Source organism: Methanolobus sp. (assembly GCF_016278365.1).
Lineage (GTDB): Archaea > Halobacteriota > Methanosarcinia > Methanosarcinales > Methanosarcinaceae > Methanolobus.
This window is the reverse complement of the sequence record NZ_JADQBZ010000003.1, coordinates 1-57671: the sequence shown is the minus strand read 5'-3', so window position 1 is coordinate 57671 and position 57671 is coordinate 1. Positions and strand designations below refer to the sequence as shown.

Annotated in this window: 60 protein-coding genes, 1 tRNA gene and 2 pseudogenes (1 of these 63 running past the window's edge); 30 read left to right on the top strand and 33 right to left on the bottom strand. The window is 41.0% G+C overall.

Translation table 11 applies throughout. The annotated features are described in order from the left end of the window. A protein-coding gene (locus QZZ22_RS02410) for an SEC-C domain-containing protein (protein WP_292462326.1) crosses the window boundary here: on the top strand, positions 1 to 1799 show its 3' portion. The gene continues 154 nt to the left of window position 1, outside the view; the window shows 1799 of its 1953 coding nt (coding positions 155-1953); the start codon falls outside the window, past its left edge; it ends in the stop codon at positions 1797 to 1799. Between the two features lie 121 nt (positions 1800 to 1920). Next, a pseudogene (locus QZZ22_RS02405) lies at positions 1921 to 2049 on the top strand (transposase); the annotation flags it as partial. 35 nt (positions 2050 to 2084) lie between these two features. Here QZZ22_RS02405 and QZZ22_RS02400 read toward each other — a convergent pair. Beyond that, positions 2085 to 2228: pseudogene (locus QZZ22_RS02400) on the bottom strand (IS256 family transposase); the annotation flags it as partial. Positions 2229 to 2756: 528 nt separating this feature from the next. Further along, positions 2757 to 4292 (bottom strand): DUF2254 family protein, encoded by a 1536-nt coding sequence (locus QZZ22_RS02395; protein WP_292462324.1) that lies wholly within the window; start codon positions 4290 to 4292, stop codon positions 2757 to 2759. Between the two features lie 275 nt (positions 4293 to 4567). On the opposite strand from QZZ22_RS02395, the gene QZZ22_RS02390 reads away from it, so the two are divergent. The 6 genes from QZZ22_RS02390 (at position 4568) to QZZ22_RS02365 (ending at position 9855) form a co-directional block, all read left to right on the top strand. Beyond that, a complete protein-coding gene (locus QZZ22_RS02390) occupies positions 4568 to 5353 on the top strand; it encodes a hypothetical protein (protein WP_292462321.1) in 786 nt (261 codons plus the stop codon). Between the two features lie 137 nt (positions 5354 to 5490). Then, positions 5491 to 5625, top strand: a complete 135-nt coding sequence (locus tag QZZ22_RS02385) for a CRISPR-associated endonuclease Cas1 (RefSeq protein ID WP_292462319.1) — start codon at positions 5491 to 5493, stop codon at positions 5623 to 5625. 34 nt (positions 5626 to 5659) lie between these two features. Then, on the top strand, positions 5660 to 6067 hold the full coding sequence (locus QZZ22_RS02380; protein ID WP_292462316.1) for a CRISPR-associated protein Cas1: 408 nt from the start codon (positions 5660 to 5662) through the stop codon (positions 6065 to 6067). Positions 6068 to 6126: 59 nt separating this feature from the next. Further along, complete coding sequence (locus QZZ22_RS02375) at positions 6127 to 7428, top strand: PIN domain-containing protein (protein WP_292462314.1); 1302 nt, start codon at positions 6127 to 6129, stop codon at positions 7426 to 7428. Positions 7429 to 7920: 492 nt separating this feature from the next. Continuing rightward, entirely contained in the window at positions 7921 to 9240 is a 1320-nt protein-coding gene (locus QZZ22_RS02370; protein ID WP_292462312.1) for a hypothetical protein, read from the top strand. 288 nt (positions 9241 to 9528) lie between these two features. After that, positions 9529 to 9855, top strand: a complete 327-nt coding sequence (locus QZZ22_RS02365; RefSeq protein ID WP_292462310.1) for a putative dsRNA-binding protein — start codon at positions 9529 to 9531, stop codon at positions 9853 to 9855. A gap of 167 nt (positions 9856 to 10022) precedes the next feature. On the opposite strand, the gene QZZ22_RS02360 is transcribed toward QZZ22_RS02365, so the two are convergent. After that, the gene (locus tag QZZ22_RS02360; protein ID WP_292462309.1) at positions 10023 to 10994 is read right to left on the bottom strand and encodes a hypothetical protein; all 972 of its coding nucleotides are present in this window, start codon (positions 10992 to 10994) and stop codon (positions 10023 to 10025) included. Positions 10995 to 12322: 1328 nt separating this feature from the next. Between QZZ22_RS02360 and QZZ22_RS02355 the strand changes: the two genes are divergently transcribed. Then, on the top strand, positions 12323 to 12601 hold the full coding sequence (locus QZZ22_RS02355; RefSeq protein WP_292462307.1) for a hypothetical protein: 279 nt from the start codon (positions 12323 to 12325) through the stop codon (positions 12599 to 12601). Between the two features lie 641 nt (positions 12602 to 13242). On the opposite strand, the gene QZZ22_RS02350 is transcribed toward QZZ22_RS02355, so the two are convergent. Then, a complete protein-coding gene (locus QZZ22_RS02350) occupies positions 13243 to 14628 on the bottom strand; it encodes a hypothetical protein (RefSeq protein WP_292462305.1) in 1386 nt (461 codons plus the stop codon). Positions 14629 to 16519: 1891 nt separating this feature from the next. Here QZZ22_RS02350 and QZZ22_RS02345 point away from each other — a divergent pair. Both QZZ22_RS02345 and QZZ22_RS02340 read left to right on the top strand, forming a co-directional pair. After that, a complete protein-coding gene (locus QZZ22_RS02345; protein WP_292462303.1) occupies positions 16520 to 16747 on the top strand; it encodes a DUF1059 domain-containing protein in 228 nt (75 codons plus the stop codon). Positions 16748 to 17080: 333 nt separating this feature from the next. After that, the gene (locus QZZ22_RS02340) at positions 17081 to 17590 is read left to right on the top strand and encodes a type 1 glutamine amidotransferase domain-containing protein (protein WP_292462301.1); all 510 of its coding nucleotides are present in this window, start codon (positions 17081 to 17083) and stop codon (positions 17588 to 17590) included. Between the two features lie 83 nt (positions 17591 to 17673). Here QZZ22_RS02340 and QZZ22_RS02335 read toward each other — a convergent pair whose 3' ends face one another. Beyond that, positions 17674 to 18543 (bottom strand): GNAT family N-acetyltransferase, encoded by an 870-nt coding sequence (locus QZZ22_RS02335; RefSeq protein ID WP_292462299.1) that lies wholly within the window; start codon positions 18541 to 18543, stop codon positions 17674 to 17676. A 215-nt stretch (positions 18544 to 18758) separates the two neighbouring features. Here QZZ22_RS02335 and QZZ22_RS02330 point away from each other — a divergent pair, with 215 nt between their 5' ends. Continuing rightward, positions 18759 to 18977: a hypothetical protein gene (locus QZZ22_RS02330; RefSeq protein WP_292462297.1), complete on the top strand. Its 219-nt coding sequence runs from the start codon at positions 18759 to 18761 to the stop codon at positions 18975 to 18977. A 39-nt stretch (positions 18978 to 19016) separates the two neighbouring features. Here QZZ22_RS02330 and QZZ22_RS02325 read toward each other — a convergent pair whose 3' ends face one another. From QZZ22_RS02325 to QZZ22_RS02310, 4 genes are all read right to left on the bottom strand, one after another. Further along, positions 19017 to 19505 carry a hypothetical protein gene (locus QZZ22_RS02325; protein ID WP_292462295.1) on the bottom strand — a complete coding sequence of 163 codons (489 nt, stop codon included), beginning with the start codon at positions 19503 to 19505 and terminating at the stop codon, positions 19017 to 19019. A gap of 61 nt (positions 19506 to 19566) precedes the next feature. Further along, positions 19567 to 19887, bottom strand: a complete 321-nt coding sequence (locus tag QZZ22_RS02320) for a multidrug efflux SMR transporter (protein ID WP_292462293.1) — start codon at positions 19885 to 19887, stop codon at positions 19567 to 19569. Between the two features lie 122 nt (positions 19888 to 20009). Next, on the bottom strand, positions 20010 to 21374 hold the full coding sequence (locus tag QZZ22_RS02315) for a hypothetical protein (protein ID WP_292462291.1): 1365 nt from the start codon (positions 21372 to 21374) through the stop codon (positions 20010 to 20012). 76 nt (positions 21375 to 21450) lie between these two features. After that, the gene (locus QZZ22_RS02310; protein WP_292462289.1) at positions 21451 to 23478 is read right to left on the bottom strand and encodes a cation:proton antiporter; all 2028 of its coding nucleotides are present in this window, start codon (positions 23476 to 23478) and stop codon (positions 21451 to 21453) included. 560 nt (positions 23479 to 24038) lie between these two features. Here QZZ22_RS02310 and QZZ22_RS02305 point away from each other — a divergent pair. Beyond that, a complete protein-coding gene (locus QZZ22_RS02305) occupies positions 24039 to 24797 on the top strand; it encodes an ion transporter (RefSeq protein WP_292462288.1) in 759 nt (252 codons plus the stop codon). 58 nt (positions 24798 to 24855) lie between these two features. Here QZZ22_RS02305 and QZZ22_RS02300 read toward each other — a convergent pair whose 3' ends face one another. After that, a complete protein-coding gene (locus QZZ22_RS02300; RefSeq protein ID WP_292462285.1) occupies positions 24856 to 25563 on the bottom strand; it encodes a YetF domain-containing protein in 708 nt (235 codons plus the stop codon). Positions 25564 to 25734: 171 nt separating this feature from the next. On the opposite strand from QZZ22_RS02300, the gene QZZ22_RS02295 reads away from it, so the two are divergent. The 3 genes from QZZ22_RS02295 to QZZ22_RS02285 all read left to right on the top strand — a co-directional run bounded on the left by QZZ22_RS02295 (position 25735) and on the right by QZZ22_RS02285 (position 26746). Next, entirely contained in the window at positions 25735 to 25995 is a 261-nt protein-coding gene (locus QZZ22_RS02295) for a DUF2795 domain-containing protein (protein WP_292462284.1), read from the top strand. A gap of 205 nt (positions 25996 to 26200) precedes the next feature. Beyond that, positions 26201 to 26461 carry a DUF2795 domain-containing protein gene (locus tag QZZ22_RS02290; RefSeq protein WP_292462282.1) on the top strand — a complete coding sequence of 87 codons (261 nt, stop codon included), beginning with the start codon at positions 26201 to 26203 and terminating at the stop codon, positions 26459 to 26461. A 15-nt stretch (positions 26462 to 26476) separates the two neighbouring features. Beyond that, entirely contained in the window at positions 26477 to 26746 is a 270-nt protein-coding gene (locus tag QZZ22_RS02285) for a DUF2795 domain-containing protein (RefSeq protein ID WP_342765072.1), read from the top strand. Positions 26747 to 26964: 218 nt separating this feature from the next. Here QZZ22_RS02285 and fpoO read toward each other — a convergent pair whose 3' ends face one another. The 17 genes from fpoO to QZZ22_RS02200 form a co-directional block, all read right to left on the bottom strand. Continuing rightward, the gene (gene fpoO, locus QZZ22_RS02280; protein WP_292462280.1) at positions 26965 to 27348 is read right to left on the bottom strand and encodes a F420H2 dehydrogenase subunit FpoO; all 384 of its coding nucleotides are present in this window, start codon (positions 27346 to 27348) and stop codon (positions 26965 to 26967) included. Further along, positions 27349 to 28800: a F(420)H(2) dehydrogenase subunit N gene (gene fpoN, locus QZZ22_RS02275; protein ID WP_292462277.1), complete on the bottom strand. Its 1452-nt coding sequence runs from the start codon at positions 28798 to 28800 to the stop codon at positions 27349 to 27351. Between the two features lie 3 nt (positions 28801 to 28803). Continuing rightward, positions 28804 to 30285 (bottom strand): F(420)H(2) dehydrogenase subunit M, encoded by a 1482-nt coding sequence (gene fpoM / locus QZZ22_RS02270; RefSeq protein ID WP_292462275.1) that lies wholly within the window; start codon positions 30283 to 30285, stop codon positions 28804 to 28806. After that, complete coding sequence (fpoL, locus tag QZZ22_RS02265; RefSeq protein WP_292462273.1) at positions 30285 to 32297, bottom strand: F420H2 dehydrogenase subunit FpoL; 2013 nt, start codon at positions 32295 to 32297, stop codon at positions 30285 to 30287. Before fpoL ends, fpoM begins: the two co-directional genes overlap by 1 nt. Before the next feature lie 4 nt (positions 32298 to 32301). Then, positions 32302 to 32604, bottom strand: coding sequence for a F420H2 dehydrogenase subunit FpoK (fpoK, locus tag QZZ22_RS02260; RefSeq protein WP_292462271.1), 303 nt, complete (start codon positions 32602 to 32604; stop codon positions 32302 to 32304). Next, the gene (gene fpoJ, locus QZZ22_RS02255; RefSeq protein ID WP_292462270.1) at positions 32601 to 32903 is read right to left on the bottom strand and encodes a F420H2 dehydrogenase subunit FpoJ; all 303 of its coding nucleotides are present in this window, start codon (positions 32901 to 32903) and stop codon (positions 32601 to 32603) included. Before fpoJ ends, fpoK begins: the two co-directional genes overlap by 4 nt. Next, positions 32893 to 33171 (bottom strand): NADH-quinone oxidoreductase subunit J, encoded by a 279-nt coding sequence (locus tag QZZ22_RS02250; protein ID WP_292462268.1) that lies wholly within the window; start codon positions 33169 to 33171, stop codon positions 32893 to 32895. The genes fpoJ and QZZ22_RS02250 overlap by 11 nt, the downstream gene beginning before the upstream one ends. Next, a complete protein-coding gene (gene fpoI / locus QZZ22_RS02245; protein WP_292462266.1) occupies positions 33156 to 33599 on the bottom strand; it encodes a F420H2 dehydrogenase subunit FpoI in 444 nt (147 codons plus the stop codon). Before fpoI ends, QZZ22_RS02250 begins: the two co-directional genes overlap by 16 nt. 5 nt (positions 33600 to 33604) lie before the next feature. After that, a complete protein-coding gene (fpoH, locus tag QZZ22_RS02240; RefSeq protein ID WP_292462263.1) occupies positions 33605 to 34630 on the bottom strand; it encodes a F420H2 dehydrogenase subunit FpoH in 1026 nt (341 codons plus the stop codon). 5 nt (positions 34631 to 34635) lie between these two features. Continuing rightward, complete coding sequence (gene fpoD / locus QZZ22_RS02235) at positions 34636 to 35760, bottom strand: F420H2 dehydrogenase subunit FpoD (RefSeq protein WP_292462260.1); 1125 nt, start codon at positions 35758 to 35760, stop codon at positions 34636 to 34638. A gap of 9 nt (positions 35761 to 35769) precedes the next feature. Beyond that, positions 35770 to 36246: a F420H2 dehydrogenase subunit FpoC gene (gene fpoC, locus QZZ22_RS02230; protein WP_292462258.1), complete on the bottom strand. Its 477-nt coding sequence runs from the start codon at positions 36244 to 36246 to the stop codon at positions 35770 to 35772. A 9-nt stretch (positions 36247 to 36255) separates the two neighbouring features. Further along, positions 36256 to 36783 (bottom strand): F(420)H(2) dehydrogenase subunit B, encoded by a 528-nt coding sequence (fpoB, locus tag QZZ22_RS02225; protein WP_015054476.1) that lies wholly within the window; start codon positions 36781 to 36783, stop codon positions 36256 to 36258. Continuing rightward, positions 36774 to 37163, bottom strand: a complete 390-nt coding sequence (gene fpoA / locus QZZ22_RS02220) for a F420H2 dehydrogenase subunit FpoA (protein ID WP_292462253.1) — start codon at positions 37161 to 37163, stop codon at positions 36774 to 36776. Before fpoA ends, fpoB begins: the two co-directional genes overlap by 10 nt. A gap of 243 nt (positions 37164 to 37406) precedes the next feature. Continuing rightward, positions 37407 to 37820 (bottom strand): hypothetical protein, encoded by a 414-nt coding sequence (locus QZZ22_RS02215; protein WP_292462251.1) that lies wholly within the window; start codon positions 37818 to 37820, stop codon positions 37407 to 37409. 231 nt (positions 37821 to 38051) lie between these two features. Next, on the bottom strand, positions 38052 to 38558 hold the full coding sequence (locus tag QZZ22_RS02210; protein ID WP_292462250.1) for a hypothetical protein: 507 nt from the start codon (positions 38556 to 38558) through the stop codon (positions 38052 to 38054). Positions 38559 to 38572: 14 nt separating this feature from the next. Further along, a complete protein-coding gene (locus QZZ22_RS02205) occupies positions 38573 to 38998 on the bottom strand; it encodes a DUF22 domain-containing protein (protein WP_292462248.1) in 426 nt (141 codons plus the stop codon). Between the two features lie 79 nt (positions 38999 to 39077). Beyond that, entirely contained in the window at positions 39078 to 39533 is a 456-nt protein-coding gene (locus tag QZZ22_RS02200; RefSeq protein ID WP_292462246.1) for an Lrp/AsnC family transcriptional regulator, read from the bottom strand. 215 nt (positions 39534 to 39748) lie between these two features. Between QZZ22_RS02200 and QZZ22_RS02195 the strand changes: the two genes are divergently transcribed. From QZZ22_RS02195 to QZZ22_RS02160, 8 genes are all read left to right on the top strand, one after another. Next, positions 39749 to 39904 (top strand): 4Fe-4S binding protein, encoded by a 156-nt coding sequence (locus QZZ22_RS02195; protein ID WP_292462244.1) that lies wholly within the window; start codon positions 39749 to 39751, stop codon positions 39902 to 39904. A gap of 1 nt (position 39905) precedes the next feature. Continuing rightward, positions 39906 to 41189, top strand: coding sequence for an NAD(P)/FAD-dependent oxidoreductase (locus QZZ22_RS02190; protein WP_292462242.1), 1284 nt, complete (start codon positions 39906 to 39908; stop codon positions 41187 to 41189). A gap of 83 nt (positions 41190 to 41272) precedes the next feature. Then, positions 41273 to 42259 carry a 7,8-didemethyl-8-hydroxy-5-deazariboflavin synthase subunit CofG gene (gene cofG / locus QZZ22_RS02185; protein ID WP_292462240.1) on the top strand — a complete coding sequence of 329 codons (987 nt, stop codon included), beginning with the start codon at positions 41273 to 41275 and terminating at the stop codon, positions 42257 to 42259. A 78-nt stretch (positions 42260 to 42337) separates the two neighbouring features. Further along, positions 42338 to 43456, top strand: a complete 1119-nt coding sequence (gene cofH / locus QZZ22_RS02180) for a 5-amino-6-(D-ribitylamino)uracil--L-tyrosine 4-hydroxyphenyl transferase CofH (RefSeq protein WP_292462238.1) — start codon at positions 42338 to 42340, stop codon at positions 43454 to 43456. Next, on the top strand, positions 43453 to 44535 hold the full coding sequence (gene cofH, locus QZZ22_RS02175; protein ID WP_292462236.1) for a 5-amino-6-(D-ribitylamino)uracil--L-tyrosine 4-hydroxyphenyl transferase CofH: 1083 nt from the start codon (positions 43453 to 43455) through the stop codon (positions 44533 to 44535). The genes cofH (QZZ22_RS02180) and cofH (QZZ22_RS02175) overlap by 4 nt, the downstream gene beginning before the upstream one ends. Continuing rightward, complete coding sequence (gene cofC, locus QZZ22_RS02170) at positions 44532 to 45164, top strand: 2-phospho-L-lactate guanylyltransferase (protein WP_292462233.1); 633 nt, start codon at positions 44532 to 44534, stop codon at positions 45162 to 45164. Before cofH (QZZ22_RS02175) ends, cofC begins: the two co-directional genes overlap by 4 nt. A gap of 126 nt (positions 45165 to 45290) precedes the next feature. Then, positions 45291 to 45464: a 4Fe-4S binding protein gene (locus QZZ22_RS02165; protein WP_292462231.1), complete on the top strand. Its 174-nt coding sequence runs from the start codon at positions 45291 to 45293 to the stop codon at positions 45462 to 45464. Next, positions 45461 to 46675 carry an NAD(P)/FAD-dependent oxidoreductase gene (locus QZZ22_RS02160; protein WP_292462228.1) on the top strand — a complete coding sequence of 405 codons (1215 nt, stop codon included), beginning with the start codon at positions 45461 to 45463 and terminating at the stop codon, positions 46673 to 46675. The genes QZZ22_RS02165 and QZZ22_RS02160 overlap by 4 nt, the downstream gene beginning before the upstream one ends. Positions 46676 to 46727: 52 nt before the next feature. On the opposite strand, the gene QZZ22_RS02155 is transcribed toward QZZ22_RS02160, so the two are convergent. From QZZ22_RS02155 to QZZ22_RS02130, 6 genes are all read right to left on the bottom strand, one after another. Next, positions 46728 to 48161, bottom strand: coding sequence for a TrkH family potassium uptake protein (locus QZZ22_RS02155; RefSeq protein ID WP_292462226.1), 1434 nt, complete (start codon positions 48159 to 48161; stop codon positions 46728 to 46730). Between the two features lie 17 nt (positions 48162 to 48178). Then, positions 48179 to 49513 (bottom strand): Trk system potassium transporter TrkA, encoded by a 1335-nt coding sequence (gene trkA, locus QZZ22_RS02150; RefSeq protein WP_292462224.1) that lies wholly within the window; start codon positions 49511 to 49513, stop codon positions 48179 to 48181. A gap of 104 nt (positions 49514 to 49617) precedes the next feature. After that, positions 49618 to 50781: a molecular chaperone DnaJ gene (gene dnaJ, locus QZZ22_RS02145; protein ID WP_292462222.1), complete on the bottom strand. Its 1164-nt coding sequence runs from the start codon at positions 50779 to 50781 to the stop codon at positions 49618 to 49620. Between the two features lie 91 nt (positions 50782 to 50872). After that, the gene (gene dnaK / locus QZZ22_RS02140) at positions 50873 to 52726 is read right to left on the bottom strand and encodes a molecular chaperone DnaK (RefSeq protein ID WP_292462220.1); all 1854 of its coding nucleotides are present in this window, start codon (positions 52724 to 52726) and stop codon (positions 50873 to 50875) included. Positions 52727 to 52808: 82 nt separating this feature from the next. Next, positions 52809 to 53321, bottom strand: coding sequence for a nucleotide exchange factor GrpE (gene grpE, locus QZZ22_RS02135; protein WP_292462219.1), 513 nt, complete (start codon positions 53319 to 53321; stop codon positions 52809 to 52811). Between the two features lie 140 nt (positions 53322 to 53461). Then, positions 53462 to 53875, bottom strand: a complete 414-nt coding sequence (locus tag QZZ22_RS02130; RefSeq protein ID WP_292462217.1) for a heat-shock protein — start codon at positions 53873 to 53875, stop codon at positions 53462 to 53464. Between the two features lie 106 nt (positions 53876 to 53981). Here QZZ22_RS02130 and QZZ22_RS02125 point away from each other — a divergent pair, with 106 nt between their 5' ends. From QZZ22_RS02125 to QZZ22_RS02100, 6 genes are all read left to right on the top strand, one after another. After that, positions 53982 to 54902 (top strand): ATP-grasp domain-containing protein, encoded by a 921-nt coding sequence (locus QZZ22_RS02125; protein ID WP_292462215.1) that lies wholly within the window; start codon positions 53982 to 53984, stop codon positions 54900 to 54902. Continuing rightward, complete coding sequence (locus tag QZZ22_RS02120; RefSeq protein ID WP_292462214.1) at positions 54899 to 55897, top strand: hydantoinase/oxoprolinase family protein; 999 nt, start codon at positions 54899 to 54901, stop codon at positions 55895 to 55897. The genes QZZ22_RS02125 and QZZ22_RS02120 overlap by 4 nt, the downstream gene beginning before the upstream one ends. Before the next feature lie 9 nt (positions 55898 to 55906). Further along, on the top strand, positions 55907 to 56548 hold the full coding sequence (locus QZZ22_RS02115) for an amino acid kinase (RefSeq protein ID WP_342765069.1): 642 nt from the start codon (positions 55907 to 55909) through the stop codon (positions 56546 to 56548). An 89-nt stretch (positions 56549 to 56637) separates the two neighbouring features. After that, complete coding sequence (locus tag QZZ22_RS02110) at positions 56638 to 56805, top strand: zinc finger domain-containing protein (RefSeq protein ID WP_083858165.1); 168 nt, start codon at positions 56638 to 56640, stop codon at positions 56803 to 56805. Between the two features lie 10 nt (positions 56806 to 56815). Further along, positions 56816 to 57085 carry an elongation factor 1-beta gene (locus QZZ22_RS02105; protein ID WP_292462209.1) on the top strand — a complete coding sequence of 90 codons (270 nt, stop codon included), beginning with the start codon at positions 56816 to 56818 and terminating at the stop codon, positions 57083 to 57085. A gap of 38 nt (positions 57086 to 57123) precedes the next feature. Continuing rightward, positions 57124 to 57195, top strand: a tRNA-Ala gene (locus QZZ22_RS02100). Positions 57196 to 57671: the final 476 nt, after the last annotated feature.

Here is a 57671-nt window from a genome sequence, read left to right as displayed (position 1 = left end):
ATAATTTACTCTCTGAAATAGAGACATTAATTTTAGATCATTTTAATCCTTTAGATGCTTTAGGGTATGTTACAACAGAGAATTTGATTGTTAATCCAGAACAATATAGTGAATATGAATCTACTAATAGCCAATTGGAAGTTGAGATAGTTCAAAATATAATTTTAAAAAATAAATATGAATATTATCGTGAAACTTCAAATTATGAATATATTAAGAAGTTACTTGAGATTCTGGATGATTTTCATAACGCTCTACGTGATTATTTACTGTACGATAATTACTTAGATGAATCGTTAAACCCAATTGAAAAAAAAATTCTTTATAAAACAATCACCAATTTTTTGCTTATCAGGGGTGATGCGTTCCCTCTTCACTATAAGAAAATATCTTTAGAGTTATTTTCTGATTCTCGATTAGAAGGAGTTTTGAAGAAATACGGATTCACAATAGAAGAATACTTTAAAACTATTGATGAAGTCGAAAGGCAAAAAATTGCTTTTATGAAGGATAAAGCAACCAAATCGAAAGAAAGACACGATGATTTTCTTAAATTTGCAAAGGAGAATTTTGAAGAATCCGATGATCTTAAAACTCAAATTGATGAGTATATAAGTTATATCGGTGAGGAGTTACTAGAACAATACCAACAAGATGTAATGAGTATTGGTTCCAAGGAGAGCTATAAAATAATTGTCAATAATAGAATAAACGAAAATGTTCTTAATTTGTTGTCTTTAACATTTGGTTGCAATAAACATTGGACGTTACCTCTAGACGAAAGCAAAACTGATTTAAAACCAATCATATCTATAGATGGAAATTACTATTGTTTTTTGACCCCGCATCTTGTAAGAAATGTTATCCCTATTATAGAATCGCTATTTTCTGAAAAAGAGTTCAACAACTATGCTAAAATAAAAGGTAAGTATTTTGCACAAAAATCATTTGAACTGTTGAATAACATCTTTCCAACTGCTACAATTCATGAGAATCTTTATTATCCCATTAATGAAGAAGAGGAAGATAAAGATCCTGAAATTGATGGAATCGTTTCATACAATGATAATTTGCTTCTTGTAGAAATTAAAGCTAAAAAGAGACGGAGTATTGCTGGAAGGAAGGATATTTTAACAGTATCTAAAGGTGACTTCAAGAAAAATATCACTGATGCTTTTGAGCAGTCGAAAAGAGCACTTAAATATATTTCGAGCTCAGACCAAGTAGTTTTCTATGATAGCAATCGTAAAAATCAAAAAGAAATCATGAAAATCAAAAAAGGAGACTACAATCATATTTTTCTTGTCAATATCACTTTAGAATCGTTCCAAGAATATTCAACTTCTCTAAACACAGTAAAATTATGGGATTCAGAACTGTTGTGTGGCAATCATTATCCATTTGCCGTAAGCATATACGATTTGTTAATTATAACTGAAATATTAGAGAATTCAGATGACTTCATTAAATATCTGATAGAGCGAGTCAATTTGGAGCAAACTCGAGAAATCAGTTCACTCGATGAAATTGATTTTCTAGGTTATTTTTTGAATCATGGTACACTTTCAAAAACAAGTGATCTGCCTCCATCAAAATTTACACTGATACATGGATATAGTTCAGGTATTGAAAAGTACTATTCTTATCTTCAAGGTGAGATCGACCATGCCGAAAAACCGATGAGAAAAAAAAATCCGACTGAAATTATCCGTGAAAAACTAGAAACCGGAAGGTTGAGTAAAAACAATCGATGTTGGTGTGGTTCAAATAAAAAATATAAGCACTGTTGTGGTAAATAATTAAATTCAAAGCAGACTGTTAGATTTTTTGTCATTTCTTAGATTATGCTATTATTATGCTATTTATTTAGGTTGTTAGTATTTTCGGAATTTTTGAAAATCATAATCTGATTACTGTTTCAAAAGGAGAAGTAAGGTCATTGGGGCATTCTCTAATGATGAGTCGCTATTGAGACTGCAAGTCTCAATATTGATAGATATCAATGAAGAATGGATCACAGGAAACAGATATTTATCTATGGAAGAATAAGAACAAATAGAGGTATAGGGAATTTACAGCAAATGTGAGACACTGCCTTCATATTTTCCTGCACCGGATTGCTGTAAGGCCTCAACTTCCATAACATGGTTCAAGAAACAGGTTATAAGAGTCTTTACAGCATCTTCACTATCGACAAAATAATCTTCTAAAAGGTCATATAGATTCATGGTTCTGTACCTTCTTAGTTTGTCCAATTATTCTAAGAGGTACAGGACTATTGTATTTTACAGAAAATTAGTTACGCTGCCCATCTATTGCTTTCTGAATCCCTTTGTGACATCAGAAACAACCAATTTTATACCCTTTAATCCTCTCTCTGTTAAATCAACAAAATATCTTCCCGGAACATCGATTTTTCATTATCAGCTATTTTCAACCCAATATCTCTGTAACCATTTTCTCTAACGGCGGCAACAACAAGTAATGCTTTGTTTACATATCTAACGCCATCTCTTATTTTGAAATAACTGGCAACGACAAAAATATATTTATTTTATTGTTTAATTGGTTTCATAAGAAACTTCAGGAATTTATCAATATGCAAGAGATTAGGAAAAGGTACTAAGAATGTCACAAACAGAAGCAGAAGTTATGGGAGTTTCTAGGAGCAGGTTTCAGGGGATTAAGCAAAGGATAAGAGAAAATGGAGATTTGAATTTGAACACTCCGGCAGTGAAGAGGTTGGTTGATTATGCCTAGCTGGTACCTAAATCATCAATTATTGAAGAAATGTCTGTTTTATATGCCTCCTTCTTCAAAAGAGAAAGTTCTTCACTTAAAGCAACTTCTTCTTCATTCTTAAACCCTAATTTTTTATAAATATTCTTTAATTTGGAGTAAGCTTGCGGAGTTTCTTCAATTTCGTTGGCTTTTTTAAAAGCATTAATTGCGTTAGTATACATTTCCAACAAAAAAGCTGTGTCTCCCGCAAATAACCATGTATGGACAGAGTTAGGATTTAATTTAATTAATATCTCACAAGATTTATGTGCATTGGAACCTAGCTGTTGTGATATACAAAGATGACCAATTTCTAGAATCTCTTTTGAAACATCCGTAACAATATCATTCATATTGTTCTCAGAAGCGGTTATTCCTATTGTTTGTAAAGAAAGTAAACCTTCATTAATTGTTGCCTTTGCCTGATCGTTTACACTTTCTTTTTCCAAAATTTTATTTATTAAATGGCTTATGATTGTAATAATTTCTCTAGATGAGTGATAGTCAAGATGCTTTATTGCTAATTGTCCCATCCTTTCAAAGTGATTAAAAATATTTTTGTAGATTTTCTTTATTAGATAATGTTGATATTCTTTGAAGTTTGCTGCCCCAACTGATATTTTAGAATAGTCCACATCTTTAGGTGCATATCGGCAGTATTTTAAAGTATCAAAGTCATCTTCTTCAATTAAATTGACAATTTTATCTTCGAGTGTTTTAAGTGCCTTTGTAGATGTTTCATAATCATATTTCATCAAAGAACCCCGAATTATATCTACTAATGGCAAAAGAGGATCATCATCTTCTTTATCATAGTTGGTAATACCTAACAGATAACTCAACGAGTCTATTTTGTACTTGATATGAGTTATTATTTTAAACCTAGATGGTTCTAACAATATTTTGTATCCAATGGCTTTAACAAGATATTCTTCAAGGTTTTCAGATGTTATGTGTTCAGATAAGATATTAATGATGTTTTGTGGTTTCAATAAATTCATTGTACGTTTTATGTAGATAATAAGTGCAAGAAATGCAAAAAAAGCAAGAAAAAAAGTACTCCAAATACATGTTTGAATATCAAAGTTTTGTCCATAATTTAAATCATCGGTAATAATTTTTAATATTAAGGTACTATAAACCATGACCCCTAAATAAATTAGTATTAACACGTAAAAGTCAGGGTTTTTTTTAAAATTCATAAATATCTCTGTAACTCTTGGTGAAAAAGAACTTGCACTTAGTTGGACTACAACCAAACTTAATGTTATAACAACTCCAAAAATAGCCGCTTCACTTTGAATCAAAGTGCTAATCATGTAACGGGCGCTATTTGCATCGGAAAACATTAATTCAGTATTAGATGTAATTGGGATGAGTAAAATGCAAACACCTGCTAAAAGAAAGTAGCTCCCAATTTTAAAATAAAACTCGCTATTTAAAGGTATTTTGCTTTTATTATGGTTTACTTTTTTGATTGAAGACTTATCAAAGCAGGATTTTAAGTTCATATAATCTCTTTTAAAAAAGAAGTAATACTATATATTATTCTGCTGTGTATTTAAAGATATTTTCATCATGCTTGGTTAAGAAATAGGGAATATAATATCTTGTAAAATTACAGACATATATATATTCATAATTTTATTGGAAAGTTCCGTTTTTTCTTGTTAACTATATCTCCTCATAATAGTGAAGATTTATAGTTATCTCAATTTTTTGTACGCTCTTAGTTGCAGCATTAAACATAATATATTAATAACTAAAAACGCTTAAAAGAAAAGTTATGTATTCACACCTAGATGATAAAGTCAAAAGGCTTTTAGATACTTCATGGGAGATAGAAAGGAGTGCAAAAAATTATTTCTTAACGTTAGATATCTCCAACGACATAAGGTCATTTGGACCAAACAAAAAATCAGTATATTATTGGGGCATCCCAGAAGGCGTTTATTCAAATTCACAAGATATTTTAAGAAATACGTATAATTTATGGTATAATGAATCTATGAAAGTAGTTGAAAAGCATGCACCATCGAATTTAGATTGTTTTAAAGCTGAATACATTAAAATCATAGACTGCATCGGTTTATTGAGTTATATCCCTAAAGAAATAAACCCTTCTGAAAACCAAACTATATTTAAACTATTTATCAAAAGCTTAAAAATACAAATTTCTATTGTACACGATATCTCCAATGTAATTGGTGCATATGATATAGAAAGTTTTCAGCTTGAAACCGTTAAAAAAGAAAGCATTCCATCTGGTATTGTGATCAATACTAGTAACATTAACAATATATCGATTGAACAAAAAAATGAAATTATTGTTGAATTTCTTAAATCGACAATTGATGATTCAATAGAGGATATTAAATCAATTGTTCAAAATGATGACGCTGATAATAAAGAAGAAATAATCAGCATTCTCGACGAAATTCTTGATGAGGAAAAAACAGGAAAAACGTGGTTATGTTCTAAGTTCAAGGTTATTAAAAACCTTTTAAAGGATTCCTCCCAATGCATGCCAATAATCACTTTCATTATAAAGATGTTGATGAAAAATTCATAAGTTTGATTTAAATTGCACTTTTAATAATTGTTTTCATTAGTTTAGAATTGAAATTTAAGTCCCCTTCCTTTGTTTTTTTCTTCAAATGAACTCCTGAGCCTTTTTTACATCAAGAGCCTGCTCAATATGGCTATTAATTGCTTGAAACTGAATACCTGAAAGTAATTAACTATGTTGGTCTTGATTCTCATGTCAAGTTCTTGCATGAAATGAATCCAAGCAAGAACAGTTTAGCATATGATCTTCACGAGCCTTTCAGATTCCTTTTTTGATCTTGCAGTTATCAACCTGATTGAATCAGGAAAAATGAATAATAAGGACTTTATCAGGACTGAAAGTTATTCTCTCAGGCTAAAGCCTTCAGGAGCAAAGAAGGTAACTGAAGAGTTCAATAAGTGGATGAAAAAGAAAATTCCATATCAGAAGCAGTCTGTAATGTGGAGTTATGCTCTATTATTGAAGACTAGGGAGCTTGCTCAGTATCTTGTTGAAAAGAAAAAGTCTGGTGATTTCTGCAAACCTGTATATACAATTGAAAGACCGGATTCAGATGATATCAGGCAGAAAATATTAAGCATATCCTATACTGATTGGGAAAACATGGGATTTTCAAAGGGTACTCTGCATTACATGAAGAAGAACGCTGAAGCTAATATGGCGTTTACCTTGAATGCTCATGTCAAGGAAAGGTTAGAGTTGTGGGAAAGCATATGATGAGTTATTTTGTTCTCATCTAGAACAGAATATATAGGAGAAAGTTAATTATTTATTTTATGTTAACGAAATCACCAGAAAAATTTAGTGAGAGGAAAATAGAGTCTTATTACTTATTTTTAGACACTAACTTATTTTATAGCAACAAAGTTAGCTACAACATTTTTGAAATTATTTTGATGCGTGATTTGCTATATTTAAGAAACGGTTTCAATAAAGTATTTTCTGGTTACAAAGCTATCAAAATTTTGATTCCAAAACTAGTTGTTGATGAGATATATTCTATAAAAGAATATTTCATAAAAGCAGAAATTAGTAAATTTCAAAATCAAATTAAACATCTTGAAGAAACAGAATTACATAATATATTAAAAAAAATTCATGATGAAACCGTATCTCACACCCTTGAATTAGCTGGTATTAACTTCTTTTCAAAGTATGGTGTTGAAATAATCCCTTACTGCAATAATGAACATCTTCCTACAATTATAGATAAATCAATCAAAAAGGAGTTACCTTTCAAACCAAAATTTGATGATAAAAAAAACAATCGCCCAGTTGGTGATGATGGTTTCAAAGACACTGTAATTTGGTTTTCAATAATAGATTATGTCAAAACACACTGTAATCCTGATATGGATCATATTTTTTTCCTGACTACCAATCAAAAAGACTTTAAATCCGACCAAACCATCCTTGAATTCAAAGAACAGACCGGAATAGACATAGAAATAATAGACTTTAAAAGTGAGAATCCAAGAACGGGTGACATTGAATTCACACCATTTTTGAATTACATTCTTGACAAGTCACATGTTCCAATTTCTGTAAAAATAAACACAATTAATATTTCGTATTTAGAACTAGAAAATAAAGCTGAAATAAATTCAATTCTTGCTGAACCTATCTCTGTTAATCTTAATTCGATAATTAAATGTAAGGAAAAATTCTCTAATTTGGGAGATGAGAACAAAAAACGTTTGAATGAAAAAATAAAGGATATTTTATCAAAGTTTAGATTTGATATTTCTGATTTAAGCTTTAATTATTATATCCCCGAAATTGAAAATGTTTCATTTGTTCTAGTTAAATATGAAAACCAAGCGATATATGTTGATGATATAAATGTCGTTTACAATGATGGTTCGGATAAACATATGTTTGATGTTAATGCTTTTTTTGAAGTATATACTAATCCTGACCCCTATTATTGTTATCCGATGGAAATTGAAGATGTGATTGAAGATATTCAATCTGATGCATTGACAAAAGTTCGTAATTACTTAGCAGAAAAAGGCTATGGGAGTATTGAACCTGAATCGATGTATTTTGAGTGGGATGAATGTTATGAGTTAATTTGAAGACAAAAAGTTTCCAAATCTCATACTTTTTATTTCTATTTTTGAAATAATACAGAAGTATATTTTTTAAGAGCTCTGCTTTTTTACACTTTCATTTGCAAATACATATAAATTATTATTTAAAGTTCGGTTTATTGGCCTTACCTATAACCCCTTCTAATAGTGAGGGGAGTGCAATTTGAACATAATTAAGAAATCTTCACTGCGGTTAATCTAGTTAAGATTCCTTAATGAAAACAAATTTAATTCCCAAAAACAGGTTGTGTTAATGGCAATGAGGAAAAGTAAGGTTTCTATAGTGCATGATATCAATAAAAAATGGTTCTGAGAAATTCTCGAAGCGTTAAAACAAGGTAACAACAATTCTAAATGGTTTTTTAATATCGATGACAAACACATATTTTAGTAGGTGATGTTAATCTTAATTGATACTCTACATAACAAAAATATCAGGTGGTTAAATTTAACTAATGCAGCTACCATATCAAGTTTATGCTTTATGCAAAAACAGTTGATGGGCAGAAAGTAAAAGCATCTCCTTCTTTAAAAGTGAGTCAAATTAAAGTTTTTTGTCCATTTTGTGACCCATTAAATGAAAGGCCTTTGAGGCATAACTGCGGCAGTCAAAAAATTCCTTATTTCTCTCATCCACCAGGCACCTTTTGTAGCGAATATGGCAAAGAAACGGATTGGCATTTGGGATGGAAAGAGAAAGTTCACAGTGATTATTGTGAAGTTATAATTGAAAAAAATGGCATACGCCACGTAGCAGATATCAAAAATAAAGAGAATCTAGTTATTGAACTTCAACATTCAAAGATAAGCCAAATAGATATAGAGGCTAGAGAGACCTTTTATAGTGATATGGTCTGGTTGTTTGATGCTACGAATCCTGCTCCTGAAGAAAAGTTAAAAAAACCACGTAAACGCATTATCGATATTACTCTTTATCGTGTGTACGATTCAAAATCAGATATTGTTTTTTATAAATATTATTGGAAACGAGCACGTCAATGGATACTTAATACAAAAAAACCTCTGTTTTTAGATATGGGAGATAATTTCATACTTTATATTCCCAATGGATCTTTTGAAGAAGGCTATGGTTGTGAAATCACTATAGATCATTTCATAGATAAAGTGCTGAAAGGAAAAGGATTAAGGAAATTACCTCAATGCTTGTTTGAATTTGAGCAGTGGATGGAACAGATAGCCTTTGATAAAAAGAATGAAGACAAGATTATAAAAGAAATAATAAACACCGATATTGAAAATATAATTCAAAAAGATGTTGAAGAGCAAATATTCTTTAATGCGCTCCAAGATGAAATCCAATTATGCAACCAACTGTTTATATCAAAGATAATACAGCAAGAAACAATAATTCCTCTCGATTCCTTAAAAATCAAGTCAAATACTTGTGAATTAAGTAATATTGCAAATGAAAAGCAAATTATTGACCAGTTAATAAATGAGTTGGAACTAGAGAAAGGCAATATTCAATATTTAACAGATCTCAGCTTATATAATCCCGAAATTGCACATACTGCTATTATTAAAATATGTGATTTTATTGCCGATAAGCCTGTTTATATAGAAAATCCTTACCGAGTATGTGAAAAGATTAAATATAAGAGTATTAACTTCAGGCTACATATATTTGAATATTTACAGAAAAAGCATATTATCTCTTATTCTGATTACAAATGTTCCTGGTATATTTCGAATGAAGAGTTCATCAAAAACTTAAAAACATCTCCCTTACATCAATTGTTAGAACAGAAATGGGCACTTCAAAATGAATCGAAATAGCTACACTTGCTTTTAATTTGGATATGTATGCCAACTTAAAAGAACTTCACTTTCTGCTTTTTAATATGAACATTACCTGAAAGTTATAGGTAACATAAAGCCATACTCTTTGATTAGTATTCTATTCACTAGATGCATGGCTTGTGAGTTGTGTAATGATTACATGTGTTGTAAACAATACAAAGCATATAGCTGAACGAAAGTTTAGTTCCTGTAGCACGTAGACTTAACCTTAAGGAGCATATAATCCATGGAGATCTACTGAATATTGATGATGTATATGCAGATGTGATCGAAGCACTCATAGGGGCAATTTACCTTGATCAAGGAATTTCTAAATCAAAAGAGTTTGTGAATAAATTCTTTGATCTTGAAAATGCTTTGGGAGAAATGCCAGATTCAAATCCGAAAGGTAGAGTACAAGAAAAGTATGATGTAGATAACGTTAATTATTCTCTGATTGAGGAAAACGGCCCAGATCATGATAAAGAATACATTGTTGGACTCGAAAGTTATGGTTCACTTGTGTCCACGGGAAAAGGAACACAAGTTAAAAAGGCCGCAGCTGAAGCCGCTAGAAATCATCTTAAATCTTTAAAGAAGACTCCTTCATAACATCAAGAGATATTAATTTCACTTTTGTGTGATGAAAAATCATCACATTCTTTTTATGGATCGCTTATGATTCAATTTCTATGAATATTCTAAATGCCAAAGCTAATAAGTCATTTACCTTGAATTCTCATGTAAAAGAAAGGTTGGAGTTGTGGAAAAAAGTCAGTTTAAGCCAATAGCCCTATAAAAACATCATAAAAGTAACTAAGTATAAAAATCTTACCTGACAGTAGAAAATAAAGTATAATACAACACAAAACAATAACCCAAAAGAGATAAATCTGCTGTGTCTCATCATACTTTTTATCTTTCAAAGTTACTAAAGAAGCGACAACTAACAAACCGATTGCAGTGAAAGTTACTATCGGTATGTACGAAGATATATATGCACTAGATATAAAACCTGTTAGAACAAGTATAATAAGCATAACTTTAAAAGTCGAGCTATAAAACTTATTATCTTTATGTAGAGATATTTCCTTTGCAGAAAACAGGCTTAAAAAATATGCAGTTAAATTAAAAAATGATGTTGTAAACCATGATTTTTCCATGATAGTTAAAAAAACTGCAATAACAATAAACAAATAAGAATATGCATGTAATTGATAATGCTGAGTTAAATTATCTTCAATAGAAATTCCATATAGTGTATTAAAGACAGCAATTAAAAGTAGAGTCCCAAAAATATTTACATTAGCTTCGTCAATTGAAAAGCTAGATTTTACAACGATAATGAAAATAAAAAGTAAATATAATACACTGATTAAAGATGTACTAATAAATGCAATTGTAGAATTATACTGATATTTTTCTGGATAACTAGATGTCTTTTTAATGCGTGAAACTCTCAGCGACTGCAAAAATAAAACTTCGCACACCAGGATAAAAGTAAATCCGATATAGTACGCAGATTCTTTTAAGAAAATTGCAAAAGCGAAATACAAAAATAGGAAAGCAAATGAATAAATAACTATAAAATTTTCTTTCGTTGACCTATCTTCAAAATGCTCGTTTTTGATAAACTTTTTTGTAATTAGGGCTACTGACAAAAGAGAAACTACAATAATAAATATCGATTCAAATAAATCGAGTGGATAAGTATGATTCAATAAAGTTTCATCTAATAAACCTGGCACCATTCACATCAATTTCACATTTTTTAGTATTCATAGTACAGTTATGAACATATTAATACTTTTTGCAATATTTTACGACAAAACATAGAAACCATTTTTTGGAAATTTAATTATAAATATTTAATTAAAAGGGTTGTGTGTACCAAGTACAAAACATCGTACACTTTTTCTTAGTTGTATACACCCCGACAACAATGTGATGGATGTTATTTGAACTTTCTATGGGTGTCTACATTTCTTGCTCAGATAAAACTATACTATTGCTTTGATGAATGTTTTGTACAAATACTCCTTGAAGTATTTGTAAAAATTTTATTAGCATTTTTCATAGATGAATACATACTATGATTACAGTGGTCCATTTGAATCGTTCTTACTCTCCAACAGTAACCACAGTAACCTACCGTAACCTTGGAGGGTGACTGTAAATCTAGAAGTAAATATGTAGATATTTACTAAATTTTGGAGATATAATTGTTTAGAGTAACCATCGTCACTCTAAAACAGGGTAACATAGAGAAGCATCCGCAACCAGAATCACAATAAAACAATAACTAATATATTATATAATATTAGTGTATCAATAAATTATTTTATATATAATATATTATTTATTTAATTATGTTTGTTTTTTTTAAAAAAATTATCTCTCTGTTTGTCTCATATGTCCAAAAAGGGTTACGATGGTTATGGTGAGCCGCTTGTATATGTTTTAACCGTCACCCCTCAAGGTTACGGTAGGTTACGATAAAAGTTAGAAGGAGATTATTCTTAAATTTCACAGTAACCCTTAGTATATAGACAAATTGTAGAGTTATGTTGCAGTGGCAGCAGAATGAGACTTTGTCAAGTATGTGTTGCATAAGGAGACGCATAGACTAAGATGATTTGGTAACACCCAGAATCAAAATGAAAAAAATATAAATAATGAATGTCAATAAAATGATATGTCGGTTTTCACAAAAAACGGAAGGACATACTATACTACCCGGAGAGAAGCCGAGAACGTAAGGCGCAAGGGAGATAGAATATACTACAGTGAATCTGAAAAGGCGTATTATATTAGAAGAATTAAAAAGCCATTGTGGGGATGGTAAGCCATTACCACAAAAAACGACGATGTTTGGAGATTTCTTTCAAATATACAATCGATTATAAAAATATATGAAGTAGAGTTTAGAGAAGATAAGAAAGATATCACTCAAAAGGAAAATGAATTGCATATTTTAATAAGAAGTAACAGATTAGACACAATAGACGTCAAAGATCTAGAATGCTTCTGTAAATCAGAATGGAGAAATCTTATTTTCAAATTATGTAAAGATATAGAATTGGAGATAAAGAAACGAAAAACAAAAGGCGAAAGATTTTCTGACATCTTTGCTCAGATTTCTAAAATAAAAGATGATTTAATTATAGTAGATGATATAGAGTTAGAAAAATTAGAAAGTATGTACTATTCGGATGTGAGACCGTTAGTTGGAGACACAAAAGAAAGAATAGAAATTGAAAAGTACAATAATAACAGATATTATAAAGGCATTATTATTGGTTTTGTTCTTGGACTAATTGCAAGTTTTCTGGCTTCATTGATACTTAACTATATTTAACTTTGACTTGCGGCAAAGTCAGAAAAAGCTGTAAATTCACTCATTTCAAGGGAAATAGTTCATTAGTAGAATCCTCTATGAGATTGCTCAAGAAGCAACTATTACAAAAGGTAACAAGATTGAGTTCAGGTTAGAAAAGCTAACTCTATAATTTGAGGAAAAGACAAAGTTATCTATGGAACTAATTTAAATAGTGGTTCTTAGTCCTGAAGAAATTATTTAATATTCTTTACTATGCAAATAAACACTTATTAAAAGACTAAGTTTGATTTTTCTAAAATCGATGAACTGGCACACAAGAAATCTGCGTGATGGAGTGGGAAAACTCAGAGGGATTGTAAAAAGAATTGCAAAATGGGAAAGGACATAGATCAAATAGTTGATAATTATGCCGATATTACCACACCATGCTTAGATTATGAGTTTGGTAATCGTGATTTTTAACTTATAATGGGATGGGTAGGATATTATCCACGTGTAATAAGGTAAAATAAAGAAAAGAACTTAAAAAATTATAAAAAAATTGGCAAAATTTAATTTAATGTCATTTTATCTCTCAGTACATCATATAATTTATACAGTTGTTTTCCTGTTTTTGCAACAGAACTTTAAGAGCTTATAAGCATTGATATTAAAAAGAGTTAGGAGGAAGATAATGATCCCTCTTCGCTGAAATGTGTACTCTCAAGATCCATATTCACTTCTAATTCCACATTTTCTTTGTTGATGGCTTTGTATTCAGAGATGGCTTCATCGACTAATCCTACTAATGAAACAAAATTACTCATTTCAAAATCAAATCTTGGATTATATGTGAAGAGAAGCTTTTTGATAGATGTGTCTATGCTTGAAGTTTCATCTCCCATACGTTGAGTTTGATCGATTACATTGAAACCTTTCACTTTAGCGAGAAGACCACTATTTCCCTTCTTACCGTTAACGATTTGTTTCGCTCTTGTTTCACTTACACCCAAGTAATTAGCGATTTCACTGTAGCCAATATCACTACCTGAATTTTGTTCCATCATTTTAAGAACTTTTAATTCTTGACCTGTGAGATTGGTTTTCCTATTAAGGGCCACTTTTCCATAGATTTCCTTTGCTCGATTGAAATCATCTACAGTTGCAAGATAAAAATCATTAAATAATTCTCTTTGTTTTATATGGTAAAGGGCAACTGCTCGTATAATATCAAAGAATATTTTTGGATTCCTTCTATTGCTTTTGTCTACAAAATCAATACATTTGGCAAAAGGTATAGCGATTTGGTATAGTTTAGGTGTTGTGTCGTCACCGCCAATTATCTCAAAGATTTGCCTGCACACAAGAACATCCTCAGGACTCTGCATAATATCCTTGTTATTCATTTCTCCGATTAGAATATTATCGTAAACAAGTTGATCCTGCTCCAAAGTATCGTTTATATCTACAGAAATAAATCTATTCCCGAGTTGTTCATCTTCAAGACTATCCACAGATGTGAGTATCCAGCATACTCTTGGAGGAATAGATAATTCCAAAAGCTCTTGAGTCTTCAGAGTCGCATGTTTTGTTTCCCGCTGGTAGTTTGAAGTTGACCTCTTTATAGTTTCAGCTATAGGTTCACTTATTTCGATGTCATCAGAACAAATTAAGGTTCCTGCTTTTAATGTTCTGTCATAGTATAAAACTTTGGGAGAGATAGATGTCGCTTTGAGCTTAAAAGGAGGTATCAATTCACTGACGGTATCAGCTGCATCACTTTTTCCTTTACCACTTGGACCATTCAACTTAACATGGATTCCACGGGAATTCAATATGTAAGTTGACCCGATTGCACAGAAGCATATTTCTCCTGTATTTCTATCTCCAACATGGTACTTATTCCAAGTATCAAGAATATACTTGAAAGCATCTCCGGTCTCCAAGATTTGCTGTGCTTTTTGCTTTATTCTATCTGTGTTATTTTCGATTTTATCTGTAGTTTTAGTAGCTTCGAAACCTTTATATGCTTTATTATCAGTTAAATTATTTGTATTTGGAATCATTTAGTTTCACCTTTTTATTTTTAAGAGCGTTTTACTTTTCTAGAACTTAATGGATATTTATATATGAGATTTGTAGGGCTTGTAAAAAACCTCTCCATTTTAACTAACTGTGTTATTGTAGTTTAAATTTGAACGCTCTCAGAGTTATCAGTTCAGTTTGTCTCACTTAATAGGTTTGAATGGAGAAAGTCATTCAACCATGCAGATCTTGATGTTGTTCCAGAAACTTTATCGAGTTCTTGCACCACATTTTGATCTAATGTGAAAGAATATGTTTGTTTGCGAATTTGTATTTTTCTTGTCATTTTTTCACTTCTGAGTTTTTTAATTACTTTGTTATATTAGAAATCTAATATAAATATAACAATATAATATGATATATTTATAGTTTTTGTGAAAATCTTTAAATAGTTGTTGGACTATGTTATGGCAGAAGCATAGACCCTCAATTCCAACATTCGTGATAATTATAATTAATATAAGGGGACGTTAAATCCAGAGATTAAAGCCTCCGTGGGAAAATATACTCTGCTCGATGTATGGTAGTCATGAGAATGCCCATAGAAACCCCCTATAATTGATTTGACGACATTCCAGAGGGCAATGTAGAGAAATTGTATGGGTTTGGTATGAAAGGGCATAGAAGGCAATTATTAACACTCTAATTGCAAAGTTCTTCCTCTATTATTCATATTTCCCTTCAGTTTTCCCTTCTTTTTTACTGCATAGGATGTAAATCATACCATTCCACATTCTGAGCCCATGTCAAAATTATAAGTACTATTTCTGATAATGGCATTATGGGAATGTTAATAAAATTCAGAGAATTTTAATGAACAATAGAAGGTTATTAGACCGCACTTACCACCACAATCTATTGTAGGGAGAAAGAGAGCTCATGACTGCAGGGTCATCAATGGCATTCTCTTCGTCCTGCTAACCGATTGCAGATGGATCGAAATGTGCTTATAGTTAGATAAATGTTTTTAAAATTATTTATATTCATATATACTATAAGAATAAATGTATTTTTTGTTCAAAAAGCTCTGGTTTCAGGCAGATATATACAGTAAATTCAATGGCATTAGACTTTTTTCTTGAGTCTATAGTCTTTGTGTACTATAAGCTATATATATAAACGCTATATACTGAAAGTTTGAAATAAAGCAATATCTGGTTTTCCACTATCTAATGCATTGTTTGAGCCAATTTCCTCAAATCTATCTATTAGACTGTTAACGCTGTAAATCGTTATGTATAAATAACATTATGGATAAATTATAAATTGACTTATGAAAAGAAGATTGTAACCTTACTTAATTATAATTAACCCAACTTACATCCTTACTTAATTATCCACAGTAATCGGCCAAGTCTGTCTATTCTAGCTCTTAACTTTTTGTTTTTGCGTGCCATATGTTTAGATGCCTTCCAAAACCCTGCAGAAACTCCTCGAATTGCACAGGTGGTATTATCGGACAATTTCAGAGGATTGTAAAGATTGAATGATTGCAGGACAATTTAGAAATATAATTATTCATCTACATATATCAGTAGTAATAAATTTCTTATGTGCTCCATTGCATCTTGTTTAATTTCAATGCATCCCTCATAAGAGTAGAGTAGGATGGAAGGCATCTCTTGGAAGATCGAAATTCCTAAAAACTGCTTCCTCTCTTGCACTCATTACCAGTGTGGATCTCAGGTCACTTACTTTCATGGAATCCTCTTTATGGGATTGGAGCGGGAGATTATATATGTTGGTTTATACCGCAAACTCATCAAGCGTATTTACAGGGTGAGTTAATAGACAAAAGCATGTCGATCAAAACCTAGTTTTATATCTATCTACCTCCATTACTTTTAAACCTGGTAAATAGGGGGCTACATTATGAGAATAAGGCTTGTGAAATGTGGAGATATAGGCATTGCGAATTGCAATTACATGGCAATCGGCAACAATCTGGATGATGTTGAGAAGAACATGCTGGAACACATCGAAAAAGAGCACAAGGATTTGCTGGAAAGTATGACCGATGATGAAATTCACCAGCTAAGACACAGAGTATCAACCTTCCTTGGAAGGAGCTGCGGCTGCGGCAACCTGCCAAAACCCTGAATCCTCTAATACACCTTTACTGTATGTAAGAAGCAGATGCCTCCCAATTCATGCATAGCTTGTGATATGTAGCTTGAACTGCGAGGCATCCACGGAAGGGGGGTGTTTTCTCTTCAAGGCACAGCTGTACAATTTAAGTTAGGAACTATAGATATAAAAAAACCTAAGTATTATTGATACTTAAATCATTGATAAGTACTATTATTCAGCACCGACTGGATAATACCATTAAAGTAATACTGCATACTGTTCTCTTCTTCAATGTAGTCCCATACCATAAATTACATATAATCCACGCCCAGAGTATGATGCACCAACATGGGAGTAGGTGTTTTGAAAGCATTAGTATTTGGAGCAGATGGATTTGAGGATGTGGAACTTATCTATCCTTACCACCGACTGAAAGAAGAAGGAGTTGATGCGCAGATCGTATCCATGGAAAAAGGAAATATCACAGGCAAGCATGGATACTCTGTAGAGGCTGATGCAGCATTCCGGGATATAGACCCTTCAAAATTCGACCTGCTTGTAATATCAGGAGGTAAAGGGCCTGAAAAGATGAGGCTTGATGAAAGCGCACTGGAAATTACGAGACATTTCTTCAAGCAGAATAAACCTGTAGCTGCGATCTGTCATGGTCCCCAGGTGCTCATATCGGCAGGTGTTGTCAGCGGAAGGAAAGCCACAGCATGGCCAGGAGTGATCGATGACCTGAAAGCTGCCGGTGCCCGGACAGAGGACAGGGAAGTAGTCGTCGATGGCAATCTGGTGACATCGCGCAGTCCGAAAGACCTTTACGCCTTTGGCAGGGAGATGATAAAGAAAGTGAAGGAAGCCACTTGACGAGCAGTCAACCGGATTATCGCATAGGTACTTTTGTCAAGTGAAGATTTTTTAATGCTTCATATGGGCTATTATAAGGACAGTCATCCCAGTTCAAAAGTAGTTACCCCAAAAATCTTTTTTAAATCGATATCAGGCGCTTTGCCCCGGTACATGCGTATGGTCTCAAAGCAAACGGACATATCGTGCTTGTTAGCCATCATGACGGCATCTTTGTTAGGTTGTGGCACATCAAGGAATAGAGATTCATTTTCAGGTACAGTACTTCTAAGTGCAAGGAAAAGTCTCTCAGCTACGGATATATCTTCTGCGAAAAGGGGTCCTACTTTATAGCCGCTGCGACACTTCCTTAGAATCCCATAGCCCTGTAAACAGCCATCTTTAACAGAAGCAAAGGCCGATGAATCTTCCTGACCTGCCCAGCCTGCAAGAAACCCCGGACGCAGTTGTGAGAAAGCTTTGCTGTCATAAACAAGTATATCCTCAAAGGGCATATCGCTTAGAGGCAGAAGGCCTGAAGGCATCGTTTCGCCTCCCCTGCCTTCAAATCGCATGTTCCTGTAATATGGATGGAAACCGTGTTTTGAATAATATGGCTCCTGATCAAGGACGCCATCAAGCCCCATCACTTGTCCTTCCAGCCTTGCCATAGCAACGCTCCAGAGGCTTGAACCGATGCCTTTTCCGCGATGTTCAGGTTTTACGATAAACAGGCCGACGAATCCGAACAAGCAGTTGTAGGATACTGCCGATACGCAGCCAACTGGCTCTCCATTAAGCTCAGCAATAAAGAAACCTTCAGGGTCGGCGTGGTAAAAACATTCCCCATCATGAATTCCGGGATTCCATCCTTCCTTCTCTGCCAGTCCCATGACAAACTTCATCTCCTCTGGCCTCGCAGCCTTTATACGCAGTCCTGGGAAGTTTTTAGTTTCACACTTTTTTACATTCACAATAACACTTCGCCTGAGATAAATGACTTAAAAATACTCAATTGTAATATTACAGTTATAATATAAATAGCGATTATCACAGCTACTTCTATAATACTTTCAACACGCTTTCTAGAGGTATATATGCACAGACATACATTTGCACACTATAGCAACTTGTTCATGCACATATTCCACACTAAATTGGCACCCAACCGGATAAGGAGAGTATTTCAATGGAAGACAATATACACAACCGATGCCATGAAAACATCAGAATAGCAAACCGATGTCAGGGGCTACTTAAGCCAGGTGAGATGAAAGACCAATCCGACATGCAGAAAATCAGGCATATTACCACGAAGATGAATGGCATCCTCAAGAAACAGGCTGTTGGTGACAGCATTTTCAAATATGCTGGTTGCAGGTCCTACCAAGGTATGGAGTACGCTTGATTCTGTTGCGAACTTTCAGAGAGGGACACAACAGGCATATCACTTATTATGCTTTTTCATTTGTTCTACTTTGTTGTAGATGAACTTAATCAGTTCTTCGAAACTTGTAATTTGTTGTTGATAGTTTTCAAAAATAGCAAGTCTCTTTCGTTCTTCTTCAGTAGAAACTTCTTTTATGTACCTGTTTATAAGAGGGGCTATCTTATTTCTGGCAATATTTAGCTCGGCCTCGTATCCGTTCTTTATCTGAAGGGTGAATGCATCCAGGAGATTCTTTTCCATCCGGAAATATATCTTTCTTGAACCGGGCTTCTGTATCCTTTTTATTCCCCAGAAGTTCTCGATATTCTTCATCTTGAGGCTTATGGAGGCAAGGCTGTAGCCCGTTCTTTCGGCAAGCTCTTCCATACTGATATCATACGGCTCAAAATTGAGTATTGAAAGTATCGCCGCCGTGAGGTCGTCCACACCATATCCTTTGAATATCTCGATTCCTATATCTGTTATCTGTGACTCGATGTCGTTCACTTTAACAAAGCCTCCTGAATATCATTCCGGTGTTGGGAGCCTGTATGTCCAGCTTGTACCTTTAGTTCACAGAGAGTATCTTGAGACCGATTATCCCTGCAGCTATCATGACGATGCACAATATACGGAGCACATCTGCAGATTCATTAAAAAGGTATATTCCAAGTATGGTTGTGCCTATAATACCAATTCCTGTCCAGACAGCATATCCGGTACCTATAGGAAGCACCCGCAATGATCTTTCCAGCAGGAGCATGCTGATGACCAGGCACATTACCATAAACACCGTCGGATAAAATCGGGTCATTCCTTCACTGTATTTCATGCCGACCGCCCAACCGGTCTCAAACATTCCTGCAACTACAAGATATATCCATTCCATGTCTGATCCTTGTTTTAGTATTTTTAATAAATATTAAAAGCTATAACTCAATGGCAATATTTATTCCTTACGGCACTTGTATTCGAAAAAAAGGAGAAGTCCAGAAAGCACAAGCAAGCCTGTTATCTGTTATTCAGGTTGTCCGCAAATACATTTGCCTGCAGGTGCTCTTCAGACTCTTTAATGGAATTATTATTAGCAGAGATCTCCTCGAACCTGCGTGCGAGACGATAAGAGATATCAGAAAGATAAGCAGCACCCCATGTAGCTGCCAGGATAGCTCCCAGTAAATTGAAAGACATGTCAATCATCGTATCGTTGATTCCATGCTGAACCAGCACAGCCTTGTATCCAAGTTCTGCAGCTAGCTCATCCGTCAGGAATTCCATTATTTCCCAGATAACTCCGGTAGCAAGCACGAACAGGAGAATGAAAAGAAACAGCATCTTAGACGGAATATAGATCTCATCGGTATAGATGTCGATAGCCCTTATAAGTGCATACCCGGCAGCAGCTATTACACTAGCTGAAAGGGCGTGGGTAATATTATCCCATCGGGCGACGTTCTCATAGAATGCAAAAGTTCCAAGGGCATCCATGAAAATAGCAAGGGTGATCCACAAAGTCAGTCCGGGGTCAAGAGGAATATTGTACTTACGAGTGATGAAAGAAGGCACAAATGTGATAGCAATACCTGCTATTGCATTCAAGGCAGTGGGCAAGTCCCGAATGTAGAGTGCTACGATTAGTAAAATGAACAAACCTGCCTGCATCACCCTTGTTGCAAATTTTTGCTTACTACCAGAAATGCCAAGCAGCCTGCGGAGAGGGGCAGGTGGTCTGGAAACCGGATATTCAGGAGTCTTCAATAATCCCTGTGGGGGAAGTTTTACATTGCCTGCAGACCCGGGTGACCTTAGATAGAAGCCGAAAATAGCCCCTGCGACAATACCTGTCACAGTGGCATACATGAACTCATGCATCACCGCGGCATTAATAGCCTCCTGTGATCGACCGTCAAGCAGGAATGTAGTCCCGAAGTTGATATCCATCAACCAGTGCAACAGATGCCAGAGGCCTGACATTGAAAGTGTTATTGCAGCCACCAAGAGTATAGCGAACTTGTAATGCATACGCACAGAAGTGAACCAACTCATCTCAGCTACCAGCAGCAGTGCGATGGTCGCAACTGAGAGATAGACAGGTATGCTTGTGAAAAAGAGATGATAAGCAGTCGTGCTTCCTACAAGTGGCATGATCGCCAGTATTATGAGGTACCAGGAAGGCATAATAGAGGCTTTACGCAGCAGTAGCGCCGGAGATGTTATAATCAATATGACAGAAAAGGAGAGGATGGACCATGTGAACCTGCCGTTCATTAGATTCACTATACCCGTCAGGAAAAGCAATAACACCAGTATCCAGCCAATAAGTGCATTAATGGAAGTGTCTTTTAAAAGCTTGCTAAGTTTATTTATCCGTTCCATAGCATGTACAATATACTATAGTCTATCCAACATAATTAAGCGTTCCATACAAAAAATACTCATTTAATTCTTCAATTCAAAAGAACTCCATATCATCTGCTCTTTCTTCAGTGGGTGGGTAGGCCATGAGCAAGTTTCCTTCAAAGAAAGAGGAAATCCGCTTTGGTAGTGTCTGTAGCACCGGATGCCAGCCGGGAGTATCTCTTCGGGCATTGGCACTGATAATCAGCTCATCCCTGGACCATTCTCTTGAATGTAGCATGTTGATGAGATCGCTCCAGCTACTAAGACTTTCAAACCTGATGGCAATGTCAGGACTTACTCTTTTGAATATCTTCTCATATATTACGACATCATCTCTTACTACCAATGCTTTTACTGGTGCAGATGTACCTTCAGATACCCTCCTCACTGCATCCACTATTGGATAGAATCCGGCATTGTGGTCGATACCGGTCGGTATTATCATAGTTATCTCTTTTGTATTACAGAGAGGATGCCTTATCAGCGAGACGAGCACCAATTTTTCAGTTCCCCGGAGGAACTGGTCGATAATCGAACCTATCACGCTTTCCTTGGGAGCATGTACGCCATCCCATCCCATCACAACAGTAGATATCCTGTTCTCAAGAACCGCCCTCATTATCCCGGAAGCGATGTTGTAATTGAGGCGTACATGAGTAAGGACCGGCACTTGGGCGCAGGCTGCATAGGTTGTAGTTTCCCGCAGCATTCTTTCAGCCTCTGCAACCTTTTTTTCAGAGTTGCCATCATCGCGTTTTACAACTGAAATTACATGCAATGGCTCATCAGATTTCCTGTCCCGGATCATCAGGGCCAGGTCCAGTAATAGCTGTTTATAGGCAGAGTGTATTGAAAAGGACACCAGCACACGAGGTGCTGCTTCGGCAAGACCATATGTTGCTTGTTCTGCAAGGGAAACCCTCGCTCCATACTTTTCAACGATGTGAGGACTTATTATCGCGATGACAAGAATCATCATTACTACGGCATTTATCATATCATGTCCAAAAAGCCCTGCTTCAAAACCGATAAGAACAATTGCAAGCGCTGCAGCCGCCTGGCCTACTGACAGTCCGAACATGCTCATCACCTGATCATTACCATAACCATAGATCCTGCCGGTTATCCATGCAGCTGCCAGTTTTGTGATGAGCACAAGGCCGATCAGCCACAGTGCCATCATGAGATGGTTCCCTCCTTCTATAAATGCACGTGCATTCACCAGCATGCCCACTGACAGCAGGAAAAAAGGTATGAAGAGCGCATTCCCGACAAACTCGATCCTGTTCATGAGAGGACTGCTGTTTGGGATCAGACGGTTGAGCAAAAGTCCGGCAAAAAATGCGCCGATGATAGGTTCCACACCCGCCACCTCGGCAAAATATGCAATCACAAAGGCAACAGCCAGCACGAAGAGGAACTCGAAGTAACTCTCTTCTGTGAGCTTACTGAAGAACCACCTGGCAATGCGTGGCACAATGAACCAGGAACCTGCAAAGAACAGGCCAAGCCCGGCTCCCAGCTCTATCCAGAAAGACATGTCCAGATTGCCTTCCATAGAAGACACCACCACCGCAAGGACCATGAGTGCCAGAGTGTCGGTAAGTATCGTACCGCCAACAGCTGCCGCGATAGCTTCGTTGTTAACTATACCAAGTCTCTTGATGACGGGATATGCAAGCAGGGTATGTGAGGCAAAAACAGAAGCAAATAGAAGGGCTGCAGGGAAGGAGAGGCCAAATAAATAATACCCAACAAACGTACCTGCTATCTGCGGGATCAGGAATGACAGGATACCAAATACCAGGCTTCTGTCAAGCTTTTCGATGAACTTATTTATGTTTATTTCCAGCCCGGCTATGAACATCAAGTAAACAAGGCCAATTTCCCCAAGAAGTATGATCGTATCGTTACGCTCGAGTATATATAATGCATTGGGTCCGATCAGAGCACCAACTATTATGATACCTACCATCCCCGGCATTCTGAATAACTTCAATAGCAGAGGAGCCACGAGGAAGATAAGCATTGAAAGAGCAAATATAAGAATAGGGTCAGTAATAGGAATTGCCGGGAACATGTTCTATCTTTGGCTGTATCTACCGAATTCGGAAAGGTCATTTAGAAAATCTGGCATAGGCACTATAATTGGGCAGGACCCATTGCCTAATGAAAATTCACTTCCTTCTTTCAACTATATCCAAAGTATAATTTCTAATATAAAAGACTGCTTATGAAATCCAGCCACTTTTCTCAATATTGAGAAGTAATAACTATGGCCTAAATTTAATAGCCCGATTGTATATTCTCTTATTCCTGAAAAATTGTATCCAAATACTATAATGATCGTACATAGCAATGTTTTAGAAAGAAAGATAGTGAACTACCCCGGACTCTAAAGGGTCAGGACTTCCTTCTTGCCAGTTTCTGCTGTTCAGCTTCTAATTTCCTCTGTCATTTTCGATAAAACCTTGGATAATTTGCTTCTCTGTCTTGGTCATCGACATAGAAATGTTACTGCCGATGTAGTTACCAGTGACTCACGTATCACTTGTTCAAAACAGAACTGCTTTTTCCCAATGCTTTTTACAAATGCAGTTCTTGATAGTATTGCATATCATAGATAAAAGAGAATTCCTTATGGATAAAGGACAATTTGACCAGGAACGGGAAGAGATACTTTACCAGATTAATGAAACACTTGATAAGCCTCTGATATTCTTATCCGTTATCTGGCTGATTCTCATAATAATAGATCTGTCTTACGGACTGCCACCTTTCCTGCAAACGCTCAGCAGTGTTATATGGGCAATATTCATAGTTGATTTTATCATAGAACTGTACATTGCCCCCCGGAGAAGAGCTTACCTGAGAAATAACTGGTTATCAGGAATATCACTACTTCTGCCCCCATTGCGCATCCTCAAACTGTTCAGAGCATCCAGGATAATAAAAGTAGTGCGGGTGGGTCAGTCATTTAATCTTGCCCGGCTGATCTCCTCATTTAACAGAAGCCTGAAGGTAGTCAGGAACACTATGAAAAGAAGAGGAATGGGATACGTGATGGCCCTTACAACTCTTATAACTCTGCTTGGAGCAGCGGGAATGTATAGCTTTGAGTATCCCCATTTTGACTCGTACGGAGATGCCCTGTGGTGGACCAGTATGATAATGACCACAATAGGCAGCCAGTACTGGCCAGTGACCAATGAGGGAAGGATACTTACTTTTCTGTTGTCCCTTTATGCTTTTGCCATCTTCGGATATATAACTGCGGCACTTGCAAGTGTTCTTATAGGAAAGGATAAAGAATCACAGTCAAAGGATATGAAAGTATTAAGCCAGGAGATCAAGGACCTCTCTGATAAGCTCAACGGTCTTTTACAGGAAGAGAAATAATAAACCTGTTAAAGCAAGCTGTTCAATAATATGCGTTTACACTGGAAAAAGCCTGTTGTTAAGGTTCAATGAACTCTACCCATTCATTTTCGCGACAATTAGGGAAAGTCTCTCCTTCACTGAATCGTCTTGTTTCTCCTGTACCAAAACATGAATAATAGGCTGACCTGGGCACTTTCGTACCACTCAGATAATGTTTTGGATGTCCGGGAACTTCAAGGGGTATTACTGTTAATCCGGGCTGCTGTTTATCCTTTTCCAGCTTGTAAATACTCAGGCCTCCATCCCTTTCAAGGTATACTTTTTCAAGCTCCCCCATGTGCCTGATACCCTGCTTTCGAAGCATTAGCAGAAGTTCATCTTTTGTTGTGGTTGTCCTGTCGAATCTATCTCTATCGATGATACCATTCTCTATGACCTTTACAGGTGTGCCCTGAGTGATATCTTCATACCTGGAGCTTTTCTTCATCAGAAAATCCTGTATCTGGAAAAGTGCAACAGCAGTCATCATCACAATAGTGCCCCACAGAAGAGATACTTCTGGATAGAACATTGGATCTCCCATTGCAGACCCAAGAGCAATAATGATCAAAAGATCAAAGGGTGTTAACTGCTCCACTGCCCTTCGCCCCAGCAGTCTCATAAAAATGAGGGATACAATGAATATAACCACTGTCCTGAAAGCAACTTCAAGTAGGTAGCCTGCAGGAGTGGAAGCAAAAAGTATACGACCTAAGTCAAAAGGTTCTATGTTCCCAGCTGGCATAGTATTAATTATGCTACTGTTTTTATTTCAGCCATAAGAAACAAATCTAGGAATCATAGTTGCACACTTGAAAGTGAGAGGTGGTGTTTCAACAATTTACCCAAGTACATATTTATACCTGTGTTCAACAATACTATTTGGGGTAGCACCTTTCAAACAGGGGAGTGAAATATGCAAACAAATCCAGCAGCAATTGAGGCAGCACTTAGAGATGCAGGTTATCCGAAAAGGAAAGAAGACATTTTAGACTATGCAAAAAGTCATCATTTTGCAGGAGATATGATGTCAGATCTGCAAGAGATCTCGGACAGGAGGTATGAGAGTTCCAGGGATATCAGAAATGAATTCGATGAAGGGCGAAAGTCTGAATCGGTCAGGGAGTCTTTCAGGGAAGATGAACAGTTTCCAAGAAATGAAAGAGGAACAAAATAGGGTCATAGGTTTATTTAAATCTTTTAGCTGCGATACGTGATATCAATACCCTCTAGCAGAGAAAATATGTTATATTTTATTTTTTATAAAAGTAGTTATTTATGCAATCTACCCACATTTTATTAATGGGGTTTAATTCCTCTAAAGGAGAGGGAAGTGAATATGTAAAAAGTAATGCAGCTGCATAGAAGAAGTATTAAGGGGCATGAACTATCCAATGAGGAAACATGCAATTGTTGACTATGTTAAACTACACAATGCTTCCGATAGTATAATCTCTAATCTGCAGAACACTCCCGATAAAGCATACATGCATTTTGAGGAGATTAGCAAAGAATTTGGATCAAGCGTTTTAAAATTCATTCAACAGGCAATATTCAAAGTAATAGGTATTATTTTTATTGGGACATTAAATTCAAGTATTTATTTATACGCTACAGACATAGTATTAAAGGTAATTCCATAAAAGGGGGAGTGAAATCTGAGAAGCAATCCAACTGCAATACAGGAAGCACTAGAAGACATAGAGTATCCAAAAGCAAAAAAGGATATTCTTGATTATGCAAGGAGCCATAATGCTTCAGAGAATATAGTTTCTGATCTGCAGGATATTCCTGACAAACAATATATGAGTCCCGCAGATATCAAAAGAGCTTTTAGTGAAAGCAGATCTGAGGCAGAAGTCCCGGAAAGACTTGAAGAGGACATTGAAAAGATAGATAGAGACATGGAGAGCTGGAAAAAGCAATAATCCTTAAGAACTTCCAGCAAGTCAAGAAAGCGAGCCATGCCCGCTTTCGATATTCTTTTTTTAGAGTAGCGGAGGTTTTATTCTCCGAGTAAACTGTTTTGATATGACAAAACATGGTTTCCGCATAGTAACAACAGTGTAGTAACCCGTCAAAAAGAAGCCGGAAATGAAGAAAAAGAATCATAGACCGGTATGACACCGGTCTTACTTTACTTGGTTTAGTGGTCCGTATGTTTGGTTGTTATATGTTCATGCGAGTGTGTAGCCTTATCGTGGTCCCATTCTGCTTTGGCCTGCCCTATGGAGGTGAGGCATCTCTTACAGAGATAAGCAGTATCCTTCTCTGAACCCTTGGAAAAAGAGGGCCTGATAATAGGTACATCATACAGGCGCTCAATGGAGCCACACAGTTGACATGTACCGACAGTTCCGCATGTGCCGGTCCTGGCATGCTCCTCGCTTGCTATTATTGCGGCACCTACACATTGGTCGCAAAGACCCTGCCACATGCCCTGAGGATAGGACTGAGCGAACTTAGGTTTGTACACCTTAACAGGGATAAGTGTCGGGAGGGCTACTCCACAGAGATCACAGTCTGCCATTTAAATTCCTCCTGCAAGTAATACTTTTCCAGCTTCCATTGCCCAGTAGATAAAGGGCTCAGGCCAGAAGCCAATCGCAAGCACACCAATTACAGCCACAACAAGGGCAATGGTATATGGAAGCGGTTCTGATACTTTTGTTCCCTCGGTAGGCAGGAAGTACATATATTTCACGATCTTGGCATAATAGAACAATGATATGGCACTGTTAATTATAGCTATGACTGCAAGCCATGCAAACCCTGCCTGGATGGTCGAGGAAAATAAGACAAACTTGCTCATGTAACCTGCTGTAAGCGGTATGCCTGCCAGCGCAAACACAAATATCGTCATGGAGAGCGCAGTGACAGGCATTCTCTGCCCAAGGCCTTTGAAGTTGTCAATATGGTCCGGATCTTTTGTATCCTTGTTCTCAGAGAGCACCATGTAGACGACAGCAGCTGTTGCTATGAAAGCTCCGGCCTTCATGAAGCCGTGAGACAGTGCATAGAGTATGCCACCGCCAAGTGCCATTGGCGTGAGGACAACAAATGCCATTGTGATGTAACCGGCCTGTGCAAGTGAAGAGTATGCAAGCATTCTCTTGACACTTGTCTGGGAAAGGGCCGCTACGTTTCCGAGTGTCATTGTTATGACTGCAAGGACGGCGAATGCTATCTGCCATTGTACCTGGAGTGCTATAAGGGCAACTATGAAAACCTTGAAGGCTGCCACAATACCCATCTTCTTGGATCCCGCTGCGAGCAGGGCAGATACAAGTGAAGGCGCACCCTGATATGTGTCAGGTGCCCACATATGGAAAGGCGCAAGAGCTATCTTGAAACCCATGCCCGCGATCAGAAGCACCACAGCGATGATCCCGATGGGGCTTGCTGCAATAGCTGCTCCACTGTCTGCGATACCAGGTATGCTTGTTGTTCCCGTAACACCATAGAGGAAGGTGATACCAAAGAGCATCAATGCACCTGAGAGGGAACCTATAAGGAAGTACTTCATTGCAGCTTCAAGAGACTGCGGGTTCTTCTTCTCAAAGCCTGCGAGTGCGTAGGTTGAGATACTTGCAAGCTCAAATGCCACGAAAAGCACCATAAGGTCATTGGCGGATGCCACTAGCATCATCCCTATAGTGGCAAATATGGCCAGCACATAGAATTCCTCTACATGAGCACTACCTTCGGTGTACTTGATGGATGCTATGGAAAAGAGCAGAGCCACTACAAGGAACACTATCTTGAAGAACTGTGAGAGAGCGTCAACAGATAACGTATCGTAGAAGGCCAGTGTATTTGTTCCAAGGCTTACTATAGTTAAGTATAGCGCTGCAATGATACCAAGACTTGCAAGGTAACCCAGTACCTTCTTGGAGTCTACAGGAAGGAACAGGCCTATGAGCAGTACAGCCAGGCCTGTGGCAACCATCGTTATTTCAGGTGCAAAAAGCATAAGATCCATTTTTTACACCCCCATGCCGGCCATCAGGCCAATTATATGTTCTGAATTCGTTAACATCATATCAAGCACCGGGCTTGGATTGAGTCCGAAGTACAAGATCAGTATGGCAATAACACCCATTGCGAGTGTCTGGTACCCATTGATATCGACCACGTTACCCAGTTTTTCTTTGTAGACACCAAACATAGCCCTTTGAAGAGCCCACAGGTGGTATGCTGCAGTTATGACTATTGCCATCAATGCGATCACCACATAGCCCTGCAGGTTCACAAAGCTGCCTGCAAGCACAGAGAACTCGGCGATAAAACCGGTTAGTCCCGGAAGTCCCAGTGATGCCATGAATGTAAGCACCATGATGACAGCCAGTTTTGGCATTCTCTGTGCAAGACCTCCAAGCTCGTTGATGATCCTTGTGCCTGTAGCCTTATTGATAACACCGCATGACATGAACATTATGCTCATGATCAGTCCGTGGGAAAACTGCTGGAACATCGCACCTGAAACGGAGAGAGACACAAGACCGGCTGCACCCAATGTGACATAGCCCATGTGGCTAAGGCTTGAGTAAGCAACCATCCTCTTGAGATCCTTCTGCGCGAGCGCAAGGAAAGCGCCATACAGGATGCTGACTGCACCAAGAGCTCCCATTATCGTTATCATCAGGTTTGGTGATGCTGTGAATGGTAGCAGTGGAAGCATTATCTTGAAGATACCGTATCCTCCGATCTTAAGCAGTACAAAGAGCACGCTTCCTGCGGTAGGCGCTTCTGTGTATGCATCCGGTAGCCAGGAATGGAACGGGAACACTGGCAGCTTGACTATGAAACCAAACAGCAGTGCAAGGAATATCAGGTCCCTTGTAATCCCGGATTCTATGAACTGGAACTGAGCGAGCAGGTGCGGAATGCTAAGGCTCGGTGTTCCGGTTGTTTCCCATGCTGCAAAGTACAGGCCGAATATGCCCAGAAGCATTACAAGTGATGCTACATGGGTGTAGATGAAGAACTTGATCGAAGCGTAGTGTTTCTTTGGACCGCCCCATATACTCACCATGAAGAAGAGCGGTATAAGTGTCAGTTCCCAGAATACGTAGAACAGGAAGAAGTCCAGTGCACAGAACACACCAAGAACAGCACCCTGTGTTATCAGTATGAGGGAATAGAACCTGTTAGGTGCTTTCCTGTCGTCATTCCATGTGAAGAGAATGAGCAGCGGCATAACTATTGCATTGAGAAGTATCAATGGAAGGGATATTCCATCAATTCCCAGGTGGTAGCTTATGCCCAGGGAAGGTACCCATGAGTAAAATTCTTCGAATTGCGTTGCGGCTGTCGTACTATCAAAATTGAAGTACGTGTATATTGTGAGCAACAGGACAGATACAGTGGCAACCAGGGCCATTGCTCTTGCCTGTTCTCTTGTTTTTGTGAGTAGTGTCAATACTGCGAATATCAGAGGTATGAGCACTATCAGTGATAATAACATCAGAGTACCTCCATGACCACTGTAATAAGAATTACGAGGAGGCTTACTCCTGTAATTACGACCATTGCATAGTTTTGTACAACGCCCGTCTGTAGCTGGCGCAGAGCGTCACCTGTATCCATAGTGACGTCGCCGATCCAGTTGACGACCCAGTCAAACCCTGTGTCAACAGCACGTCCTGCAAAAGCGAGTCCCTCATAGACAACCTTTACTGAAAGGAAGTTTGTGAGGATAGCGTTCTGGTAGTACCTGTTGTAGAGGAGTTTGTAGATGGGGTTGTTCCTCGAGACGAGCTTGTCCATGTTGACGACCTTCAGGCCATATATCAGGTAGGCAATGAGCAAACCTGCAACTCCGACAATCACAGGAAGCCAGAGTATTATGAGTGGCTCATGTCCGGCATGTGATGCAAGGTGGTATCCTCCAAGTTCTGCAAGCCCCGGGATGTCCATATGTACAAAATTGTTGACGAAGGTCTCGCTGACAAAAGTGTTGAACCTTTCCATGGTAAGAGCACCGAATACCAGTGCAAGGATCGCAAGTATGGAAAGAGGGATAGTCATGGAGACATGGGCCTCATGACCGCCGTATGCAGTGCGTGGCTTGCCGAAGAAGGTCATGAAGATCAACCTGAAGATATAGATAGACGTCAGCAGGGCTGCTGCAATTGAAAGTGCATACAACGCCCAGCCACCACCATTCTCACCGAAGAGATATGCTGCCTCTATGATAGCATCCTTACTGAAAAAGCCACTGAAACCAATGGAGGTGTCCGGGATACCAATGCCGGCAAGTGCCAGGGCTCCAATGATCATCGTTGCTGCTGTTATCGGCATTACTTTTGCAACGCCTCCGAGCTGCCTCATATCGTGGGTTCCCACTGCGTGGATCACACTGCCTGCACACAGGAAGAGCAGAGCTTTGAAGAATGCGTGGTTGATGAGGTGGAACATTGAAATGCCTACGGCCTCAGCGCCTATGGCCGCACCCACACCAAGTCCCAGCATCATGTACCCAAGCTGGCTTATAGTGGAATACGCAAGCACACGCTTCATGTCGTTCATAACGAGACCCATGGTTGCTGCGAAAATAGCTGTGAAAGCACCCAGGTAGGCTACTACCATAAGTGAGTCTGGAGCTGCCATGAACATAGGAAATGTCCTTGCAACCAGATAGACACCAGCTGTAACCATGGTCGCAGCGTGTATGAGGGCCGAAACTGTTGTCGGACCTTCCATTGCATCAGGAAGCCATACATGCAAGGGGAACTGCCCGGACTTACCGATCGCACCGCCAAAGAACAGCAGTGTTATCAGAGTTAAGTGGTTCACCTGGAATCCGAGAACAGGCGTACTCATTGCAGCAAGCTGCGGGATCTGACTGAAGATCTCATCGAACTTCAGTATGAATACACCTTCAGGAATGGAACCGTTGTATAACCGGAACAGGTCAGAGAAAAGCACAACGATACCTGCAAGGAACATCACATCGCCTATCCTGGTGGTCAGGAAAGCCTTCTTGGCTGCACTTGCAGCTGCAGGTTTCTGATACCAGAACCCGATAAGCAGGTATGAGCACAGGCCCACAAGTTCCCATGATATGAAGAGCTGCAGGATGTTATCTGAAATGATCAGGCTCAGCATTGAAGCCGTGAACAGTGAAGTCTCTGCAAAGTACCTGTATTGGGCTCTGTCATGTGACATATAACCTGTTGAATAGATGTGGATGAGCAGGCTGACAAATGTAACCATTGTCAGCATGACCGCAGCAAGCGGGTCCACAAGTATTCCGAGGTTAAGCATTGCAAACCAGGTAACTGACTGGTTTATCACCTGCTCAGGATTCTGAAGCAGGCCTAATGTGATCAATAGGGAGATAACGAAAGATGTAGCAATTGCTACGATAGGTATGATCGCACCGCCATTTGGCAGCTTCTTCCCAAGGAAGAAGGTGAGCACAAAAGCCAGTGCGGGTAAGAGTGGTATTAGGAACGCATAATCGCCTACTGCCATTTTTTTACCACCTCAGGATGTTTATTTTATCAAGATCGATCATGTCCTTCATTCTAAAGATGGACATCAGTATGGCAAAGCCTACTACAGCCTCTGCAGCCGCCAGTGCGATCACATACAGAACAAATACCTGTCCCGTAAGGTTCCCATGGTAGCTTGAGAATGCCACAAGGTTGATGTTTGCAGAGTTTAACATGAGTTCCACACACATCAGCATCCTGACTCCATTGCGCTGTGTCATGAAGCCGTAAAGGCCTATTGAGAATATGACAACAGAAAGTCCAATGTAGAGTTCGACAGGGATCATTTGCCAGCCTCCCCTTTTGCAATATAGATAGCACCGATCATTGCTGAAAGCAGCACGATGGAAAGTATCTCAAAAGGTACGACAAACTGAGTGAATATCAACAGTCCGATACCTTCAATATTACTCGGGTCTTCCAGGTTCTGCGGCAACTGATCAACTATGGGCCAGCTGGTCCCGATGACAGAGACCATCACAATAGCCAGGAACAGGAATGCAACGATCATTCCCAGAATACGTGGCTTGAAGTACCTGTATACTGAAGTGATGATCTGCATTATTGTAAACTGTTTATTCAGCATCTGTACCAAACTCCTTTTTCGTGAGCATCACAGCAAACAGTATGAGTACTCCAATAGCTCCTATATAGACCAGCACCTGGACGACACCAAGGAACTGGGCATTGAGCAGGATGTACAGACCTGCAATGACGAACATAGCAAATACTAAAGACAGTGCCGCTCTGACAACATCCTTTGCGGTCACTACGAACAACGAGAACATGATTGCTGCCATTGCCAGTATTGCAAAGACAGCCAGATGTAGTATCGTGCCTATTGAGGTGTCCATCTGCTCACCTCCTTGCCTGCTTCTTTCTCAGCATTGATATCAACTTCTCTTGCCAGCATATCAGGCGTAAAGAGGAGGTCACAGTGATCGTAGCGGATTATACCTGTCAGGTACACCTTGCTGTTTTCCAATGCCTCTTGAGGACACTGGTCAATACAGAGACCACAGAAGAGACAGTGTCCGATATCTATTGAAGGGAACCATCTCTTTTTGTCACTTGTGGGACTTACTCTAGCCTTTACGATTTTTATAGCATTATTCGGACATGTGTTTGCACATATTCCACAGCCTATGCATTTGCTTTTATCAAGCTTCTGCAGACCTCTGAACCTGTCTGAAAGTTTTGTGGGTACTTCCGGACACATCCTTGTTACCGTGGGGCCGAAATAGATGTTCTTAACGGCTCTAATGATATTCTTGATAACCATTTTTTTCACACTCCCAGCAGTCCAAGTGCAATTACCCATCCCAGGTTGAGAAGGGCTAAGGGGAGCAGCTTTTTCCAGCTAATGTCTACTACCTGGTCGATCCTGAACCTTGGGACAGCCCACCTGAGCATTATGATGAACAACATCACCAGAATAACCTTCAGCAGGAAGAAAACCGTCGGAAGGATTATTCCAAGGATAGTGTTGGAAGTCAACACTGCAGGCAAGTTCCAGCCGCCAAGGAAAAGCAGCACAACAAGCATTGAACCCAGGATAAGGTGGATGTATTCTGCAAAGAATCCAAGACCGAATCTCATACCAGTGTACTCAGTGATCCATCCTGCAATGAGCTCTTCCTCGGACTCGTTCTGGTCAAAGGGAAGACGTCCCATGTCAGCCATAAGTGCAATGAAGAACACGATAAATCCGATGGGCTGCTTGAAAACAAACCACAGAGGGTGCTGAGCCTGCGCTATTTCCACGATGTTCAGTGAACCTGCCATGATAGCGACACTGACGATACTGATACCCAGCGGAACCTCGTATCCGATCATACGTGCAAAATTCCTGAATGCACCAAGAAGGGAATACTTATTGTTGGAACTATATGCAACCATGAAGATACCGATGATGGAGATAGCAGATACAGCTTCGATGTACAATATGCTGATGTCCATCTCGGTAGCAGCTATCGGATAAGTGTTACCATTGATGATTATCGCGCCAAAAGGAATAGCAACAAGCACAAGGAAGACAGAACCCATCATCATAATAGGTGCTGCAACGAAAAGCAAACGGTCCGCGTTTTTGGGTATAATGTCTTCTTTAGTGAACAGCTTGATGGCATCTGCCACCAGTTGCAGTAATCCGTGAGGACCTGTCCTCATCGGACCATATCTCTGCTGGATGTCGGCTGATAATTTACGCTCGAACCAGACAGCGGCCATAGCACCAAGGAATATGGCACTCATCAGGCAAATGCCGATAATACCTCTTACAAGAGGATTGAATAGGATTTCCGGTAATTCCATAGTGCTCACCTGTCAACCTCACTTGTACATGTGTCCATACTTCCGGCAATTGCCACGATGTCGGCGACCTTGACTCCCTTGATCAGAGGGGGCAGTCCCTGTAAAGTGGGGTATACCGGACCTCTGATCTTCACCCGGTAAGGTTTGTCAGAACCGTCAGATATCATGTAGAATCCCATTTCGCCTCTTGGATCCTCCACACGGTGAAACACCTCTCCGGCAGGCACTCTCATAACCGGTGTCCTGCGGCCATAGGCTGTTCCCTCCGGGAATAAGGGTCCATCGGGAATCTGATCAAGGCACTGTTCAATGATGTACATGCTCTCACGCATCTCATCGAGACGTACCTGCACTCTTGCGTAGACATCACCAGCTTTCTGAACGCATACCTTGAAATCCAGGTCAGGATATACAAGATAGGGTTCATCCCTGCGTATGTCAAAAGCAACCCCTGTTGCTCTTAGAGGCGGACCGGAAACTCCGATATCCTTTGCCACTTCCGCAGTAAGCACACCGATACCCACTGTCCTTGATTTGTAAATCTCATCCGAACTATACAATTCTTCGTAGGAATCGACAGCTTTCCTCAGGCTCGCGAAAACACGCTTCACATCATCCTTGAACCCTTCGGGCAGGTCGTCCTTCACACCGCCAAAGCGCAGGAAACTATGTGTTACACGTGCCCCGGTAACAGAGTCCATCAAAGTCATTACATCTTCTCGGTCCCTGATCGTGTACATGAACATGCTCACAAAACCAACAAAGGAAGCATACTCTCCCATGCCGAGCAGATGACTCTGTATCCTGGAAAGCTCTTCCATTATAACACGAATATACTGTGCTCTCGGAGGTACTTCGATACCTGCAAGTTTCTCAACACATCCAACGTACGCTTCCTCGTTAGTTAATGCCGCAAGGTAGCATATCCTGTCAACAATTGTTATGCCCTGGAGGTATGTCTTGTTTTCAAGTATCTTTTCGATCCCTTTATGGATCCAGCCCATCTCCACCTCAGAATCCACAACCGTCTCACCCCTCAGTTTAGCGTTAAGCCTGAATGGCCCAGGCATCATGGGGTGCTGCGGTCCAAGGTGTACTATCATTTCAGAAGGTCCAACTTTTTCGTCCATAATAAATCCTCACACCAGGTTCTTAGCTGCTTTATTTGGGAAGCCTTTATAGTCTTTCCTGAGAGGCCATTCGCCAAGCATATCTTCCGGAAGCACAAGAGGCTTCAGGTCCGGGTGATTAAGGTACTTCACACCGAACAGTTCGTATGTCTCTCTCTCATACCAGTTGGCATTCCAGAAGACAGGTACAACAGACTCTATCTCTGGATTGTCTCTTGGAAGGATTGCCTTTAGGGTAAGTACTACCGAATGATCATAAGAGCCTATAATGTATACAACTTCAATCTCATTCCTGCCGGGGTAATCAACGCCGAATTCACAGCAAAGATGCCCGAAAGACAGGTTTTCCTTAAGATATTTGCATACATCCGTTACGATTTCAGGCTTTACCTTGGCAATGATCCTTATCTTGGATTCCACTTTTGTATCATAGATAGCATCCGGGAACTGGGTTGAAAGTGAATCTATCATTGTATTAGCATCCATTGAATCACCTCAATACTCCGTGCCTCTATCCTGCTTTGCTTCGATCTTTTTCTGCAGCTCAAAGAACGCCTGGATCAAGGCTTCACACCTTGGAGGACAACCTGGCACGAAAACATCGACCGGGAAGATCTCGTCTACATTCTGCCGGGTGCTGTAAGATTCGTAGAAAGGGCCTCCACTGATGGCACAATCCCCAAAGGCTATGACCCATTTTGGTGAAGGCATCTGGTCCCATATCTTCTTCAATGCTGGCAGATATTTCTTAGTTACATACCCGCTGATAATGAGCACATCTGCATGCCTTGGAGAGTTCCTTGGGATTATACCAAAGCGATCGGTATCATAATGTGCCATACCTGTGGAGAGCAACTCTACACCACAGCATCCCATTGCGTTCACCATGAACCATAGTGAATTCTTCCTGCCCCAGTTGAGAACATCCTGAGCCTTAGTAGTCTTCAGGAAGTCGCTGATCGCGTTACGGTCAGTCAGTATTACACCGGGGACTTCCTCATAATCGGATTGCTCTACTGCCACTTGAGTGCCTCCTTCTTCAACAGGTACACATAACCAAACAATACTACAAAAATAAAGACCAGCATTTCAACGGTTGCTATCTCAGTGATTCCGTGACCCTGGAAGATCATGGCCCACGGATAAAGGAACAGGACTTCTATATCAAATAAAACAAAAGCAATTGCATAAAGATAATATTCGACATTGAACTGTATCCTTGCATCCCCGATAGGAACGGAACCAGCCTCGTAGGTATCGTATTTTGCCGCCGCTTTGCTCCTTGGACTTAAAGATTTAACAAGGAACATAGTCAGAGGAGGCATCATGAGTGCTACAACAAGGATGATTGCAACCGGTATGTAACTGTATATTATGTTACTTATATCGATTATTCCAGACATAACGATTCTCCTGATAGTTATTACGTAGAGATATTATAGGTATAAAACACCTTCCGTGTGATTTTTTCTATATGCGTATATTGACAACCTTAATGAAACAAAACATATCTGTTGACATATTTTTCAATAGACCGAGTTGACTACTACTTGATAATAATTCATCATATTTAAATTGTGGCAATTCAGGTTCTAGGGCTTCAAAGAGCCACTCCCGGAAAAGCCGAACTTTTATGGTGACCGTTTTCAAGTCGTCCCGACAAAGGAAATATTTATGGAAGTATTTACAAAAAACAACTTGAAAAAAAAGAGGAAACGCCGATATGGAATACTACGGCCATAAGAATAGAATATAAACATAAAACCCTCTGTAATCATGTGTGTTTCCGATGGACAACAACATCGAAAATCGACAGTGTCGGTGTTGTCTTCACTGCCTCGAATATATGCACATCCGTCGGGCTTGACACTTGAAGAGCGCATTCTTTCCAATGATTCACGACTGATCCCGACAGTGATGATTTGGAGTACTCTGGTACCTAGTGTGTCACGGACCAGAAATATCTCGATGATATCGGAGGGAATCTGCGCTGTCCTTTCCCGATAGACACGCTCAAGATCGCTGGCCCTGTCTTTGATGCTTTCCAGATTCTGCTGCAATTTTTATCATTCATTTCTCCTATTTAATAAGTGAAAGAACGATGTAAAATACTGAAGTTAATTCTCGAAAAAATAGGTTTTTCAGAAAGCAGTGCTTGAACTGTAACCAGAGTTGGAAAATGCAAAATCAGGCTGCAACACCATGCAATTTTCAGAGAGAAGAGTAAAAAAGAAAAAGGGAATAACCTTGTGGCAAGTAAGGTTATTGCCAGGATTCGGACAAGGTGCGACTCAGGCCTGTTTTGGGGAGTAGTATTTCTTGATCACAGTATCACAATTAGAACATGAGACCACAAGCCACTCACCAATGTTATGCCGAACGTACTTTTCAAATATCGACGAACCGCATGACGGACAGACATAGTATTCTTTAAAATAATAATGATAAAACTCAGGCTTCTTTGCAAGCCAGTCGAGGACCTTCTGCATATACTCAAAGTAGCGCTGTCTGGAAGGATGGCCGGTATTGCTTTGCATGGCATCCGGAATCCTGCTACTGATATCCATTGTGTACTGGCCGGATCTTTTTGTGAGTTTCTTATAATCCGAGATGTATCTGGTCGTGCGGTCAAGGTAACTCAGGTAGCCTTCGTGAGCCTTTGGCTCGCTTCTCCATATAGTCCTTACAAAATACTCGCCCATGACATCTTCCATGACATCGGCACATGAAGTGCATATATCGTAACCTGCATAATGCCTGGCATCCTGCATATCACCACATATAAGACAGGTGTTCATACTCTGCCACCTCCTTAAGGTCCGTGTACTTCCTTAGGCGTCATGGCTTCCCTGGTGAACATTATTGGAAATATGTTGAGTACCGCCAGCAGGTCGCCTTTCCTGACCTCGCCGGTCTCCTGGCCCAGGATGTAGGCATAAGTGATTATTCGCTCGTTATCCACCGGCTTCGCACCGCCTTTTGTGCCCACTTTCATCAGCGAGACAACAGCATGGTGAGTGAAGGTGCAGGGCATAGCAACCATATCCGGCTCCAGATAGATTTCCTTGATATTCAGCCTTTTGAATTCCCCGGCACGGACGTCAGCGTCCTCATCGCAGATAACCATTTCCCATTTAGCACGTGTAGCAAGTGTAAATTCATAAGTTGCTGCCTTGACCATCTTGCAGACAAGTTCACCGTTATCTCTACACACTACCCGGACCACTTCTTCTTTCATTTGATCACCAAAATGAAAGTATCACATACAACTATAAATGAGTTCCGGGCAACTATCATGATTATTCATGATATCTGATTCACACATCTTTCTTGCGTATAGAAAGTGAGCGCTCCTTATGGCATTTGGTTGTCAGGATGCTGTATGATTTTTTTATGCCGTCTATGCCAGCTATATTGTTTAACACGTTTTCTTTGAGAGTGTGCACATCAAAAGTCTGCACTTTTAAAAGCAGATCATAAGGCTCAAGCAGCTCATAGATTTCAAGCACATCTTCGATAATTTTCAAACTTTCTATCACACTTGTCCTTTTTGTCGGTTCGATATTTATCCCTATAAAAGTTGTTATATTGAATCCTACTACCGCAGGGTCTACCCTGATGGTGAATTCTTTAATGATCCCTGAGCTGTGAAGCTTATCTATTCTTTTATGCACAGTGGAAGTAGCCACACCAAGATCATTCGCTATCACAGTGCTGTGCATTCGGCAGTTCTCGGAGAGACGTTCTAATATAGCAATATCTACCTCATCCATAGAGATTAAATACCCAATGTTAATAATATATTTTTCTGTTTTTGTGCTTAAAATGAAAGAAATAAAGAGATGCAAAAGTAAATACGTAATTCTGACCTTTTCTACAACTCTAAAGGCAAAGAATGCTCTTCCCAGGCAAACCCGACATAAACAAGTATAGACAATAACACTTTTTACAATTGAGTTATTTAATAAAAGAAAAAACGGTGAAGACCATGAAAGTGAACGAGAACTGCGTAGGGTGCGGCCAATGTGCCACATTTTGCAAATTTGATGCCATTCTGGTGAAAGGTAGTGCAATAATTGGTGAAAAATGCGTTGGATGCGGTGTTTGTGCAGCTTACTGTCCTGTTAAGGCAATAGAGGGATAAAATGAAAGTAATTGTAATCGGCGCCGGACTTGGAGGGTTACTGAGCGCAGCTAAATTGTCCAGAGAAGGGTACGATGTAGAGGTATTTGAGCGTCTCCCCATCATCGGAGGCAGGTTCACAAACATACCATACCATGGATTCCAGCTGACTACGGGTGCACTTCATATGATCCCACATGGACCGGCAGGGCCTCTAGCAAGGTTATTGAAAGAGGTTGGCGCAGATGTGGAGATAGTCCGTTCAAAACCTTCCGCCATGATAAGGATACCCCGCAAAAGAGGAGATGGAGACTACAAATTTGGTCATAAGGACCTTCTTTTCGAGGACTTTAGAGTGCCTTTTTCCCTGATAAACCGTCTAAAACTTATCTTTTATGTAATAACCACCCGGAAGAATCCTCCGAAAAGAATATCATTTGCACAGTGGTGTACGAAACACATAGATCAGGACTGGACGCACAGGATATCTGATGCATTTTTTGGCTGGGCTCTGAGCCTCAAATCGGCAGATGTGCCTGCCGAAGAGGCCTTTGAGATAATAGAGAACCTTTACCGCTATGGCGGTTCAGGTGTACCCATTGGAGGATGTAAGGGCATCACAGATGCTCTTGTTGAAGTAATAAGTGCACATGGCGGCATCATACACACATCCTCAGAGGTTACAAAAATAATCACAATCAGCAGGAAAGCAACAGGAGTGATTGCAGATGGTACAGAGCATAAGGCTGACCTTGTTATCAGTGATATAGGACATGTGGCCACCGCGACTCTCGTTGGGGACTCTGATTCCGATAAGGAACTGCAGGACTATGCTCGTATGACCGAGAAACTGAAACCATCTGCCGGAATCAAGATATGCCTTTCATCTGAAAAACCCCTCATCGGGCACGGGGGAGTCCTCCTCACACCATATTCAAAGAGAGTAAATGGAATAAATGAGGTCACTAATGTAGATCCGAGTCTTGCACCACCCGGAAAGCACCTGACGATGGCACATCAATGCGTCCACTGGAAAGACCTCGGTGACCTGGAAACCGAAATAAGGCTCGGGCTTGAGGATCTGCAGGATATATTTGCCGGAAGGGAATATGAAGTGCTCCTTATACAGTCCTATTCTAACGAATGGCCGGTAAACAGGGCACCTTCAGGAGCTGATCTGAAGAACCGGACACCTGTGAGCAATCTGTTCGTTGTCGGGGATGGTGCGAAAGGTAAGGGGGGCATAGAGGTTGAAGGTGTGGCCCTTGGCGTAGAAAACACTATGAAGGACATATTGGGAGAGTAAGAATGAGATAGAATGTGGCTGTTAACAGGGTACAGCCCATTCAATTAAACTTATGTAGATGTTATTGTATTCATTGATTAGAGATGCCCGAATTTGTAACTTTTTGCCGCAATGTCTTCGTACCGGTTACCAATATCTGCAGAAATGAATGTGGATATTGCACTTTCAGACGCAGCCCGGATGACCCCGAATCCAAACTGATGACCAGGGAAGAGGTCATTTCCCTGCTTACGGATGGAAAAAAAGCAGGATGCACAGAGGTACTCTTTACTTTCGGGGAATATGCGGAAGAAGTGCCCGGATACAGGGAATTGCTTTCAGAGACTGGTTTTTCTTCTACCCTCGAGTATGTATCCGACCTGTGCAGGACTGCAATTGACATCGGCCTTCTACCCCATACCAACGCCGGAGTCCTCAACTATACTGAGCTTGAGACCCTCAAGCCTTTAAATGCAAGTATGGGACTCATGCTTGAAACCACTGCAGACCTGAGTGCACACAATAACAGTCCGGGTAAGGATCCCACAACCAGGCTAAAGACAATAAGCTATGCGGGGGAGCTGCGGATCCCTTTTACCACGGGCATACTTGTCGGGATCGGGGAAACACTGGACGACAGGATAAATTCCCTGCAATCAATAGCAGAACTGCACGAAAAGCATGGGCATATTCAGGAAGTGATCATTCAGAACTTTATGCCCAAAGCCAATACGCCGATGGCAGACTATCCCTCACCAAGTGACGAGGAAATGATGCAGACGGTGCTGATAGCAAGTGAGATCCTTCCGCAGGATGTTATCATACAGGTAGCACCCAATCTTACAGATCCTTACATCCTTATGCAGTGCGGAGCATGCGATCTTGGAGGAATATCCCCGACAACTATCGACTGGATCAACCCGGAAGCAAACTGGCCGGACATTAAAAAATTGATGCAGATGGTAAGAGGCACTCCGCTTCGGGAAAGGCTGCCGATATATCCAAAATATATAAAGAATGGTTGGTACAGCGACCAGCTAAAAGACCTTATCCTGTCCCTCTCCGATGAAGAAGGATACCGAAAAGTTTGAAATGGTGTTGTAATGTATAAGGGGGATAAATTAGAATAATTGTGTCTGACCTGAACATGGCACACACCGGAGAACTACATGAAACCTACTTTCAGTGACGATATAATTGAAAATGCTCTTGTGGGAAGAACTACTAAGGAAGAAGCACTCTCCCTTTTACAGGCACATCCTTTCGAGCTCTTTGAACTTGCCGACAGATTACGTTATGAGACCGCCGGAGATATCGTTACCTATATTGTGAACCGTAATATCAATTTCACCAATAAATGCATTGGTAACTGCGGATTCTGTGCTTTTAAGGATAATTCCGGCTACATCCTCAGTACTGAACAGATACTGGAGAAAGTCGAAGAAGCAGACAGGCTCGGAGCCACTGAAGTGTGCATCCAGGGAGGACTGCTTCTGGATGTGGACCTTGATTATTATATCAATATTATTGAATCCGTGAAGGAAGGATTCCCTCACATAAGTACACATGCCTTTTCGCCCATGGAAGTATACCATGCCGCAAAACAGAGCAGCATGGAAATTGATGATGTTCTGCTTGAACTGAAGAAGGCTGGCCTTGACTCGATGCCAGGAACCGCGGCAGAAATCCTTTCGGACAGAGTAAGGAAAATAATATGCCCTGGCAAACTCAATACTGCAGAGTGGATTGATGTAATAACAAAAGCTCACAGGACCGGCATACCAACCACCGCCACCATGATGTACGGGCATATCGAGACTATGGAAGAAAGGATAGAGCACATGATACTTATCAGAGACATACAGCAACAGACCGGTGGATTCACAGAGTTTGTGCCTTTACCTTTCATGCCTTACAATAATAAAATAGGTGAGGACATGTTAAAGTCAGGGAGATACGTCACTCCCGGTATGGAAGACCTGAAAATGTATGCTCTTGCCCGTATAATCCTTAACACCCATGTGAGAAATATCCAGTCAAGCTGGGTGAAATTAGGCAAGAAACTTTCCCAGGTAGCCTTGTTCTGCGGTGCCAATGACCTTGGCGGAACCCTCATGGAAGAGAAAATATCCCGTTCTGCAGGATCGACCAATGGAGAATTTATGTCAGCACAGGAGTTTGAGTGGTTTATCCGTACTGCGGGAAGGCAGCCAAAGCAAAGGAATACGATCTACACTAAAATGTTCGATGCAGCCAGCCCTGGAAAAGTGAATATAAAGACTGCATGAGGAATACTTTGCTACCTGATGATATTATGGAGAATGCCCGCCGCGGAGAAGTCGGGTATGAGGATGCTCTGAGACTGCTGGATGCAAACCCGTTTGACCTCTGCAATTTTGCTAATGACCTACGATATGATGCAGTAGGTGACACTGTAACTTATGTGGTCAACAGGAACATCTACCTGACAAATCGATGCATCGGTAACTGCGGATTCTGTGCTTTCCAGCAGAGCGAAGGCTATATCCTTTCCAGAGATGAGGTGCTCCGGGAAGTGAAACTTGCACATGATACAGGTGCCGTAGAGGTATGCGTGCAGGGAGGATACAATCCGGACCTTACACTTGACTATTACCTTGACGTTTTTGAAGCTATCAGCTCAGAGTATCCGGGAATGAACATTCATGGCCTTTCTCCTATGGAAGTGTTCTATTCTGCAGGCCAGGCAGGAATGTCTGTTGAAGAAGCATTGATACTTTTGAAAGAGAGCGGACTTGGCACGCTTACAGGCACTTCTGCTGAAATCCTTGTGGACCGGGTGCGTAATATAATATGCCCTGGAAAACTGAGCACAAGCCAATGGGTGGAAACCATCACAACGGCGCATGGAATTGGCCTGCGCACCAACGCAACCATCATGTACGGTCACGTCGAAACTATCAGAGAAAGACTGGAGCATATTTTCCTGATACGTGACATACAGGAACAGACCGGAGAGTTCACAGAGTTCATACCTATGCCCTTCATGCCTTACAATAACAGGACAGGAGAGAGCATGATGGAAAGAGGCCAGTACATGACCGGCGGTATTGAAGACCTCCAGCTGTTTGCTATTTCCAGGATCATACTTAACACTCATATTGAGAATATACAGGCCCCTTGGGTGAAATTAGGCACAAAGCTTGCACAGGTTGCACTATTTAGCGGTGCCAATGATCTCGGAGGAACCCTCATGGAAGATCACATAACTACCGCATCCGGAGGCAGCAACGGAGAATATACTCCTGCAAGTGAGCTTGAATGGATCATCCGGGAAAGCGGAAGGACCCCAAAAAGAAGGAATGCCGTTTATGAGGAATGCAGATGAAAGCACTCATCCCCTATAAAAAGAAGAATGCAAAATCCAGGCTTTCTCCCGCATTATCTGTCAGGGAGCGGGAACATTTTGTGGAACTTATGCTGAGGGATGTTGTCGGGAGCCTGCGAGGAGCAGGCATCAGCGATATCGATATACTTACAACTCCAAGCAACGGTGTTCCGAATGACCTTGGAGCGAACATCCTTTTCAGTGAACACGATCTTAATGAAGCCATTAACCAATATCTCGAGACCATCAGTGAACCTGTACTGATCATAATGGCAGATCTGCCTCTGGTATCACCCGGGCATATAAAAGAGATAACATCAACCGATAAGGATCTGGTAATCGTTCCGGGGAAAGGAGGAGGGACGAATGTCCTCTTTATCAGGAACCCACGAAAATTCTATGTCAGTTATTATAACTCTAGCTTCCTCAACCACTGCAGGATAGCAGAAGAAATGAAGCAATCTACCCATATATTTGATTCATTCCTGCTGAGCACCGATATAGACGAACCTCATGACCTAATAGAGATCATGCTTCATGGGCATGGCCTGTCAAAAGTCTATGTCGATAGCAAATTCGAGATGGAAGGAAACGGCAAATCCAGAGCCCGGCTTGAACTGTTGCAGTAATGTAAAGTATTTGTAACCCTTCCGCTATATAGGATAAACTCATGCGATATCCCGGATTTATGCCGGAAGATATTTTATATATTATTCATATTATGAAAAACGTTACATTAATACAGGTGATAATAAATGGCCATCAAGGTGAATAAATTCAAATGCGGATACTGTGGTGCATGTGTAAGTGTGTGTCCTCCCGGTGCGCTTGAATTGGTCGAAACTTGGATCGAAGCGGATGACAACTGCACAAGCTGCGGTATGTGCGCCAAGATATGTCCGGTAGGAGCCATTGAGGTGTCCAGATGAAAGACCAGTACGATATCATTGTGATCGGAGCAGGACCAGGGGGATCCATTGCTGCCAAAACTGCAGCTGAGAAAGGCCTTAGTGTACTCATGATAGAGAAAAGGCAAGAAATAGGAGATCCTGTAAGGTGTGCAGAGGGAGTCAGTAAGGTATGGTTGCGAAAGCATATTGAACCTGACCACCGCTGGATATGTGCCGACGTAAAAGGTTCGCGGATCTTTTCACCTGACGGCTCCATGATAGAGATGGCAGAGGAAATTGCAGGAGGAGAAGTCGGCTACGTTCTGGAACGTAAGCTCTTTGACCGGGCACTTGCCTGCGAAAGCGCAAAAGCAGGCGCTGATATCATGGTCAAGACGCGGGCGACAGGCCTCATCATAGAAGATGGTTTTGTAAAAGGCGTCAAACTGATGCACCTCGGAGAGGAGAAGCAAATCCGTTCAAAGGTGGTTATTGGTGCAGATGGTATTGAATCAAAAGTAGGAAGATGGGCAGGTATCGACACATCACTGAAACCGAGAGATATCGAGACATGCGCCCAGTTCCTGATGAGTGGCACGGCTATTGACCAGAACTACTGTTATTTCTACCTGGGCAACGAGATAGCTCCCAGCGGGTATATATGGGTGTTCCCAAAAGGACAAGGTCTCGCTAATGTAGGTATCGGCATCTTGGGGAGTAAATCCGGAAAGAAACACGCAATCGATTACCTGAAGGAATTTGTCGGGAAAAAGTATCCTGATGCAAAAATACTTGAGATTGATGTAGGTGGAGTACCAGTAAGTGGCAGTATTGAAAGAACCATTGCCAACGGCCTGATGCTTGTGGGAGATGCAGCGAGACAGTCTGACCCCATTACGGGTGGTGGTATAATTAACGCCATGGAAGCCGGCAAGATGGCAGGAGAGGTTGCATTTGAAGCAATCTCAAAGAACGATGTTTCAACAGCAACACTGGGACTCTATGAAAAGAAGTGGCGCCATAAAATAGGCATGGATATCGACAATAGTCTGATAGTCAAAGATATTTTCGTCGATTTTTCTGATAAGGAAATCGACTCTCTTGCACACTCACTTGAGGATGTCAATTTCTCTAGTATGAGCCTCTTGGATCTGCTTTATGCTCTTTTCAAAGCGAACAAGAAACTTCTATGGGACCTGAGAGTATTGTTCAAGAACGTAGTCAAATACGAACTGGACTTTGAACGTTGATCGGCAGAATACTGCCGACAACATGATTTTTACTTAAATTAGCATCTGCAGTTCATCTTTTCCAGAACTCGGGTGTCAGCATCACTATTACTGTGAAGACCTCAAGCCTGCCTATCCACATATTGGCTATCAGCAGGAGTTTTCCCAAGTCCGGGACAACATCAAAGTTAGCCATCGGGCCGACAGCATTGAAGCCAGGGCCTATGTTGCCCAATGTTGCAATAGATGCAGTGATGGAACTTATCAGGTCCATTCCCATTAAAGCCAGAATTCCCGTCGATATCGCAAATATCATCATGTAGATGACAACAAAGGATACAATGGAATGCATAATACTTTCCGGCACAGCTTTACCGTTGTATTTCACAGGTTTTATGGCTTTGGGGTGCAGGGATTTAAAAAGGACATTTCGCCCATATTTCAATAAGAGCAGGATCCGGACAACTTTTACTCCGCCTGCAGTAGATCCCGCACATCCGCCTATAAACATAAGAGCCATCAACACGATCCTTGCAGAGTCACTCCATATATCAAAATCCGCAGAGGCGTAGCCTGTTGTGGTGATTATGGAAAGGACCTGGAATATAGCGTATCTGAAGGCAGTCTCGACAGACTGGCCCATGTCTCTCCATAAAGAGAATGTTAAAATGGTGGTCGCTATGAGTATAATAGCGGTATAGAACTTGAACTCATTGTCCTTTATGAAACTGTTATGATCTACATACAAAACCTGATAGTGCAGGGCAAAGTTTGCCCCTGCAATGAACATGAAGACAACTATAATCCCTTCTATCAGGGGGCTGTTGAATTCGGCTATACCGGTCCCATATGGAGAAAAGCCGCCTGTGGACATTGTTGTGAAAGTATGTGTCACAGCATCATAAAGTGACATTCCCGCAAGTTTCAGTAGTACCACTTCGATAACAGAAATGAACACATAAACCGTCCAGAGTATCCTTGCAGTCCCTCTTATCCTCGGCTTTAGCTTATCTTCGGTCGGACCCGGCGCTTCTGCACGGAATAGCTGCCTTCCTGCAACTCCAAGCTTCGGAAGGATGGCAATGAATATCATGATGATGCCCATTCCTCCAAGCCATTGGGTCATGCTACGCCAGAAAAGTATACTCTTTGAATGGGATTCTATATCCTGAAGGATTGTTGCTCCGGTAGTTGTGAAACCGGACATTGATTCAAAAAAGGCATTTATAGGACTTATTCCATCAAACAGATAAGGGATAGCACCAAAAATAGCTACAGATAGCCATCCAAAAGCTACTATGGCAAATCCTTCTTTTATCTTCCATTCACCCTCTGCCCCGTAGCGCCTGGAGAGTAGAATACCCAGGCTTCCCGTGATGACCACAGCCGCTGCAAAAGGCAGCAAAGGATCACTGTAATAAACAGCTACGAGTAAAGGTATGACCATCACAAGGCCAAGGAACCGAAGAAGGCCTCCCAATACATTGAAGATTATTGACGTGTTCACCTGGATGCTCCGCTAAGTCAATGAAAAAAGTGTTCAACTTCCGTATGTGCTGACTGCAGAGCGAACACAACGACCCTGTCGCCTTCCTCTATAACATATTCTCCACGAGGAACCACTGTATTGCCCTTATGGACAACCATGCTTACAATAGCACCCGGGGGAAATTTCACGTTTTTCAACGGTTTGCCAACTATCTTTGACTTCTTTGAGGTAGTATATTCTACGATCTCAGCCTTTTCACCTTCAATGGTTGTGACAGACTCAATTCCCTTTCCAAATGTCAGTTTAAGTATTTCACTGACAGTTGCCTGTCTTGGACTGACTGCACTGTCCACGCCTACCATTTCGAACAGTGAGACATAATCAGAGCGATCCGCTCTGGCTATAACCTTCTTGCCCCCAAGTTGCTTGGCAAGGAGAGCACATAGCAGGTTCTTTTCGTCACTGTTGGTAACAGCTATGACAACATCCATGTCAGCAACTCCTTCCTCTTTGAGAAGGTTGATGTCGGTGCCGTCCCCGTTAAGTACAAGCACACCAGGAAGTTCTTCAGCTATCTGCTCAGACCGCTCCCGGCTGGTTTCGATCACTTTTAGATCAAACTCGCCATTGGAAATTACTTTGGCGAGATAAAAGCCTACAATACCACCGCCAATGATCATGATCTTACTGCGTGTTCCCGCCTTTTCACCAAACATGTCGCGGACTTCTTTTATGGCAGCGGGCTTGCCGATTACCACGATATGATCGTTCTTTTGTATCTTATCCTTACCGTGAGGTATGATAACTTCTGACTCCCTGAAAAGCGCACTGACTATACAACAATTGGCCAGATTGAGTTCCTGCAGTTCTTTCCCCACAAGCGGACTACGGTCAGAAACTGCAAACTCCATCATTTCCACCTTGCCATCTGCAAAATATTCAGCGCCTATGGCATATGGTATCGAAAGGATCTCTGCTATTTCAGAGGCTAGTGTAAGTTCCGGGCAGATCATAGTATCGATTCCCACCCTTGTGCGTTTTGCTACCGGTTTATCAATATAGTCCGGATTGCTTACCCTTGCCACCGTCTTTAGCTTATCCTTATCCCTGGACACTAGTTTTGATGCCATGCAGGCAACGATATTCACTTCATCAGAACCTGTAACTGCTGCCAGTAGATCTGCACCTTCCAGAGCCTTGCTGAGAATGGATACATTTGCACCGTTACCCTGTATCACTTGAACATCCAGTTCATCTGCACGGCGGCAGGCCTCTTCATTCTGATCGATAACAATAACATCATTTGCCTGGTTAAGGGCTTTAGCAACATGGTAGCCGACTTCACCGGCACCGATTATCACAATTTTCATGAAATTCCTTCGTAAAACATTTATTGATAACGATAAACGTAAAGAAGGCTTATTGCGATCAGTGCTTTTTAAAGTTTACCCTAGGGATTAAAAAAGAAAGGTGATTATGTATCAAAGGCTTCTTTTACTTTATCAAAGATACCTTTTCCACCTTTCGGATTCTTTGTCTTTGTTCCCTCTTCCGAGAGATTGAGTTTCCTGAGCAGTTCTTTTTGCTCTTCCGTGAGGCTTGTGGGTGTCTTGATAATAACCCTTACAAGCTGGTCACCCTGGCCACGTCCGTGAAGGTATGGCATTCCCTTTCCTTTAAGCCGCAGGATAGAATGTGTCTGAGTCCCGGGCTTGATACTCATCTTGACGTTACCGTGGAGTGTCGGCACCATAACATCAGCTCCCAGTGCTGCCTGGGTAAAAGTTATGGGTAGCTCATACAATATATCATCACCTGCGCGCTCAAATAACTGATGCGATTCAACATGAAGAACCACATACAGATCTCCTGGGGGAGCTCCGGGGCTACCTTGCTCGCCTTCTTTGCTGATCTTCAATCGCAATCCGGTATCTGCACCCTTAGGAACTTTAACGGAGATCTTGCGGACCTTCTTCTGTTTGCCAGTACCTCTGCACGCAGGACACGGGTCTTCGATTATCTGACCGGCACCACGGCATACATTACAGGTGCTTGTTGACATGAAACGTCCAAACGGAGTATCTCTGGCATGAGTGACCTGACCGGCTCCACGACAATTGGAACAGGTTTTAGGACTTGTACCTGGCTTGGCGCCGGTCCCCTTACAAGTTTCACATACCTCTGCCCGGGGCACATTAATAGTAGTTTCCACTCCGTTTGCAGCCTGCTCGAGTGTTATGTTCAAGTCATAGCGCAGATCTGAACCCCTGACAGGACCGCGGCGCTGCTGCTGTCCGCCAAATCCCCCGAACCCTCCGAATCCGCCACCGAATATGCTTCCAAGAATGTCACCAAGATCCTCAAAACCTCCGAAGTCAGCGTTCCTGAAAATATCCTCCTGGGTATAGCGACTATCGATACCTGCATGGCCGAAGCGGTCGTACTGTTCCTTCTTCTCAGGATCGGAAAGTACTGCATAAGCTTCAGATATTTCCTTGAACTTCTCTTCAGCATCAGAATCCTTATTCTTATCCGGGTGATACTTCATCGCAAGCTTTCTGTACTCTTTTTTAATCTCAGCTTCCGTTGATTCTTTCGATACACCAAGTATCTCGTAATAATCGCGTGTAGTGGACATAAGTGATTCCTGTGGATTAACTAGGCTGAATAAACATTAAAAATGCAAGATACTGTTGAGCGCAGTATCTTACATGAAGTTATCTATGGCGTTACTTTTTATCCTCATCGACCACTTCGTAGTCGGCATCCACAATATTCTCATCAGGAGAACTCTCCGGACCCGCTTCCCCTTCAGGGGAGCCAGCAGCAGCTGCCTCTTCCTGTGCCTTTTTGTACATTGCAGCAGATATGTCATACACAGCAGTCTGGAGCTCCTCGGTCTTGGATCCGATAGCTTCAATGTTGTCGCCTTCAAGTTCGGTCTTCAGGTCAGCAATAGCTGCCTCTACCTTGGACTTCTGCTCATCTGTGGCAATATCCCCTGCTTCCTTGACGGCCTTCTCTGCAGCATTTATCAGGGATTCGGCGGTATTCCTTACATCCACCTCTTCCTTGCGTTTCTTGTCCTCCTCAGCATGGAGCTCCGCATCTTTGACCATCCGGTCAATCTCTTCCTCGGAAAGTCCTCCGGGCTTCTGGATGGATATAGACTGTTTCTTGCCTGTCCCAAGGTCTTTTGCAGTCACATGCAGGATACCGTTTGCGTCTATGTCGAAAGTAACCTCTATCTGTGGCAGACCCCTTGGAGCTGGTGGAATGCCGTCAAGCATGAACCTTCCAAGAGTCTTGTTGGCAGAAGCAATTCCCCTCTCACCCTGCAGCACATGGATCTCCACGGAAGGCTGGCTATCAGCAGCCGTAGAGAATACCTGGCTTTTCCTTGTAGGGATAGTCGTATTCCTTTCGATAAGGGGTGTCGCAACTCCACCCAGGGTCTCAATACCCAGGGTCAGTGGTGTAACGTCAAGCAATAGCACATCGTGGATCTCTCCGCCGAGAACTCCTGCCTGCACTGCCGCACCAACTGCTACAGCTTCATCCGGATTGATATTCTTATATGGATCTTTACCTGTGGCCTTGCGAACAAGCTCGGTTACCGCAGGTATCCTTGTAGAACCGCCGATGAGCAATACCTTCTCAAGGTCGTTAGGCTTAAGCTTTGCATCGTCCATTGCCCTGTTAACAGCTACGAGGGTCTTGTCAAGCAGATCACTTATCATCTTCTCGAACTGGGCCCTTGTGAGGTCCATATCTATATGCTTTGGCTGCCCGTTGGAGTCAGCTGTGATAAATGGCATGTTGATGTTTGTGGAAGTGACGCTGGATAGCTCGATCTTGGCTTTCTCTGCCGCATCTTTCAAACGTTGCAATGCAGCCTTATCTTTGGAAAGATCAATGCCCTCGTTCTTTTTGAACTCACTGACAATGTGATTTACAATCCTCTGGTCAAAGTCGTCCCCTCCAAGGTGGGTATCACCACTTGTGGAAAGTACCTCGAACACTCCTTCTCCCAATTCAAGGACAGATACATCGAATGTACCTCCTCCGAGGTCATAAACCATTATTTTATGCTCGCCTGCTTCCTTATCGAGACCGTAGGCAAGGGAAGCTGCAGTCGGCTCGTTAATGATTCTTTTTACATTAAAGCCTGCAATGGCTCCGGCATCCTTTGTAGCCTGCCTCTGAGAGTCATCGAAATAAGCTGGTACAGTGATGACAGCATCGTTGATGGTTTCACCAAGGTAGGCTTCTGCATCGTCCTTCAGTTTACGCAGGATCATTGCAGAGATTTCCTGTGGAGTGTAGTCCTTACCGCCGAGTGTCACTTTGTAATTAGCTTCGCCTATGTGCCTCTTAATAGAGCTCACACTGTTCTCTGAGTTTGTGATAAGCTGTCTCTTTGCAACTTGTCCTACCAGTTTCTCCCCCTTCTTGGAAAACGCGACTACCGACGGTGTAGTCCTTCCACCCTCTGCGTTTGGAATAACAGTAGGTTCTCCACCCTCGATGACAGCCATGCAGGAATTTGTAGTTCCAAGGTCGATTCCCAAAATCTTTCCCATAATATACCTCTTTATCGATTATTTATAGTTACAATTATGTTCTTATTTTATATGACAGCAATCCTTGCATCCGAAAGTACTGTTACTCATCAGTGTCCGGTTTCTTTGAAACCGTAACCATTGCCGGCCTGATCACTTTTGAGTGCAGGTAATATCCGGGCTTACACACATTCAAGATAGTATTATCTTTATGCTCAGGATGCTCAACGTGCATAATAGCCTCATGAAGATGAGGGTCGAATTCAGCGCCATGGCATTCTATCTGCTGGAGGCCTTCCTTCTCGAGTATAGAGGCAAACTGCCTGAATACCATATCCACACCCTTGACGACGGATTCCACATTATCGGTCTGTTTTGCAGATGCTAGTGCACGCTCGAAGTTGTCATATACCTCTAGCAATTCTGTGATGATTTGTTCAACTGCAAACTTGCGGTACTCTTCTCTTTCCCTTACGCTTCGTTTCCTGAAATTATCAAATTCCGCGGTGAGTCTCAATAATTTCTCACGAAGCTGTGCAGTTTCATCCTCCTGCTGGTTTTCAGCACTTGTTGCCTCTGAACCAGGGTCATCACAATTCTCAGATCCTTTATCCATCTCAATATCTCCGCTATTTAATGCACAGTTATGCGCATTTGAGTTAACCATTGTTTGAAGTTCTATAAATAGATTTCCCATCAGGCCAAGGTTTTTAGTGGTAACACCCAATGACACCCATAAAAGATATGTCACCGAAGTTAATAAGATGATTGCAACTTATGTTGCAAAAACCTGATTATGAACATGCTGGCAACCATGCAGACCGCGAGTGCCGATAGTATCTGTTCCCACCAGAGCGTATGGATGCCTCCATTCCACGCATGCACCAGGCCCGTTAGAAACGCAGTCGCTGAGAAGGTAGCGATAAAAGACGCAATGGCCCCTCCTGCCATGGAACCTATATAGTCTGCCCCGCGATTTTCAAAAAAGACAGAGCCGGCAATGAAGATGATGGCAAAGATAAACAACCGGATGGCCATCGGAACAGGCGTGGTCTTGCTGGATGCCATATCCATGATGCCAAGTGCCACACTTATCATAAAGAGCGCCATTACAGTAGAAACTGCCAGTGCTTGTACAAACGGATTATCAATGTCCAATTCCATGTTCATCCCTGACGTGTAATTCACTTGATACTATATATTTATTTTTAAACAATTGTGCCAACTGCAATAAACAATAGCAAATGATATATCAAATAATGCACTTGCATTGAACATGAAGATACTGCTGGCAGAGTATGCGGTAGGAACAGGGGTTGATGGCCCCCTCCTGAATGAAGGAGGAGCCATGCTGAAGACACTGGTAGACAGTTTCTCAAGAACGGGGCATGATGTCACGTATCTTTCAGCGGGACCCGTACTCCAGAACGGTAGAGCAGTCAGTTCCAGTGCAGAAGACTTTACAGAGGTACTCGGAAGAGAAGCACTATGCTCTGATGCAGGGCTTGTGATAGGTCCTGACGAAATGCTGGCAGAGTTTTCGAAGATCATTGAGATGAATACATTAAATCTTGGATGCTCTGCGAAGTCAGCAAGTATTTGTGCGGATAAGCTTGAATGCACCCGGATACTGCAATCCTGTTACATCAAGGTGCCCCGTCTGATAGAGAGTGGAATTGAAGGCACATATGTTATCAAGCCCAGGTTCGGTTGTGCATCCGAGGGAGTGAGGATAGCTTTTTCCAGCAAAACGGAAGAAGGATTCATCGCTACCGAATATATTGAAGGTGAACACCTGAGTGTAAGCATGATCAGTGGCAAAAAATTCCTTCCACTCAGTGTGAATAAGCAACATATTGAAATGAATTGCAATAAACCGGGTTCATCTGTAGTCTACAAAGGCAACATCGTGCCTTTCAGGACAGGATACGAACAGGAATTGTTCAATGTTGCTTCCAGAACCGCAAAAGTTCTGGGATGCAATGGTTATATCGGAGTAGATATAGTGTATGGTAAAGAACCATATGTTATTGACGTGAATCCACGGCCGACAACTGCCATTTACGGGCTGGCCAGAACACTCAAAACAGAGATAGGAGAACTCCTGCTGAAGAATGCTTCAGGAGAACTGCCTGATGCAGTCAGCACTGAAGGAGAATTCTCGTTCACGAAAGATGACTTTGAGGACATTTTATGAAAACAATCGGGATAGATATTGGTGGTGCGAACACTAAGATCGCTTCTGCTGACGGTGAGATAATTGAACTACACTATGTACCCTTGTGGAAGGATACAAGACTTCCCGAAGCTCTGGAAGAAATAGCTGAGAAACACAACCCTGACAGAGTGAGTGTTGTTATGACCGGAGAACTTGCCGACTGCTTTGAGGACAAGATAGCAGGAATCAAATTCATTATAGAGTCCGTTGAGCAAGCATTTAACTGCGATATCCGATATATTGACAGTAACGGACATTTTTACGATGACTCCGGAGATCTGCGTAAACTGGCCGCTGCCAATTGGGCGGCTTCAGCCAATCTTATTGGTTCAGAGATCGGAGATTGCATCTTCGTTGACATGGGAAGCACCACTAGTGATATTATACCCATAAAAGCCGGAAAACACACGGCCGGACTCAGTGACTTTTTAAGGCTTGTTCGCAGTGAACTGGTTTATGCAGGTGTACTGAGGACGAATCTGGCATATCTGGCAGACAGCCTGGAAATGGCTGTCGGTAAATGCCGGGTATCCTCTGAACTTTTCGCGACAACTGCTGACGTTTACCTCTTGCTGGGGGATATCTCGGAGGAGATATACACATGTGAGACCGCCGACGGAGCAGGTAAGAGCAAGACAGATGCAATGAGGAGGATTGCGAGAGTTGTCTGTGCTGACCTCACGGAAATCTCCCCTGATGAAATATACCGCATAGCAGAACAGATAAGGGAGAAACAGGTGACCCTGCTAAGTGAAGCGATCGCCCAGGTTGCTGAAAAGAATAAGCTCTCTACGATAGTGTCAGCCGGATTGGGAGAGTTCCTTATACGTGCAGCTGCAAAGAGGCTTGGATTTGAATGCATATCAGTTGCACAACGCTGGGGAGAGGAAATCTCAAAGGTATTTCCGGCATATGCGGCTGCAAGAATGTTCGAGGCGGATGCTTCAACTCCACAAGATAAAAAAGAAAGATAGAGGAATATTATGAGAGTTGTCGTGAAGTTAGGAGGAAGTCTCATGGAAGATGCACTACCTGTCATGAATGCATTAATAGCACGCTTTGGATCGTGCGGTGACAAAGAGTGTATATCCATCCTTATAATACCCGGAGGCGGCCTTTTTGCGAATACTGTCCGCTCAGTCTGTGAAAAATACAGTATAAAAGATGATGCAGCTCATTGGATGGCCATCCTTGCAATGGAACAATATGCATATTATATTCAGGATAAGACCGGGATAAACATTGCAGATTCATTAGAGTCCATTCCCTTCGGGGTTACCATGCTGCTCCCTTACAGGATACTTAAGGATAAGGATGAATTGCCACATTCGTGGGATGTTACCGCTGACACTATTGCTGCATGGATAGCTAAACAATTTGGAGCCCCATCTTTTGTGAAAGTGACAGATGTGGACGGAATATATGCCGAAGATGTCGTACAGCAGTTCCTGACTGCAGACGATGTCCTGAAAATGGGAGCCACTTGTCTTGATGCAGCGCTGTCTTTGTTCCTTCAGGAAAACAATATGGATTGTCTTATAGTCAATGGCAAGCATCCGGAGAGAGTCATTGATGCTGTTGTTGGAAAAGATATCGTGGGGACTTACATCAAGGGGAATATTTAAATTACATACCGCTTATGTACTGAAATCATCGACATGCTGAATTTTTCAGTATTATATTGATCAGATATCACGCTTAAAGGAGAGTTTAAATGGTAAACAAAGTTGAGAATTGTACTGCATGCAATAAAAGACTTGTAGAGGTCGGATTTGCACGCTTCCCTTGTCCGGTGTGTGGCAAGGAGCTTGGAAGATGTAAAAGCTGCAGACAGCAGAGCAATCCATATACATGCCCTAAATGCGGCTTTGTAGGCCCGTGAGGTGAATTTGATGGGAGATGTAGCAGCAACTATCAGGATCATGCCGGTATCCGTGGACACCGACCTTAAAGCGCTCAAAGATAAGCTGGTCGCAGCCTTGCCTGAAGGTGCACAATTTGGCACCTCAAAGGAAGACCCCATTGCCTTTGGCCTGAAAGCCATAATGATGGTAGTTCTTGTAGGCGATCTTGAAGGCGGCACCGAGCAGGTCGAAGAGGCCCTTGCAGCTGTCGAAGGCGTCGAGAGTGTAACGGTCACTGAAGTCGGCAGACCAGTATAAGTTATTACTTTTTTATTTTTTTAATATTTATTATTTTTGGGCTTGTAGATCAGGGGTAGATCGTTACGTTCGCAACGTAAAGGCCGCGGGTTCAAATCCCGCCGAGTCCACTTTTAAGATGTTAACAATCATAATTTTCCATTTGTTTAATCCCTCTGTGACTATTGAATATAGGCCCCATCCCGAAATATGCTATTGTAGCGCAGATTTTTATGAACTGCAGCCGGGGGTATCTGAAATGTTTCATTGACTATTTTGTATGGATTAGTGATTAAAGACATTATCCATGCGGACTGCGACATAAAAGGACCTTATCAGGGCCAATCTGTTTTGAAGACTGGATCAGATGAAGGGATCTATATTACATTCTTGAGCTGACCGGGTAATGCAGGAGCTTCATTAATTTACACACTTAACCTCAATTAACCAGAAAGCATCAGGATGGTGCAAAAGCACCACTGTCTGAACATAACAACAGCAAAATCAAATAAACATAACCTAGGGTCACAGTGCTCATAACAATACAAAAAGAAAAGTGATAGAATAAGTGAGCTGGCAGCGATCCGTAGTTCCCGAAGACTCGCGT

Bases quoted from the DNA above. Each gene is read 5' to 3' on its own strand.
- QZZ22_RS02390 (WP_292462321.1), top strand. From the start codon at position 4,568: ATGTATTCACACCTAGATGATAAAGTCAAAAGGCTTTTAGATACTTCA.
- fpoJ (WP_292462270.1), bottom strand. From the start codon at position 32,903: ATGCTGAATAAACAGTTTACAATAATGCAGATCATCACTTCAGTATAC.
- QZZ22_RS02210 (WP_292462250.1), bottom strand. From the start codon at position 38,558: ATGAACACCTGTCTTATATGTGGTGATATGCAGGATGCCAGGCATTAT.
- fpoC (WP_292462258.1), bottom strand. From the start codon at position 36,246: ATGGATGCTAATACAATGATAGATTCACTTTCAACCCAGTTCCCGGAT.
- dnaK (WP_292462220.1), bottom strand. From the start codon at position 52,726: ATGGGAAAGATTTTGGGAATCGACCTTGGAACTACAAATTCCTGCATG.
- fpoL (WP_292462273.1), bottom strand. From the start codon at position 32,297: ATGGCAGTAGGCGATTATGCGTTCCTAATACCACTCTTACCCGCACTG.
- QZZ22_RS02315 (WP_292462291.1), bottom strand. From the start codon at position 21,374: ATGGAACGGATAAATAAACTTAGCAAGCTTTTAAAAGACACTTCCATT.
- QZZ22_RS02330 (WP_292462297.1), top strand. From the start codon at position 18,759: ATGGAAGACAATATACACAACCGATGCCATGAAAACATCAGAATAGCA.
- fpoN (WP_292462277.1), bottom strand. From the start codon at position 28,800: ATGGATCTTATGCTTTTTGCACCTGAAATAACGATGGTTGCCACAGGC.
- QZZ22_RS02395 (WP_292462324.1), bottom strand. From the start codon at position 4,292: ATGAACTTAAAATCCTGCTTTGATAAGTCTTCAATCAAAAAAGTAAAC.
- QZZ22_RS02115 (WP_342765069.1), top strand. From the start codon at position 55,907: ATGAGAGTTGTCGTGAAGTTAGGAGGAAGTCTCATGGAAGATGCACTA.
- cofC (WP_292462233.1), top strand. From the start codon at position 44,532: ATGAAAGCACTCATCCCCTATAAAAAGAAGAATGCAAAATCCAGGCTT.
- QZZ22_RS02250 (WP_292462268.1), bottom strand. From the start codon at position 33,171: ATGGACACCTCAATAGGCACGATACTACATCTGGCTGTCTTTGCAATA.
- QZZ22_RS02110 (WP_083858165.1), top strand. From the start codon at position 56,638: ATGGTAAACAAAGTTGAGAATTGTACTGCATGCAATAAAAGACTTGTA.
- cofG (WP_292462240.1), top strand. From the start codon at position 41,273: ATGCCCGAATTTGTAACTTTTTGCCGCAATGTCTTCGTACCGGTTACC.
- cofH (WP_292462238.1), top strand. From the start codon at position 42,338: ATGAAACCTACTTTCAGTGACGATATAATTGAAAATGCTCTTGTGGGA.
- QZZ22_RS02360 (WP_292462309.1), bottom strand. From the start codon at position 10,994: ATGGTGCCAGGTTTATTAGATGAAACTTTATTGAATCATACTTATCCA.
- QZZ22_RS02125 (WP_292462215.1), top strand. From the start codon at position 53,982: ATGAAGATACTGCTGGCAGAGTATGCGGTAGGAACAGGGGTTGATGGC.
- fpoK (WP_292462271.1), bottom strand. From the start codon at position 32,604: ATGATCCCTGTCGAACTCTACATTGGACTTTCTGTTGTCATATTCTCA.
- QZZ22_RS02200 (WP_292462246.1), bottom strand. From the start codon at position 39,533: ATGGATGAGGTAGATATTGCTATATTAGAACGTCTCTCCGAGAACTGC.
- QZZ22_RS02300 (WP_292462285.1), bottom strand. From the start codon at position 25,563: ATGCCAGCTGGGAACATAGAACCTTTTGACTTAGGTCGTATACTTTTT.
- fpoI (WP_292462266.1), bottom strand. From the start codon at position 33,599: ATGGTTATCAAGAATATCATTAGAGCCGTTAAGAACATCTATTTCGGC.
- fpoA (WP_292462253.1), bottom strand. From the start codon at position 37,163: ATGTCTGGAATAATCGATATAAGTAACATAATATACAGTTACATACCG.
- QZZ22_RS02120 (WP_292462214.1), top strand. From the start codon at position 54,899: ATGAAAACAATCGGGATAGATATTGGTGGTGCGAACACTAAGATCGCT.
- QZZ22_RS02190 (WP_292462242.1), top strand. From the start codon at position 39,906: ATGAAAGTAATTGTAATCGGCGCCGGACTTGGAGGGTTACTGAGCGCA.
- QZZ22_RS02290 (WP_292462282.1), top strand. From the start codon at position 26,201: ATGAACTATCCAATGAGGAAACATGCAATTGTTGACTATGTTAAACTA.
- QZZ22_RS02370 (WP_292462312.1), top strand. From the start codon at position 7,921: ATGCTTTATGCAAAAACAGTTGATGGGCAGAAAGTAAAAGCATCTCCT.
- QZZ22_RS02375 (WP_292462314.1), top strand. From the start codon at position 6,127: ATGTTAACGAAATCACCAGAAAAATTTAGTGAGAGGAAAATAGAGTCT.
- QZZ22_RS02310 (WP_292462289.1), bottom strand. From the start codon at position 23,478: ATGTTCCCGGCAATTCCTATTACTGACCCTATTCTTATATTTGCTCTT.
- dnaJ (WP_292462222.1), bottom strand. From the start codon at position 50,781: ATGTCCACTACACGCGATTATTACGAGATACTTGGTGTATCGAAAGAA.
- trkA (WP_292462224.1), bottom strand. From the start codon at position 49,513: ATGAAAATTGTGATAATCGGTGCCGGTGAAGTCGGCTACCATGTTGCT.
- QZZ22_RS02195 (WP_292462244.1), top strand. From the start codon at position 39,749: ATGAAAGTGAACGAGAACTGCGTAGGGTGCGGCCAATGTGCCACATTT.
- cofH (WP_292462236.1), top strand. From the start codon at position 43,453: ATGAGGAATACTTTGCTACCTGATGATATTATGGAGAATGCCCGCCGC.
- QZZ22_RS02380 (WP_292462316.1), top strand. From the start codon at position 5,660: ATGAATAATAAGGACTTTATCAGGACTGAAAGTTATTCTCTCAGGCTA.
- QZZ22_RS02205 (WP_292462248.1), bottom strand. From the start codon at position 38,998: ATGAAAGAAGAAGTGGTCCGGGTAGTGTGTAGAGATAACGGTGAACTT.
- QZZ22_RS02345 (WP_292462303.1), top strand. From the start codon at position 16,520: ATGAGAATAAGGCTTGTGAAATGTGGAGATATAGGCATTGCGAATTGC.
- QZZ22_RS02165 (WP_292462231.1), top strand. From the start codon at position 45,291: ATGGCCATCAAGGTGAATAAATTCAAATGCGGATACTGTGGTGCATGT.
- fpoM (WP_292462275.1), bottom strand. From the start codon at position 30,285: ATGTTATTATCACTGATAGTGCTCATACCTCTGATATTCGCAGTATTG.
- fpoD (WP_292462260.1), bottom strand. From the start codon at position 35,760: ATGGACGAAAAAGTTGGACCTTCTGAAATGATAGTACACCTTGGACCG.
- QZZ22_RS02305 (WP_292462288.1), top strand. From the start codon at position 24,039: ATGGATAAAGGACAATTTGACCAGGAACGGGAAGAGATACTTTACCAG.
- QZZ22_RS02160 (WP_292462228.1), top strand. From the start codon at position 45,461: ATGAAAGACCAGTACGATATCATTGTGATCGGAGCAGGACCAGGGGGA.
- grpE (WP_292462219.1), bottom strand. From the start codon at position 53,321: ATGGATAAAGGATCTGAGAATTGTGATGACCCTGGTTCAGAGGCAACA.
- QZZ22_RS02320 (WP_292462293.1), bottom strand. From the start codon at position 19,887: ATGGAATGGATATATCTTGTAGTTGCAGGAATGTTTGAGACCGGTTGG.
- fpoH (WP_292462263.1), bottom strand. From the start codon at position 34,630: ATGGAATTACCGGAAATCCTATTCAATCCTCTTGTAAGAGGTATTATC.
- QZZ22_RS02295 (WP_292462284.1), top strand. From the start codon at position 25,735: ATGCAAACAAATCCAGCAGCAATTGAGGCAGCACTTAGAGATGCAGGT.
- fpoO (WP_292462280.1), bottom strand. From the start codon at position 27,348: ATGGCAGACTGTGATCTCTGTGGAGTAGCCCTCCCGACACTTATCCCT.
- QZZ22_RS02105 (WP_292462209.1), top strand. From the start codon at position 56,816: ATGGGAGATGTAGCAGCAACTATCAGGATCATGCCGGTATCCGTGGAC.
- QZZ22_RS02350 (WP_292462305.1), bottom strand. From the start codon at position 14,628: ATGATTCCAAATACAAATAATTTAACTGATAATAAAGCATATAAAGGT.
- QZZ22_RS02130 (WP_292462217.1), bottom strand. From the start codon at position 53,875: ATGAACATGGAATTGGACATTGATAATCCGTTTGTACAAGCACTGGCA.